General features: G+C 65.1%; 53 protein-coding genes (2 of these 53 only partly in view). 22 read left to right on the top strand and 31 right to left on the bottom strand.

What is annotated here, in order from left to right:
* Positions 1–354 carry the beginning of a multidrug effflux MFS transporter gene (locus tag ACSYG9_RS20920; RefSeq protein ID WP_454843013.1) on the bottom strand. 810 nt of this gene lie to the left of the window's left edge, so only the first 354 of its 1,164 coding nucleotides appear in the window; it begins with the start codon at positions 352–354; its stop codon lies off the left edge, out of view.
* An 87-nt stretch (positions 355–441) separates the two neighbouring features.
* On the opposite strand from ACSYG9_RS20920, the gene ACSYG9_RS20925 reads away from it, so the two are divergent.
* Positions 442–1,380, top strand: coding sequence for a tyrosine recombinase (locus tag ACSYG9_RS20925; protein WP_440124296.1), 939 nt, complete (start codon positions 442–444; stop codon positions 1,378–1,380).
* A gap of 85 nt (positions 1,381–1,465) precedes the next feature.
* On the top strand, positions 1,466–3,070 hold the full coding sequence (locus ACSYG9_RS20930; RefSeq protein ID WP_454839785.1) for a MinD/ParA family ATP-binding protein: 1,605 nt from the start codon (positions 1,466–1,468) through the stop codon (positions 3,068–3,070).
* Positions 3,071–3,107: 37 nt separating this feature from the next.
* Here ACSYG9_RS20930 and ACSYG9_RS20935 read toward each other — a convergent pair whose 3' ends face one another.
* Positions 3,108–3,590 carry a M23 family metallopeptidase gene (locus tag ACSYG9_RS20935; RefSeq protein ID WP_454839787.1) on the bottom strand — a complete coding sequence of 161 codons (483 nt, stop codon included), beginning with the start codon at positions 3,588–3,590 and terminating at the stop codon, positions 3,108–3,110.
* Between the two features lie 320 nt (positions 3,591–3,910).
* On the opposite strand from ACSYG9_RS20935, the gene rpsB reads away from it, so the two are divergent.
* The 6 genes from rpsB to ACSYG9_RS20965 all read left to right on the top strand — a co-directional run bounded on the left by rpsB (position 3,911) and on the right by ACSYG9_RS20965 (position 8,917).
* Entirely contained in the window at positions 3,911–4,738 is an 828-nt protein-coding gene (rpsB, locus tag ACSYG9_RS20940; RefSeq protein ID WP_440124300.1) for a 30S ribosomal protein S2, read from the top strand.
* Between the two features lie 132 nt (positions 4,739–4,870).
* On the top strand, positions 4,871–5,695 hold the full coding sequence (tsf, locus tag ACSYG9_RS20945) for a translation elongation factor Ts (protein ID WP_440124301.1): 825 nt from the start codon (positions 4,871–4,873) through the stop codon (positions 5,693–5,695).
* 176 nt (positions 5,696–5,871) lie between these two features.
* Positions 5,872–6,600: a UMP kinase gene (pyrH, locus tag ACSYG9_RS20950; protein WP_440124302.1), complete on the top strand. Its 729-nt coding sequence runs from the start codon at positions 5,872–5,874 to the stop codon at positions 6,598–6,600.
* Positions 6,601–6,628: 28 nt separating this feature from the next.
* Positions 6,629–7,186 carry a ribosome recycling factor gene (gene frr / locus ACSYG9_RS20955; RefSeq protein WP_440124303.1) on the top strand — a complete coding sequence of 186 codons (558 nt, stop codon included), beginning with the start codon at positions 6,629–6,631 and terminating at the stop codon, positions 7,184–7,186.
* Between the two features lie 2 nt (positions 7,187–7,188).
* Complete coding sequence (locus ACSYG9_RS20960; protein WP_440124304.1) at positions 7,189–8,124, top strand: phosphatidate cytidylyltransferase; 936 nt, start codon at positions 7,189–7,191, stop codon at positions 8,122–8,124.
* A gap of 19 nt (positions 8,125–8,143) precedes the next feature.
* A complete protein-coding gene (locus ACSYG9_RS20965) occupies positions 8,144–8,917 on the top strand; it encodes a methyltransferase domain-containing protein (protein WP_440127745.1) in 774 nt (257 codons plus the stop codon).
* Here the strand turns inward: ACSYG9_RS20965 and ACSYG9_RS20970 are convergent.
* Positions 8,874–9,704, bottom strand: a complete 831-nt coding sequence (locus tag ACSYG9_RS20970; protein WP_440127746.1) for an aldolase/citrate lyase family protein — start codon at positions 9,702–9,704, stop codon at positions 8,874–8,876. The two genes, ACSYG9_RS20965 and ACSYG9_RS20970, sit on opposite strands and share 44 nt — an antisense overlap.
* 121 nt (positions 9,705–9,825) lie before the next feature.
* On the opposite strand from ACSYG9_RS20970, the gene rlmN reads away from it, so the two are divergent.
* Positions 9,826–10,935 (top strand): 23S rRNA (adenine(2503)-C(2))-methyltransferase RlmN, encoded by a 1,110-nt coding sequence (gene rlmN / locus ACSYG9_RS20975; protein WP_440124305.1) that lies wholly within the window; start codon positions 9,826–9,828, stop codon positions 10,933–10,935.
* Here the strand turns inward: rlmN and ACSYG9_RS20980 are convergent.
* The 18 genes from ACSYG9_RS20980 to ACSYG9_RS21065 form a co-directional block, all read right to left on the bottom strand.
* Complete coding sequence (locus ACSYG9_RS20980; RefSeq protein WP_440124306.1) at positions 10,932–11,708, bottom strand: ATP-binding cassette domain-containing protein; 777 nt, start codon at positions 11,706–11,708, stop codon at positions 10,932–10,934. The two genes, rlmN and ACSYG9_RS20980, sit on opposite strands and share 4 nt — an antisense overlap.
* Positions 11,701–12,474 (bottom strand): ATP-binding cassette domain-containing protein, encoded by a 774-nt coding sequence (locus ACSYG9_RS20985; protein WP_440124307.1) that lies wholly within the window; start codon positions 12,472–12,474, stop codon positions 11,701–11,703. The genes ACSYG9_RS20980 and ACSYG9_RS20985 overlap by 8 nt, the downstream gene beginning before the upstream one ends.
* Positions 12,464–14,479: an ABC transporter permease subunit gene (locus ACSYG9_RS20990; RefSeq protein ID WP_440124308.1), complete on the bottom strand. Its 2,016-nt coding sequence runs from the start codon at positions 14,477–14,479 to the stop codon at positions 12,464–12,466. The genes ACSYG9_RS20985 and ACSYG9_RS20990 overlap by 11 nt, the downstream gene beginning before the upstream one ends.
* Before the next feature lie 65 nt (positions 14,480–14,544).
* Positions 14,545–15,771, bottom strand: a complete 1,227-nt coding sequence (locus ACSYG9_RS20995; protein ID WP_440124309.1) for an ABC transporter substrate-binding protein — start codon at positions 15,769–15,771, stop codon at positions 14,545–14,547.
* Positions 15,772–15,793: 22 nt separating this feature from the next.
* Complete coding sequence (locus tag ACSYG9_RS21000; RefSeq protein WP_440124310.1) at positions 15,794–16,333, bottom strand: carboxymuconolactone decarboxylase family protein; 540 nt, start codon at positions 16,331–16,333, stop codon at positions 15,794–15,796.
* Positions 16,334–16,429: 96 nt separating this feature from the next.
* A complete protein-coding gene (locus ACSYG9_RS21005; RefSeq protein ID WP_454839792.1) occupies positions 16,430–17,173 on the bottom strand; it encodes an SDR family NAD(P)-dependent oxidoreductase in 744 nt (247 codons plus the stop codon).
* Positions 17,170–17,997, bottom strand: coding sequence for a TauD/TfdA dioxygenase family protein (locus ACSYG9_RS21010; RefSeq protein WP_454839794.1), 828 nt, complete (start codon positions 17,995–17,997; stop codon positions 17,170–17,172). Before ACSYG9_RS21010 ends, ACSYG9_RS21005 begins: the two co-directional genes overlap by 4 nt.
* 25 nt (positions 17,998–18,022) lie before the next feature.
* Positions 18,023–18,592: a nuclear transport factor 2 family protein gene (locus ACSYG9_RS21015; RefSeq protein WP_454839796.1), complete on the bottom strand. Its 570-nt coding sequence runs from the start codon at positions 18,590–18,592 to the stop codon at positions 18,023–18,025.
* A complete protein-coding gene (locus ACSYG9_RS21020) occupies positions 18,589–19,524 on the bottom strand; it encodes an SDR family NAD(P)-dependent oxidoreductase (RefSeq protein WP_440124314.1) in 936 nt (311 codons plus the stop codon). The genes ACSYG9_RS21015 and ACSYG9_RS21020 overlap by 4 nt, the downstream gene beginning before the upstream one ends.
* Before the next feature lie 26 nt (positions 19,525–19,550).
* Entirely contained in the window at positions 19,551–20,099 is a 549-nt protein-coding gene (locus tag ACSYG9_RS21025) for a nuclear transport factor 2 family protein (protein WP_440124315.1), read from the bottom strand.
* Between the two features lie 2 nt (positions 20,100–20,101).
* Positions 20,102–21,535, bottom strand: coding sequence for an aldehyde dehydrogenase family protein (locus tag ACSYG9_RS21030; protein ID WP_454839799.1), 1,434 nt, complete (start codon positions 21,533–21,535; stop codon positions 20,102–20,104).
* An 88-nt stretch (positions 21,536–21,623) separates the two neighbouring features.
* Entirely contained in the window at positions 21,624–23,330 is a 1,707-nt protein-coding gene (locus tag ACSYG9_RS21035; RefSeq protein ID WP_454839801.1) for a thiamine pyrophosphate-binding protein, read from the bottom strand.
* Positions 23,320–24,240, bottom strand: coding sequence for an SDR family NAD(P)-dependent oxidoreductase (locus ACSYG9_RS21040; protein ID WP_454839803.1), 921 nt, complete (start codon positions 24,238–24,240; stop codon positions 23,320–23,322). Before ACSYG9_RS21040 ends, ACSYG9_RS21035 begins: the two co-directional genes overlap by 11 nt.
* Positions 24,237–26,063, bottom strand: coding sequence for an NAD(P)-binding domain-containing protein (locus ACSYG9_RS21045; RefSeq protein ID WP_440124319.1), 1,827 nt, complete (start codon positions 26,061–26,063; stop codon positions 24,237–24,239). The genes ACSYG9_RS21040 and ACSYG9_RS21045 overlap by 4 nt, the downstream gene beginning before the upstream one ends.
* A gap of 30 nt (positions 26,064–26,093) precedes the next feature.
* Positions 26,094–27,473, bottom strand: coding sequence for an SRPBCC family protein (locus ACSYG9_RS21050; RefSeq protein ID WP_440124320.1), 1,380 nt, complete (start codon positions 27,471–27,473; stop codon positions 26,094–26,096).
* A gap of 27 nt (positions 27,474–27,500) precedes the next feature.
* The gene (locus ACSYG9_RS21055) at positions 27,501–28,346 is read right to left on the bottom strand and encodes an SDR family oxidoreductase (protein WP_440124321.1); all 846 of its coding nucleotides are present in this window, start codon (positions 28,344–28,346) and stop codon (positions 27,501–27,503) included.
* 7 nt (positions 28,347–28,353) lie between these two features.
* Positions 28,354–29,943, bottom strand: coding sequence for an SMP-30/gluconolactonase/LRE family protein (locus ACSYG9_RS21060; protein ID WP_440124322.1), 1,590 nt, complete (start codon positions 29,941–29,943; stop codon positions 28,354–28,356).
* 377 nt (positions 29,944–30,320) lie between these two features.
* A complete protein-coding gene (locus ACSYG9_RS21065) occupies positions 30,321–31,100 on the bottom strand; it encodes a GntR family transcriptional regulator (protein WP_440124323.1) in 780 nt (259 codons plus the stop codon).
* A gap of 144 nt (positions 31,101–31,244) precedes the next feature.
* Between ACSYG9_RS21065 and ACSYG9_RS21070 the strand changes: the two genes are divergently transcribed.
* The 5 genes from ACSYG9_RS21070 to ACSYG9_RS21090 are packed head-to-tail and all read left to right on the top strand — an operon-like array spanning position 31,245 to position 36,520.
* Positions 31,245–32,432: an acyl-CoA dehydrogenase family protein gene (locus ACSYG9_RS21070; protein ID WP_440124324.1), complete on the top strand. Its 1,188-nt coding sequence runs from the start codon at positions 31,245–31,247 to the stop codon at positions 32,430–32,432.
* Positions 32,429–33,400, top strand: coding sequence for an acyl-CoA dehydrogenase family protein (locus ACSYG9_RS21075; RefSeq protein ID WP_440124325.1), 972 nt, complete (start codon positions 32,429–32,431; stop codon positions 33,398–33,400). Before ACSYG9_RS21070 ends, ACSYG9_RS21075 begins: the two co-directional genes overlap by 4 nt.
* Positions 33,397–34,227: an enoyl-CoA hydratase-related protein gene (locus ACSYG9_RS21080; protein ID WP_440124326.1), complete on the top strand. Its 831-nt coding sequence runs from the start codon at positions 33,397–33,399 to the stop codon at positions 34,225–34,227. The genes ACSYG9_RS21075 and ACSYG9_RS21080 overlap by 4 nt, the downstream gene beginning before the upstream one ends.
* A 17-nt stretch (positions 34,228–34,244) precedes the next feature.
* Positions 34,245–35,435, top strand: a complete 1,191-nt coding sequence (locus tag ACSYG9_RS21085; RefSeq protein ID WP_454839806.1) for an acyl-CoA dehydrogenase family protein — start codon at positions 34,245–34,247, stop codon at positions 35,433–35,435.
* Positions 35,432–36,520: an acyl-CoA dehydrogenase family protein gene (locus ACSYG9_RS21090; RefSeq protein ID WP_454839808.1), complete on the top strand. Its 1,089-nt coding sequence runs from the start codon at positions 35,432–35,434 to the stop codon at positions 36,518–36,520. The genes ACSYG9_RS21085 and ACSYG9_RS21090 overlap by 4 nt, the downstream gene beginning before the upstream one ends.
* 73 nt (positions 36,521–36,593) lie before the next feature.
* Here the strand turns inward: ACSYG9_RS21090 and ACSYG9_RS21095 are convergent, their stop codons facing one another.
* From ACSYG9_RS21095 to acuI, 3 genes are read right to left on the bottom strand one after another with little or no spacing between them, the layout of a single operon-like run.
* Positions 36,594–38,300, bottom strand: a complete 1,707-nt coding sequence (locus ACSYG9_RS21095) for a class I adenylate-forming enzyme family protein (protein WP_454839810.1) — start codon at positions 38,298–38,300, stop codon at positions 36,594–36,596.
* A gap of 30 nt (positions 38,301–38,330) precedes the next feature.
* The gene (locus ACSYG9_RS21100; protein ID WP_440124330.1) at positions 38,331–39,527 is read right to left on the bottom strand and encodes an FAS1-like dehydratase domain-containing protein; all 1,197 of its coding nucleotides are present in this window, start codon (positions 39,525–39,527) and stop codon (positions 38,331–38,333) included.
* Positions 39,528–39,538: 11 nt separating this feature from the next.
* Positions 39,539–40,522, bottom strand: coding sequence for an acrylyl-CoA reductase (NADPH) (gene acuI, locus ACSYG9_RS21105; RefSeq protein WP_440124331.1), 984 nt, complete (start codon positions 40,520–40,522; stop codon positions 39,539–39,541).
* Positions 40,523–40,780: 258 nt separating this feature from the next.
* Here acuI and ACSYG9_RS21110 point away from each other — a divergent pair, with 258 nt between their 5' ends.
* Positions 40,781–42,355, top strand: coding sequence for an ABC transporter substrate-binding protein (locus tag ACSYG9_RS21110; protein WP_454839811.1), 1,575 nt, complete (start codon positions 40,781–40,783; stop codon positions 42,353–42,355).
* A gap of 259 nt (positions 42,356–42,614) precedes the next feature.
* On the opposite strand, the gene ACSYG9_RS21115 is transcribed toward ACSYG9_RS21110, so the two are convergent.
* Genes ACSYG9_RS21115 through ACSYG9_RS21130 form a run of 4 tightly spaced genes read right to left on the bottom strand, consistent with a single transcriptional unit; the run spans position 42,615 to position 46,996 of the window.
* Complete coding sequence (locus tag ACSYG9_RS21115) at positions 42,615–43,394, bottom strand: hypothetical protein (protein ID WP_454839812.1); 780 nt, start codon at positions 43,392–43,394, stop codon at positions 42,615–42,617.
* A gap of 10 nt (positions 43,395–43,404) precedes the next feature.
* Complete coding sequence (locus ACSYG9_RS21120; protein ID WP_454839814.1) at positions 43,405–44,205, bottom strand: hypothetical protein; 801 nt, start codon at positions 44,203–44,205, stop codon at positions 43,405–43,407.
* On the bottom strand, positions 44,202–46,646 hold the full coding sequence (locus ACSYG9_RS21125) for a TPR repeat region-containing protein (RefSeq protein WP_440124335.1): 2,445 nt from the start codon (positions 46,644–46,646) through the stop codon (positions 44,202–44,204). The genes ACSYG9_RS21120 and ACSYG9_RS21125 overlap by 4 nt, the downstream gene beginning before the upstream one ends.
* Before the next feature lie 50 nt (positions 46,647–46,696).
* Positions 46,697–46,996 carry a type VII secretion target gene (locus ACSYG9_RS21130; protein WP_440124336.1) on the bottom strand — a complete coding sequence of 100 codons (300 nt, stop codon included), beginning with the start codon at positions 46,994–46,996 and terminating at the stop codon, positions 46,697–46,699.
* Positions 46,997–47,076: 80 nt separating this feature from the next.
* Here ACSYG9_RS21130 and ACSYG9_RS21135 point away from each other — a divergent pair, with 80 nt between their 5' ends.
* Positions 47,077–47,517: a hypothetical protein gene (locus ACSYG9_RS21135; RefSeq protein WP_440124337.1), complete on the top strand. Its 441-nt coding sequence runs from the start codon at positions 47,077–47,079 to the stop codon at positions 47,515–47,517.
* A gap of 46 nt (positions 47,518–47,563) precedes the next feature.
* On the opposite strand, the gene ACSYG9_RS21140 is transcribed toward ACSYG9_RS21135, so the two are convergent.
* Both ACSYG9_RS21140 and ACSYG9_RS21145 read right to left on the bottom strand, forming a co-directional pair.
* A complete protein-coding gene (locus tag ACSYG9_RS21140; RefSeq protein WP_440124338.1) occupies positions 47,564–48,340 on the bottom strand; it encodes an SDR family oxidoreductase in 777 nt (258 codons plus the stop codon).
* Positions 48,341–48,402: 62 nt separating this feature from the next.
* Positions 48,403–49,914 carry a class I adenylate-forming enzyme family protein gene (locus ACSYG9_RS21145; protein WP_454839816.1) on the bottom strand — a complete coding sequence of 504 codons (1,512 nt, stop codon included), beginning with the start codon at positions 49,912–49,914 and terminating at the stop codon, positions 48,403–48,405.
* Positions 49,915–50,020: 106 nt separating this feature from the next.
* Between ACSYG9_RS21145 and ACSYG9_RS21150 the strand changes: the two genes are divergently transcribed.
* The 3 genes from ACSYG9_RS21150 to ACSYG9_RS21160 are packed head-to-tail and all read left to right on the top strand — an operon-like array spanning position 50,021 to position 53,233.
* On the top strand, positions 50,021–51,199 hold the full coding sequence (locus ACSYG9_RS21150) for a CoA transferase (RefSeq protein WP_440124340.1): 1,179 nt from the start codon (positions 50,021–50,023) through the stop codon (positions 51,197–51,199).
* Positions 51,196–52,464: an acetyl-CoA hydrolase/transferase family protein gene (locus ACSYG9_RS21155; RefSeq protein WP_454839818.1), complete on the top strand. Its 1,269-nt coding sequence runs from the start codon at positions 51,196–51,198 to the stop codon at positions 52,462–52,464. The genes ACSYG9_RS21150 and ACSYG9_RS21155 overlap by 4 nt, the downstream gene beginning before the upstream one ends.
* Before the next feature lies 1 nt (position 52,465).
* The gene (locus ACSYG9_RS21160) at positions 52,466–53,233 is read left to right on the top strand and encodes an enoyl-CoA hydratase-related protein (RefSeq protein WP_440124342.1); all 768 of its coding nucleotides are present in this window, start codon (positions 52,466–52,468) and stop codon (positions 53,231–53,233) included.
* Positions 53,234–53,340: 107 nt separating this feature from the next.
* Here the strand turns inward: ACSYG9_RS21160 and ACSYG9_RS21165 are convergent, their stop codons facing one another.
* A complete protein-coding gene (locus tag ACSYG9_RS21165) occupies positions 53,341–53,586 on the bottom strand; it encodes a DUF2631 domain-containing protein (protein ID WP_330131729.1) in 246 nt (81 codons plus the stop codon).
* A gap of 188 nt (positions 53,587–53,774) precedes the next feature.
* On the opposite strand from ACSYG9_RS21165, the gene dxr reads away from it, so the two are divergent.
* The 3 genes in view from dxr to ispG are tightly spaced (at most 45 nt apart) and all read left to right on the top strand, a layout consistent with a single transcriptional unit that may run on beyond the window.
* Positions 53,775–54,896 (top strand): 1-deoxy-D-xylulose-5-phosphate reductoisomerase, encoded by a 1,122-nt coding sequence (gene dxr, locus ACSYG9_RS21170; protein ID WP_440127747.1) that lies wholly within the window; start codon positions 53,775–53,777, stop codon positions 54,894–54,896.
* 15 nt (positions 54,897–54,911) lie between these two features.
* Positions 54,912–56,129, top strand: a complete 1,218-nt coding sequence (locus ACSYG9_RS21175) for a site-2 protease family protein (RefSeq protein WP_440124343.1) — start codon at positions 54,912–54,914, stop codon at positions 56,127–56,129.
* 45 nt (positions 56,130–56,174) lie between these two features.
* On the top strand, positions 56,175–57,223 hold the 5' portion of the coding sequence (gene ispG, locus ACSYG9_RS21180) for a flavodoxin-dependent (E)-4-hydroxy-3-methylbut-2-enyl-diphosphate synthase (protein ID WP_169688699.1). 103 nt of this gene lie beyond the right edge of the window; 1,049 of the gene's 1,152 nt are visible here — the first part of the coding sequence; it begins with the start codon at positions 56,175–56,177; the stop codon falls past the right edge of the window.

A 57,223-nucleotide genomic window follows, 5' to 3' on the forward strand; every position in this document is an offset into this window, starting at 1 on the left:
ACTCGTACGATCTGCGATGACCGCGCGGGCGAGCACAATTCCGATGCCTCCACTGAAACCCTGGACCGCACGCGCACCGATGAGGACCTCGACTGTCGGTGCCAGCGCGCACGCGGCGCTACTTGCTGCGAGCACGATCGTGCCGAGAACAAGCAGGCGACGACGGCCCCACCCGTCGGAGAGGGGTCCGGTGATCAACTGGCCGATACCCAGGCCCGCCATGAATGTCGTCAACGTGAGCTGAATCCCCACGGTGGAGGTGCCGAGACTCTCGGACATGATCGGCAGACCGGGAAGGTACATATCCGTCGCCAGCGGCGCTGTGGCCGACAGGAGCGCCAGTGCGCACAGCATCGGCAAAGAGATCGTTTTACTCACGAACGAACTCTAACGAGGCGCGTTGACTTGCATGGACCCGGAACACCGCGCACGGTGGTGCCCATGGACCACGATCAGGCCTCGGCGCTGCCTCCTGCGCTTGCCGTCCATGTCGACGATTTTGCTGAGCATCTGACATTGCAGTCGAACCGGTCGGTGCACACCGTGCGCGCGTATACGACGGACGTGCGCTCGTTCCTCCAGCATCTCGCAGCAGGTAAGCCTGATGCACGGGTGTCCGATATCGACCTCGGGACGCTGCGGGCGTGGCTATCGAGGCAGGTCGCCTCCGGTGCTGCACGCAGTACGGTTGCAAGGCGCACTTCGTCGGTGAGGACTTTCACCGCCTGGCTGGTCCGCTCTGGTCGCGCAGACCACGACCCTGGAACACGTCTCGCCTCAGCGGGCGCGCGCCGCACACTGCCCACGGTTCTACATGCGGAGCAGGCAGCAGAAGTCATGGAGGCTGCGGAGTCCGGCGCTCGGGAAGAGCATCCGCTTGCACTGCGAGACCGCGTGATCGTCGAACTGTTGTACGCGACCGGTATCCGCGTCGGCGAGCTGTGCGGGCTCGACCTCGACGACGTGGACGCAGAACGCCGCGTTGTGCGAGTGCTGGGTAAAGGCGACAAGGAAAGGACTGTGCCCTACGGACTGCCTGCCGCGGATGCGCTCGAACGGTGGGTAGCCGCCGGGCGGCCGGCCTTGGCGACCGCGACCTCGGGACCTGCGCTGCTCCTCGGGAAGCGAGGCGGTCGCATCGGACAACGACAGGTGCGGACGGTGGTGCACGAGGCGGCCGGGGCTGTTCCCGGTGTGCCGGACCTCGCGCCGCACGGGCTGCGGCACACCGCAGCAACCCATCTGCTCGAAGGCGGTGCCGATCTGCGTGTCGTCCAGGAAGTACTCGGTCATTCGAGTCTCGCGACCACTCAGCTGTACACGCATGTGTCGGTTGCGCGGCTGCGTGCGGTCCACGAGCAGGCGCATCCCCGTGCCTGAGCCGTGCCCGCGCCTGCGGGTACGCAGCCCGACTCGTTTTTGGTAGCGTCCAGCCGGTCGGCAGTGGGGATATCGGGGGATCCGGATGGCACGAGACGAGTCTGACCAGGCGTTGCCTGCGTGGTTGCAGGACGAACCCGAGGTTCGGCCCGCGCCGGTCACGCCGCGACGTGGTCTGCGTCGTAGTACTGCACGCGTGAGGGAAGAAGGCACCACAGATCCGGCGCCGCAAACGGGGCCGGTGGCGGGCTCGGTCCCGACCATAGGGACATCGCCGTCGGCAGCCCCGTCGCCGCCCGGAGGCGGCGCTGCAGTACTGCCGGCTCCGGCAGGCGTACCGCCGATCTCTTCCACACTTGCCTCGATCACGCCTCCGGCATCGGTGCCGTTTTCGATGATCCCGCTGGAGCGGGACCCGGAGCCGCATGTGCCGGTCGCACCGGAGCCCGTAGTGGTTGTGCAGGAACCCGAAGGTCTTCCTGAGCCCGCGTCTGATCTGGAACCGTCACCCGCGCCTGACCCGGAGCCTGTGCCTGATCCGGAGCCTGTGCCGGATCCCGAGCCGGCACCCGCGCCTGAGCCTGTGTCCGAGACTCTGCCTCTGCCGGAACCGGAGCGTGGTCTCGCAACGGAGCCGATCCAGGTGCCCGCGCTTGCTCACGGACCCGCCGCGTCTGTCGAAAACCATGATGCGGACGTCATGCGCGATCAGGTTCCGAGCGTTACGACGGCGCCGGACCATCAGCCGTCGAACCTCGACCTCGCGTCGGGGGTTCTCGTCCGTCGTTCCCGGCGCGCGCCGAGCAGAGGATGGCGGCGCGGTGTACATCGGCTCACCGGGGGGCTGTTCGATCCCGGAACGTCCTCGGAGGAAGCGGATCACGACGATCTCGTCGCGCGTATCCGGCAGCCGATCGGCGGCGATTACCGCATCGCGGTGCTCTCACTCAAGGGCGGCGTGGGCAAGACCACGACGACAATCGGGCTGGGCTCGACCTTCGCCTCGATGCGCGGCGACTGCGTGATCGCCGTCGACGCCAACCCGGATTTCGGAACCCTCGCGCAGCGGATACCGGAGCAGACGCAGTCGACAGTGCGAGATCTGATCGCGGTTGCGGACCGCATCGAACGTTATTCGGATGTGCGTGCCCACACCTCGCAAGCGCCGAGTCGGCTCGAAGTGCTTGCCAGTGAGCGTGATCCGGCGGTCTCGGAGGCTTTCAGCGAGGACGACTATCGTCGCGTCATCGATGTTCTTCAGGTCTACTACAACATCATTCTCACCGACTGCGGAACCGGGATCATGCACTCCGCGATGGGGGGCGTGCTCGACCTGGCAAATGCTCTCGTGCTCGTCGGGTCGCCGGCTGTCGATGGTGCCCGCAGCGCCGCCGCCACACTGGACTGGCTCGAACATCACGGCTACAGCGACCTCGTCGATCGCACGGTCGTCGTGATCAGCTCACCGCGGCCGGGGAACTCCAGTATCGACCTCGATGCGCTGACCGAGCACTTCCTTGCTCGTTGCCGGGCCGTCCAGGTCGTGCCGTTCGACGAGCATCTTGCAGAGGGCGCCGAGATCGACCTGAACCTGCTGAGACCCGCGACCAGGCGGGCGTTCGCCGAACTCGCGGCGATGGTCGCCGACGACTTCCCGGTGTTGACCGGGCGGCATGCCGTGCAGTGGTGATCACGGCACGCTGGTGGATCGCGCATCGCCGTCGCGGTCACACCGGTTCGAGGCGAATCACCGGCCGCTCGACGAGGGGGAGCGGATCGAGGTAACTGGTGCGGTCGCGGCGCAGGCCCCAATGAAGACACGCATCGGTAGGGCAGCCCTCGTGTCCGGGTTCGACCGTGCCCAGCGGATCACCGGCAGAGATTCGACGACCCGCCGCCACCGTCGCGGTGACCGGCTCGTAAGTGGTACGCAGGCCGCCCGGGTGATCGATCGACACGACGGGTTTGCCCCCGACGGTTCCCGCGAACGCCACGATCCCATCGCCTGACGCGAGCACCCTCTGGCCAGGGTGCGACGCGAGATCGACGCCGCGATGGCCGGGCAACCAGTTCTGCGCGGGTGGATCGAACGGCCGGGTCACCTTCGGACGCGGTTCCAGAGGCCAGACGAAGGACGTGTCTGCGGCAGCGGGCGCAGCGCCCATCAGGGAAGCGACACTGGCCAGTAGCGCAAGTGCGGTGATTCGCATACTCCCCAGACTCGCTCCCGGGCAACGTGCGCGATAGCCCGGAACGGCGAATGTGGACAACTTCGCGGTTGTCCACAGGAGTGGACCCGGAGACCGCTCTGACGAGGCGGTTGGCAGTTCGAGGCGTCGGAGCCGTATGATTGTCGAGCGGTCTGTGTTCGCAGATCGACTTCGCGCGTCCGCGCATCGGTGCCGCTCCGTCTATACGGATGCACCGTAGATGGCCGTCGCCGGTCCCGCAAGGGTCGTCGGTCATGCGGACGCCAGGGCGGGGATCGCAAGATCACCCGCGGCAACCGACATGAAAGAGAGAAACAGGCATGCCTGTTGTAACTATGCGGCAGCTGCTCGACAGCGGCGCCCACTTCGGACACCAGACTCGTCGCTGGAACCCGAAGATGAAGCGGTTCATCTTCACCGACCGCAACGGCATCTACATCATCGACCTGCAGCAGACCCTGACGTACATCGACAAGGCGTACGAGTTCGTCAAGGAGACCGTCGCTCACGGTGGAACGATCCTTTTCGTCGGCACCAAGAAGCAGGCACAGGAATCCATCGCCGAAGAAGCCACCCGCGTCGGTATGCCGTACGTGAACCAGCGCTGGCTCGGCGGCATGCTCACCAACTTCTCCACCGTCCACAAGCGCCTGCAGCGCCTGAAGGAGCTGGAGGCGATGGAGCAGACCGGTGGTTTCGAGGGTCGCACCAAGAAGGAAATCCTCATGCTCACGCGTGAGATGAACAAGCTCGATCGGACCCTCGGCGGCATCCGTGACATGGCCAAGGTTCCGTCGGCCGTCTGGGTCGTCGACACCAACAAGGAACACATCGCTGTCGGTGAAGCTCGCAAGCTGAACATTCCGGTCGTCGCCATCCTGGACACCAACTGCGATCCGGACCTCGTCGACTTCCCGATCCCGGGCAACGACGACGCGATCCGCTCCGCGGCGCTGCTGACCAAGGTCGTCGCGTCCGCAGTGGCCGAGGGCCTCCAGGCCCGCGCAGGCAAGAATGCCGATGCCGACGCCAAGCCCGAGGCAGCAGCAGCAGAGCCGCTGCCCGAGTGGGAGCAGGAACTGCTCGCGCAGGCCGCCTCCACTGGCGAAGCGGAAGCACCCGCCGCGGACGCAGCCCCCGAGGCCTGATCCGTTTGCACGGCCCCGACCGGAAGATCGCGAGATCATGGTCGGGGCCGTTGCATCGCGGCCCGGCCCGCGCAACGCGGCGCTATCCGCAACCCGAGACTTTTCACCACAGACACAGGAGGCCCGCTCAAGATGGCGAACTACACCGCCGCTGATGTCAAGCGTCTCCGCGAGCTCACCGGCTCCGGAATGCTGGACTGCAAGAATGCTCTCGCCGACAACGACGGCGACTTCGACAAGGCCGTCGAGCAGCTGCGCATCAAGGGTGCCAAGGACGTGGGCAAGCGCGCTGAGCGCTCCACCGCCGAAGGCCTCGTCGTCGCCAAGGACGGCGTTCTGGTCGAGCTGAACTCCGAGACCGACTTCGTCGCGAAGAACGACGAATTCCAGGCTCTCGCCAACACGATCGTCGATGCCGCTTCCAAGGCCCGCCCGGCCGACGTCGATGCACTCAAGGCCGTCGAGGTCGACGGTAAGACCGTCGACACCCTCGTTCAGGAGCTCTCCGCCAAGATCGGCGAGAAGCTCGAGATCCGTCGCGTCGCCGCGTTCGACGGCCAGGTGTCGGTCTACCTGCACAAGCGTGCTTCGGATCTGCCTCCCGCCGTCGGCGTGCTCGTCGAGTACACCGGCGAGGGGGACGCCGCAGCCGAGGCTGCCAAGAGTGCCGCCATGCAGATTGCTGCGCTCAAGGCGAAGTACACCACCCGTGACGAGGTTCCCGAGGAGATCGTCGCAGGCGAGCGTCGTATCGCCGAGGAGACCGCAAAAGAGGAAGGCAAGCCGGAGCAGGCTCTGCCGAAGATCGTCGAAGGCCGCGTGAACGGCTTCTTCAAGGACGTCGTGCTCCTCGAGCAGTCGTCAGTGACGGATTCGAAGAAGACCGTCAAGGCGATCCTCGACGACGCCGGAGCCACCGTGACCCGCTTCGTGCGGTTCGAGGTCGGCGCCAGCTAGTCCACGGACCGATCGACCCCGTCGGCTCTTGCCGGCGGGGTCGTGGCGTGTCCGGCGCCTCCGGTCGACCGGCCTCCGGCGGTGACCGCAGCGTGTAGCCTCGCTCCCGGTCTCGGTTCCACCGGGTGAATGAGGCAGGATGAAAGGGCCGATTCATGCGCAACCAGAGGAGAGTCATGTCCGAGCCTGCCCACGATCGGCCCGGTTTCCGCCGGGTGCTTCTCAAACTCGGCGGCGAGATGTTCGGTGGCGGCAAGGTCGGCCTGGACCCCGATGTCGTGACGACTGTCGCGCAGCAGATCGCCGAGGTCGTGCGTAGCGGCGTCGAGGTCGCCGTGGTCATCGGCGGCGGCAACTTCTTTCGGGGCGCGGAGCTTCAGCAGCGTGGACTCGAGCGCGCCCGCTCGGACTACATGGGCATGCTGGGCACCGTCATGAACTCTCTCGCGCTCCAGGACTTCCTCGAGAAACAAGGTATCGACACTCGGGTGCAGACGGCGATCACGATGGGTCAGGTCGCAGAGCCTTATCTCCCGCTTCGTGCACGACGGCACCTCGAGAAGGGCCGAGTCGTCATCTTCGGCGCGGGTATGGGTATGCCCTACTTCTCCACCGATACCACCGCCGCACAGCGTGCCCTCGAGATCGGTGCCGATGTCGTTCTCATGGCCAAAGCAGTCGACGGAATCTACTCCGCGGATCCTCGCGTCGATCCCGATGCCGAGTTGTACGAGGAGGTCACCCATCGTGAGGTCATCGAGAACGGCCTCAAGGTCGCGGATGCGACCGCGTTCAGCCTGTGCATGGACAATGCCATGCCGATCATGGTCTTCAATCTGCTGACCAAGGGCAATATCGCTCGTGCTGTCGCCGGTGAGAAGATCGGAACGCTCGTACGGTCATGATTGGACAACGGAACATGGAGGAACTGCCGTGATCGATGAAGCTCTCTTCGAGGCAGAGGAGAAGATGGAGAAGGCCATCACGGTGGCCAAGGACGATCTCGGCGGTATCCGGACCGGCCGCGCGAACGCGGGAATGTTCAACCGGATCGTCGTCGACTACTACGGATCGCCGACCCCGGTGACTCAGATCGCCAGCATCAACGTGCCCGAGGCACGGATGGTCATCATCAAGCCGTACGAGGCTTCGCAGCTCGGTGCGATCGAAACCGCTATCCGCAACTCGGATCTCGGGGTCAACCCCACCAACGACGGCAACATCATCCGAATCTCGGTGCCGCAGCTCACCGAAGAGCGCCGCCGCGAGCTCGTCAAGCAGGCGAAGTCCAAGGGTGAAGACTCGAAGGTCGCTCTGCGGAACGTGCGCCGCAAGGCGATGGAAGAACTCGGCCGCATCCAGAAGGACGGCGAAGCAGGCGAGGACGAGGTCGGCCGCGCGGAAAAGGAGCTCGACAAGACCACGGCGAAGTACGTGGCGCAGATCGATGAGCTGGTCAAGCACAAGGAAGCCGAGTTGATGGAGGTCTGACGGTGGGCAGAGCCGACGGGTCTCCCGACCCGGAGCTTCCACTCGACGCCGGAGACACCTCCGACGTCGCCGCTGCTGGAGCAGCATCACCGCCCGACACCGCGACAGTGCCCGTCAAGACGTCACGTGCAGGCCGCGACCTCCCTGCTGCAGTAGCGGTGGGGGCCGGTCTCGGCGCGCTCGTCATCGTCATTCTGCTGTTCGCTCCCACAGCCTGGCTCGGTGTGGTTGCGGCCGCGATCGCGATCGCAACGTGGGAAGTCACCAAGCGTCTGCGCGAGGCGAACGTGCTCGTACCGCGCCTTCCGCTGCTGCTCGGTGGCCAGGCAATCATCTGGCTGGGATGGCCCTACGGAACCACCGGTGTCCTCGGAGCATTCGCGGGGACTGTCGTGGTGACCATGCTCTGGAGGCTGTTCGATCACGGACTTACCGCACAGCCGCGCAATTACCTGCGCGACACAGCGGTCGCTGTGTTCACGGTGGCGTGGTTACCGCTGCTGGCGTCCTTTGCAACGCTGATGGTTCTCGAAGACCAGGGTGCCGCACGGGTGTTCTGTCTGATGCTCGTGTGTGTGGCCTCGGACATCGGTGGCTATGCCGCAGGCGTGCTGTTCGGCAAGCACACAATGGCACCCGCGATCAGTCCCAAGAAATCGTGGGAAGGATTCGGTGGATCCCTGGTCGCGTGTGTCGCAGTCGGAATCCTCACCGTCATGTTCCTGCTCGACGGACAGTGGTGGATCGGTGCGGTCCTCGGCGTCGTGCTCGTGTTGACTGCTACAGCCGGTGATCTGATCGAATCACAGGTCAAGCGCGACCTCGGTATCAAGGACATGGGCACACTTCTGCCCGGACACGGTGGCATCATGGACCGGCTCGATTCGATCCTCCCTTCGGCGTTCGTGACCTGGTTGATCCTCACGATCTTCGTCTAGGTCGGTGCTCACAGATCCGATGGACGGACATCGAAGCGACGACAGAGGCGTGATTGCCAGCCCCAACATCTGGCACTGGCCTTCGGTCTACGAGGAGGAGAACCGAGCCCAGGACTCCCACGGCGCCGTGTACACGGCGTTGAGGGAGGACGCCGACTGGGCCGGCTGCGATGTCGTCGACGTCGGCTGCGGTTCCGGGTTCCACCTGCCGATGTTCGCGGAGACGGCCCGGTCGGTGACCGGCGTCGAACCACACCCTCCGCTCGTCGAGTCGGCGCGGCGGAGGGTCTGTCACCTCGACGCGGTCCGAGTCGTGCCGGGATCGGCTGCGCAGCTGCCGTTACCGGACTGCTCGGTGGATCTCGTCCACGCCCGCACCGCGTACTTCTTCGGGCCGGGTTGCGGCGCAGGCATCACCGAGGCCATGCGTGTCCTTCGCCCGGGCGGCGCACTCGCGGTCATCGATCTCGACGCGACAGCGCACCCGTACGGCGAATGGATGCGTGCCGATCTTCCGCACTACCGTCCACGTGCCGTCGAGGCATTCTTCGCCGCCCAGGGATTCTCATTACGCCGAATCGACACCGAATGGAATTTCCCGGACCGTGACACCCTGGGGCGTGTCCTCGGAATCGAGTTCGGTCCGAAGGTTGCGGCGCGCGCGATCCGGGAGACACCCGGGACCACCTTGGCCGTACGCTACCGCCTGCACATCCGGCGTAAGCCGCGCGGTATCGAATTGGGCGGGTTCAGTGCGTCCCCTGCAGATGGAACACGCGGGCGAGTTCCTTGATCTTCTTCGCTCGCGCCAACTTCGGTAGATCGCTCCCGTCCTTGACGCCGTGTCCGTCCTCGCCGAGACGGTCGATGACGGTGTGGGCCCAGCCGATGTCGTCGGTGCTGGGGCTCAGTGCCGCATTCGGGAACCGCGCCCGATCCGGTGTCATACACAGTTTCCCCGTCATGCCCATCGACTGGGTCAGCTGTGCCTCCTGCTCGAGGATCGTGGGATCGTCGGTCAGGGACGGGCCGTCGATCGGTCCGGGGAGTCGCGCGGCTCGGCTCGTGACGACCAGCCGGGAACGCGGATACGCCATGGCAAGGGGTGCCGCACTCATTCCGGTGTCGCGGCGGAAGTCGCCACTGCCGAACACCAGCCGGAACACACCTTCGGCACGGGCGATCTCGGGTGCTGCCTCGAGGCCCATGGCAGATTCGATCAGCACGAGGATCTTGGTGTCGTCCGGCAGTGCGTCGGCCGTGGCGTCCACCTGATGACCACTCTCGACCTTCGCAAGCATGACACCTTCGAGTCCGGGCACACCTGTCAGGGCGTCGACGTCATCGCACCAGTGCGACGTGGTGGCGTCGTTGATGCGCACCCATGCGCTGCCTCCGTCGCGCAGCCACTCGACGACTTCGGTGCGGGCCGCCGCTTTGCCGTCGTCGGCGATCGCGTCCTCGAGGTCGAGTACGACTGCATCGGCCGGGGAGGTCGCGGCAGGATCGAACCGTTCCGGCACATTACCGGGAACGAGGAGCCAGGATCTGGCGTATTCGGGAGCAATACGGGTGGTCATCATCCGATCTTCCCCCTATCGGCGTCCGAATTTCAGGGACGCACGAATTCAGGGGTATCGGGGTCAGTATCACAGTTCAGATCGAACAGCCAGGTCGCAAAGCATGGGAGAATGGATCATTATGGCTTCCTCTCTGCCCCTGGTTTTCGATGCTCCCAAGCGCGGCATGCCCCCGCGGCACCTCGCTGATCTCGATGCAGCGCAGCGACGTGAGGCCGTGAAAGAGCTGGGGCTTCCGGCCTTCCGCGCCGACCAGATCGCCCGCCAGTACTACGGCCGGCTGGAGGCCGATCCGGAGAAGATGACCGATCTCCCCGCGGCCGTGCGCGAGAAGGTGGGAACGGCGCTGTTTCCCCCGCTTCTGTCTGCGGTGAAGCACATCGCGTGCGACGGCGGAGAAACTCGCAAGACGCTGTGGCGCGCGGGTGACGGAACTCTCCTCGAGAGTGTCCTCATGCGCTACCCGGAACGCGCGACCCTGTGCATCTCGAGTCAGGCCGGGTGCGGAATGGCCTGCCCGTTCTGCGCGACGGGGCAGGGCGGCCTCGACCGGAACCTGACCACCGCCGAGATCGTCGATCAAGTTCGGGCGGCCGCAGCGGCACTGCGCGATGGCGACGTCGCCGGTGGTCCGGGTCGACTCTCGAACATCGTGTTCATGGGCATGGGGGAGCCGCTCGCCAACTACAAGCGCGTCGTCGCAGCGGTTCGCCGGATCACCTCGCCCGCACCCGAAGGCTTCGGACTGTCGCAGCGTTCGGTCACGGTCTCGACGGTGGGGCTCGCGCCGGCCATCCGCAAGCTCGCCGACGAGGACCTGCACGTCACCCTCGCGGTATCGCTGCACACCCCCGACGACGAACTCCGCGACACCCTCGTACCGGTCAACAACCGCTGGCCCATCGCCGAAGTTCTCAGTGCTGCCCGGTACTACGCCGACAAGACCGGCCGCCGGGTCTCGATCGAGTACGCGTTGATCCGCGACGTGAACGATCAGCCGTGGCGCGCCGACATGCTGGGCAAGAAGCTGCGCAAGGCCCTCGGCCCGCTCGTGCACGTCAACCTGATCCCGCTCAATCCCACCCCGGGCAGCGAATGGGACGCCAGTCCCAAACCTGTCGAGCGGGAATTCGTCCGCCGCGTCATCGCTCAGGGGGTCTCCTGCACCGTACGCGACACCCGCGGCCAGGAAATCGCCGCAGCCTGCGGGCAGCTTGCCGCGGAGGCCTAGACCATGCTCTGACGGTCCACACCGTCGTGTTCCTCGTCAGCGAATTCGCCGGAACCGAAGTAGGCGGATTCGACCCGATCGCGTTCACGAAGAAGCGCTCCGGCCTCTCCCTCGAGCACGACCCGGCCGTGGTTGAGCACCACTGCCCGGTCGGACACGGCCAGCGCTAGACCCACATGCTGTTCGACGAGCACGACGGCGATCCCTTCTGCGCGTGCCAGGTCGCGGATGGCAGGGAGCATCTGCTCGACGATCATCGGCGCCAATCCCAGACTCAGCTCGTCGACCATGAGCAACCGCGGTTCGGCCAGGAGTGCCACTGCGATCGCGAGCATCTGCTGCTCACCACCGGACAGTAGCCCGACAGTCCTCGATTGCAGGTTCGCCAGGGCCGGGAACCTGTCGAAGACCATGCGTTCGCGGTCCTTGTCGGGCCGACGCCGGGCCAACCGGAGGTGCTCACGCACCGTCATGGAGGAGAAGAGGCCGCGGTCGTCGGGCACGAACCGCATGCCTCTGCGCGCCATTCGGTAGGGCCGCCCGCTGTCGACCGGCTCGCCCAATACGGTCACCCGCCCGTTCATCACGGGGAGCAATCCGGCGAGCGACAGCAGGGTGGTGGTCTTTCCCGCGCCGTTGGGTCCCAGAATCGAGAGTACTTCCCCGGCCGTGACCGCGAGGTTCACGTCGGTGACCGCGACGACGCCGTTGTATCCGGCTGTCAAGGACTTTGCGGTGAGCACCGGGCCTTCGGTGGGGCCAGCGTCAGCCATGGGCGGTCTCCATCGGTGCGCCCAGATATGCAGCGATCACGGCGGGATCCTTTCTGGCTTGCTCGGGAGTTCCCGAGAAAATGACCTTGCCGAACTCGAGGACACAGATGCGATCGCATACGCCCAAAACCAGAGACATGTCATGGTCGATCAGCAGCGCACCAGGCCCATCCTGTACCACCGCCCGGATGCGCTCTGCGAACTCGACACTCTCCTGACTGTCGAGCCCCGCAGCGGGCTCGTCCAGCAGAAGGACACGACAATTTCCGACGAGTGCCCGCGCGACACCGACGAGTTTCTGTTGCCCGAGCGTGAGATCCCGTGCGAGGGTGTTCCCGACGTCGCCGAGCCCGACCGCTCGCAGCGTTGCGTCCACGACCTCGTTGCTGCCACCCCTCCGACGCCCGACCAGGTCGCGCCACAGCGTCGCGACACCGCCCGGCCGCATTGCCGCGACGACATTCTGGTTCACGCTCAGGTTCGGGAAGAGCTCGCCCGACTGCCACGTGCGCGAAAGGCCCGTGCGACGACGCTGATGTGGCGGGAGACCGTTCATCGGTGTGTCGTCGAGGGTGATCGTTCCGTCGTAGTCGATGAATCCGGTGACCGCGTCGACGAACGTCGTCTTACCGGCGCCGTTCGGTCCGATCAGGCCGACGATCTCGCCTGGGTGGACCTCCAGCGTCACATTCTCGTTCGCCACGACACCGCCGTAGCGCACGGTGATGCCCCTGGCCGACAAGCCGCCCTGTACGTCATCGGACATCTGCCACCGCCACCTTCCCGTGGTCCACCTTGTCGCCGGTTTCGGAGACCGTAGAATCTGTTGCGGGCGCAGGGCCGTGCAGCCTGGCACGTAGCAGTGCGCTGAGTCTGCCTGCCTCGCCGGCGATTCCGATCGGATTCATGATCGCAGTGATGATCAGCGCGATACCGGAGATCAGAGCGTAGTAATCGCCCAGCTCGAAGACGTTGTGCACCAGCACGTAGACGATCCCCAGCGGACCGATGACACCCGCGATCGCCGCACCACTGAAAGAGGTGATGCCGCCGAGATAGGCGACCGCCAGCACCTGCAGCCCGACGAACACGGTGAACGACTCGGCCGAGAGCTGGCCGGCGCTGAATCCGATGAGGCAGCCGGCGACTCCGGCGATGAACGCGGACAGTCCGAACCCGACGAGTTTGGTCAGCCGAACGTCGATCCCGGCGGCCGCGGCGGCCCGCTCGTTTGCCCGTACCGCGAGGAAGGTGCGTCCGGTGTCGCCCGAGGCGATCCGGATGAATGCCCACACGACGATCGCCGCGACGATCAGGACCGTGAACGAGAACGACAGTCGTGCGATGTCGCTGCCCTCGCGTACCCCGAGGTTCAGACCGAACAGTGTGGGATTCGCGATCGGATTCCCCGACGGCGGCGTGAGACTGTAGTTGTTGAAGATGAACCGCTCGATCGCCAGTGCTGCAGCGATGGTGACGATGGCCAGCTGCGCACCACGAATCCGGAAGGCAGGTAATGCGACCAGCATGCCGAGCAGAGCGGCCACGAGCGAGCAGAAGACAAGCGCAATCGGGAACGGCATGTTCCAGTTCGTCGTCACCTTCGAGAGCGTGAACCCCGCCGCACCGGCGAACGCCGCCTGAGCCAGTGAGATCTGGCCGAGGTAGCCGGTGATGACCACGTACGACAGCGCCAACAACATCAGGATGATCGAGTACGTCAGACCGAACCGATAGGTACCGGACGACACCGCGAGGAGTACACCGGTCGCCACGATCACGAGCGCGGCAGGGATCGGACGGAAACGAGGTATCGCCACGTCCGGCAGCTTGATGGTCTGCAGCGACCCACGCGAGGGCAATCGTCCGCCGAAGACGAACAATACGACGATGACCACGAAGAACGGCACCACCTGGTCGACGCCGGACTGCGCCCACGTGGGCCACCAATTCTCACCTGCGAGCAGGTTGAGCACCGACTGGAATGCCCCGAGCACCAGCGACGCGATCACGATCGTCGCGACAGACTGCATCCGCGCGACCAGGAGCACCGCGAGCGCCGGCACGACGAGCAGGGAATAGTTCAGCGGGTTGAGGCCCGTCAGGGATGCCCCGAGCAGGACACCGACCGTGCTCACCACCGAGGCCATGACCATCGCGATCGCTGCGAGCCGATCCGGTGAGAACCCCAGAAGTGTGGCGCCCCGCTCGTTCTCGGCTGCCGCACGAGTTGCTGCGCCGGCTCTGGTGAAGCGGAAATAGGACCATACCAGCACCGAGAACACCGCCATGATCGCGACCATGACGACCTCCGCCGACGACACCGAGATGCCGAACAGCGTGATCGATCCGGAGGGGATCATCGATTCGATCGGGATGCTGTTCGGCCCGAATCTGATGACCACCAGCGCTTGGATAGTGAGCATCAGCGCTACGGAGACCACCACCTGCGCCAGAGCCGGTGCACGTCGTACCGGCCTGAACACCACGTAGTGGGTCACCACCCCGAGCAGGACCGCCATCACCAGTCCGAATGCCAGGGCAACAGGTACCGACGGTGCCTCGTCGAACTCGATACTGCCGATCGGCAGGACCAGGGTGCCGTCGATGAGCAACTGCGCGTAGACGTACGCGCCCCACATGGCGGTCGCACCTTGCGCGAAGTTGATGATCCCCGTCGAGCGATAGACGAGGAGCAATCCGTTGGCGAGGCCGATATACACCGCGGCGAGGCCGAACCCCAGGACGATGAACTGCAGATACGTGCTCATGCGCTACTCCGTTGCGTGTATGTCGTCAACGAGGTCGAACGGCCTCCTTGAACACCGTGGTGCTGTCAGGAGGTGGGCATCAGCGAAGGATCGAGATCGATGTATCCGGCTTCCTCCACCGACCGGAGAGTTCCGTCATCCTGCACCTCGAAGAAAATTGCCTGCGCGTTGCACGTGGTAGCCACACCGGGCCACTGCTGCCCGTCGCATGTCACGGTCGGTCCGGCGAAGGTCGGGAAATCCTTCAGGCCCTTGAACGTGTCGGTGACGGTGGCCGCGGTGATCTCCTCCGAGCCGGAGAGGATCTCCGCGATATTGACCAGGGCCGCGAATGTGTAGATCGAGCGCGAGGAGAGTTCGTCGCCGTACCCGACCGCATCCATGGACTCCGCGAAGATGTCCAGCTGTTCCTGGACCTCCGCGGGCGCGGCATCCTTGGCGAGAGGCACCCACAGCCGAGGTTGGGTGACGATGCCTGCGGCGTCGGCTCCCATCTCGTCGATGAATTGCGAGCATGATCCCGCCAGGATCGTGTCGTCGTAACCCTGCCGGCGCAGCGCCTGGAACAGGCCGGTGCAGCCGTCCTCAGGAAGGGCGATGACGCCGGCCATGTCAGGTTCATCCGAGAGCTGCGTTGCCGCCACGACATTCAAGTTTGCTCCCGACGCGGGAGGGTACTGGACCTTGACGTCGATCCCCATCTTGTCGGCGATCGGCATGATCAGATCGTCGACGTACGCGTGGGAAGTGGGCGACTCGTTCACGGCGAGCGAAGCCTTCGTTTTTCCCATGGTGTCGAGTACGGACATGCTCGAGAGCGCAGCGAAAGACACCGGCCCGGTGAAGTAGAACGCTTGCCCGTATTCGGCGGAATCCGCGACGAATGATCCCGCGAGCGTACCGACGATAGGGATTTGCGCCGACGCCAGAATCGGCACCGCCGCACCCATACTCTGGTCGACCGCGTCGATCACGAGCGGCAGACCCTTCGAGACGAAGCCGTTGGCGCAGCTGATCGCGGTCTCGGGACTGCCGTCGCCCCCGCACACATCGACTTCGAGAGGACGCCCGTCGATACCTCCGAGCATCTCGTTGACATAGTGCACGCCGGCTTCGAGACCGTACGCGGTCTGCGGATACGCGGACGCCCCTTTGATCGGGGCCAGCGCGCCGATGACGATCGGGTCGCCGGTGGGAGTGGCTCCGGCGCTGTCGTCTCCGCCGTCGGAGCTGCATGCCGACAAGGCAAGTGCAGCAATCGCAGCGATGACGCCGACATGTCGCTTCTTCACGGGTACGTCCCACTTTCTCGAATCAATCGCGGGAGGAAACAGGATGGTTGGGCAGATACGGAACGAGGCCGGGTTCGGGTCGGACCCCGAACGAGCGCAGCGCGGTCGCGAGCATCGAGTAGCAGCCCACGGTGAACACGACATCCATCAGCTGCTGACGGTCGAACTCGCCCGCGAGCACAGCCCACGTATCGTCGCCGATCGCGCCGTCGCCGATCAGCTCGTCGGTGGCGGTCAGCAGTGCCCGCTCGATCGGCGGCCAGCCGTCTGTGTCGGGTCCTTCTTCGATGCGGGCGATCTCGTCGGCGGTGATGCCTGCTCGCTCGGCGAGGATGACGTGCTGGGCCCATTCGTACTCCGCGCGGCGGAGGTGAGCGATGCGAAGAACGAGAAGTTCCCGGTGCCGGACCGACAGGGTGGAGTGGGCCAGCAGGTGCCGGTTGAAACTCAGGAACGCCATCGCCAGCGAAGGATGCTGTGCCAGGGTACCGAGCAGATTCGTGCCCGGCTGCCTGTTGTCTTCGTCGGTGGCGCTCGCTACGGCCGATCGGAAACCGCTCATGTACGTTGCGATCTCCTCGGTCCAATCGTTTTCGGGGAGAGGTGGTATCCGGGGCATGATGCGTGTCCTCGAGTTCGTGGGTGAGCGGCGGACAGGTCAGGTGTTGCGTCCGCCGTTGACGCCGATCATCTGCCCGGTGATGTAGCCGGCTTCGTCGCTCACCAGGAACGCACATGTAGCGGCGATTTCCTCGGGCTGCCCGATCCTGCCCACCGGCGTCCTGGCGGTCTGCAGATCGAGGTCGACGAAGCCCTTGGCGACGGTGCTGCGCAACATCGGGGTATCGATGAAGCCCGGCGGAATCGTATTGACCGTAATCCCGTGCTTGCCGAATTCGAGCGCCAGACTCTTCGTGAGACCGACAACGCCCGACTTGGCGGACACGTAGGGGGACAGACCGGGGGAGCCACTGTGCACACTCGACGAGGAAATGTTGACGATGCGCCCCCACCCCTCGTCGATCATGTCCGGGAGTACGAGTTGGCAGCAGTCGAAGGTCGCGGTGAGGTTCACGGCGAGCGATCTCTGCCACGCGTCGGCGGTGATGTCCAGAAACGGGGACGGGATCGACATCCCGGCGTTGTTGACCAGGACCGTCGGGCGAGTCAGCCGTGCTCGCACGTCGTCGACAGCCGTCTCGAGTGCATCGCGATCGGTGACGTCTACCTGCAGACCGAGTGCCTTGCCGCCTGCGCCGGCGATCGATACGGCGACGGACTCTGCTGCGCCGCCGTCGATATCGAAGATCGCCACCAGGTTGCCGTCGGCAGCGAGACGCCGGGCGATGGCCTCACCGATTCCGGACGCCGCGCCCGTCACGATAGCGGTGCGATCACTCATTTGATCGCCTCGGTACCGAGGAGGGTCGAACGGTGCATCCTGCGGGGCTTCTCGCGATCGAAAGCACAGGCCCGGTGCGCGAGCCCGGTGTTGTCCCAGATCACCGTGTCGCCGACCGACCAGGTGTGTCGATACACCAGATCCGGTGCGGTGGCACGATTCTCGAGATCACGTAGCAACGCTCGACCTTCGTCGATGTCCATCCCGACGATGTGGGAAGCAGTCGCGCCGAACACCAGTGACCGCCGGCCGGATTCGTGCTCCCACACGAGGGGAAGTTCACGCACGGCGCGCGATGCCCATTCCGTCAACTGGTCATCGGTCGGGTTCGGATATGTCAGGCGCTGAATGGCCTCGAACGTGTGAACCACCCGGAGCGTGCCGAAATACTCCTTCTCTTCGTCGGAAAGAGCTTCGTAGGCGGCGTAGGTGCTCGCAAATTCGGTCTCACCACCCTGCTCCGCTGTGACGTGCGCGGTCAGAACCGACGCCTTTGCCGGGATGGCGTCAAGAGCGCCGTCGATATGCCAATAGTCGTTGCTGGCGAAATACTCCTTGTTCGGGTTGTCGGGCTCGAAGCTGATCTCCATGATTTCCGGGATACGGTACTTGGGGAACAGCGCGAGCTCACCCAACCTCCGGCAGAACTCGACTTGAGCAGGATCGTCGATGTGCAGGTCGCGGAACAATATGACGCTGTGCTCTTCGAGCAGGTCGAGTAGTGCTGCGGGGAGCCCGTCCTCGGTCAGCAGGCGATCGACGTCGACCCCCGTCACTTCCACACCGACGAGGTCGCCGAGCTTCTTGGTGGCAAGCGTGTGCATGTGGTCTCTCCTCGAGGGGCCCGCGTCAACTCGGGACGTTCGGCTGTCGGACGTTGGTGAGTGGGCGGGTGTAGGACGGATCTGTCGTGGTGCGGGAGGGTGCACCGTTGGCGAAGACGTCGGGGACATCCGCGAAGGGAATGTCCATCGAGGGAACCATCCCCGACCATTCGATGATGTTGGTGCGAAGGGCTATCCGCCACTCGCCGTCGCGGCGTTCGAGGCGGTCGATGTACCGTCCGCCCGCAATCCAGTTGCTGTCGTCGACGTTCCGGGCTGCGAACAGGTAATACGTTTCGGTATGGGCGGTATCGCCGTCGAGGTCGCAGGTGTGGTTCAGCAGATTGTGGTGTGTGGCCTTCTGCCCCTGCGCGTGCATCGCGGTGGACCAGTCGTAGAGGTCGACAGGGCCACCGACGAAACTACCTGCCGCGATCGTCGCGTCGGTGTGGAAGGCGGAGAGGAACAGGTCGCGATCGAATCGGTCCATTGCCCGGCTGAAGCGGGTCAGCGTATCGAGGATCTCCTGGCGATCCAGAAGGGCCTCGAGCTTGGCGACCCTGTCGGACGAGAGAGATGCCACCGGCGTGCTCATGATGTGCTCCGTTGCAGTGAGGAGGAAGGGGAGGGGGCCGGCCCGACACCGAGCCTTGAACTTTCCGCTCCCGCGATCGGAGACCAGATCGGTTCGCCGCGGGTCGATCGAAGTGAGGGGATCTCGCGGCCGTCGATATCTGTGACGCCGTACTCCTCCGCCAGCTCGGCGGTGATGAAGGTGCCGCCCGAGCGGTTCATGATTGCGGGATCCTGTGCGAGAGCGGCGATGACGCGACCGGCGAACTCCGGTGAGCAGCCGTTCTCGGGGCGGGTGGCAGCGCCCTCCGTGAGTCCGGGGATGACCGCCAGGTTCCGCTCGGCGCGCTCCGTGAAGGTCAGGCCCTGCCAGATCGACACGGATGCGACGTCGTACGGTTGCAACTCGACGGCCATGTCGCGTGCCATTCGATCCACCGCGGACTTGGCCATCCCGAAGAGGACGCCGTAGGTGTACGCCACGCCGGTGTACCCGGAGACGGCCACGATGAGTCCCGACTTCTGCGGCGCCATGATCATGGCAGCGTGCCGCGCCGCCACGAAGTTCGATCGCACACCGACATCCACCATCTCCCAATTCGACAGCGGCTTCTCCCAGAACGGCTCGGGATCGGTCAGGTCGTCGGGGAGGGAGAATGCGTTGTTGACCAGGATGTCGAGGCGGCCCTGCTCGAGTTCGATGCGCTCGAAGAGCGCGGCCACCTGTTCGTCGTTCGCGTGATCGACCTGGACCGCAACACCGTTGCCTCCGCGACGATCGCACTCCGAGGCGGTGTCGCCGACGGTGCCGGGGAGTGGGTGCGAGCCGGGCGTCACCGTGCGTCCGGTGACGTAGACCGTGGCGCCGTGCCCCGCGAGTGCCAGCGCGATGCCCTTGCCGATTCCGCGGCTCGCGCCGGTGACGACAGCAACTTTGCCCGAGAGCGCACCCATCCGAACTTCCTCCTGCGTCCAGTCGATTACTTGTGTGTGGCGAGGGGGCCCGCGCCGAAGAAGGTCTCGCTGTGATCACCGGTGGCCTTACCTGGGAAGTGGTCACCGCTGAACGGGGTGCCCATGAGGCCCTGCGACCAATCCACGGACACCCCTTCGTCGCGAGACCAGTCGTAGAGCATGGTGCGCTCCGCGATCCGCCACTGTCCGTCGCGCGCTGCCAACCGGTCGAGGTAGCGCCCGCCGAGCACCGTGTCGCGCTCTTCGGTTCCCAAGTCGACGCGGTGGTACGCGGTGACATGGGTTTCGGCCAGGGCGGTGTTGCCGTGCAGTTCGATGTGTGTCTGGCCGAGCAAGTGCTGGGTGACCAGTACGGCGGGGGAGCCCGGAACGACCCACGCGAGGTAGTCGTCGAAGGTGCCGGCGAAGATCCCGAAATCCACGACGGCGTCGGGCCAGAACGAAGAACTGACCGCCTTACCGTCGCGGCGGTCCTCCCCCCGCGCGAGGCGTACGATGCATGCTCGGATCTCGTGATGCGCGAGGAGAACCCCCATGTCGGCGGCGGTACCCATGCCTAGCTGCCGTCCTCGGACGAGTAACCGAGAATGCCCTTGATCTCGAGGTAGTCGTCGAAACCGAACTCGCCCCACTCACGCCCGTTTCCGCTCTTCTTGTAGCCCCCGAAGGGTGCCTCGAAGTCGAACGCGTCATTGATCGCAATGTTTCCGGCGCGGATCCGTCGCGCTACATTGCGGGCCTGCTCGAGATCCGCACCCGCTACGAATCCGGCCAGTCCGTAGTCGGTGTCGTTGGCGATCTCGATAGCGTGGTCGATGCTGTCGTAGCCGAGAATCGTGAGGACCGGGCCGAAGATCTCCTCGCGGGCGATCGTCATGTCGTTCTTGACATCGGCGAAAACGGTGGGCTGCACGAAGTAGCCGGCAGTCAGGTCCTCGGGTCGCCCGACACCACCGGTCACGAGGTTCGCCCCCTCGTCGATGCCCTTCTGGATCAGACCCTGAACCTTCTCGAACTGGGCTTTCGACACGACGGGACCCATCGCGGCATCCCCGGCCGGGTCGCCCACGGTCACCTGCGATGCCGCCTCGCGTGCTGCGGCGATGGCTTCCTCCATGCGTTCCCCAGGGACCAGCATTCGCGAAGGAGCACTGCAGGTCTGGCCCGAGTTCATCATCATCGTTGCGACACCCTTGCCGACGTTCTCAGCGAGGTCGGCGTCGTCGAGGATGATGTTCGGGCCTTTTCCGCCCAGCTCCTGAGTGACTCGCTTGACCCCGGCAGCGGCATTGGCCGCGACGTCGATGCCCGCGCGCGTCGACCCGGTGAACGACACCATGTCGACATCCGGATGCCCGGAGAGAGCACGACCGACACCGGGGCCGTCGCCCTGGACGAGGTTGAAGACACCTGCGGGAACGCCGGCCTCGTCGAGAATCTCGGCGAAGATCTGGCCGTTGAAGGGTGACTGCTCCGACGGTTTGAGCACCATCGTGCAGCCGGTGGCAAGGGCGGGGAACACCTTCACCGAGATGAGGCTGATCGGCCAGTTCCACGGTGTGATCAGACCGCACACCCCGATGGGTTCCTTGACGACGAGGCTACCGCCGCGCTGCTCCTCGAAAACGAAGTTCCGGAGCACCTCGATCGCGGTGGTGAGATGCCCGAGGCCGAGATTGACCTGGAAGCCGCTCGCCAGTGCGGCGGGTGCGCCCATTTCCTCGGTCAGTGCGGCAGCGATGTCGCCCATCCGGCGCTGGTACACGTCGAGGATCTTCTCGAGCAGTGCGAGTCGCTCCTCGCGGCTCGTCGCCGACCACGCAGGGAAGGCGCGTCGCGCGGCGGCGACGGCCTTGTCGACGTCTGCCGACGACCCGAGAGACACCGTACCCGCGACCTCTTCGGTCGCCGGATTGATGACCTCGAAGGTGCTGGATTGGGCCGGATCGGTCCACTGTCCGTCGATGTAGAACTTCACATACTCACGCATGGCTACCCGGTTCTCTCGTCTGGTCCTGTACGAATGTCACTGTCGGCCTTCGGCGTGCTGTATCACTGCCGGCCTTCGGCGTGCTGTATCACTGTTGGCCTTCGGCGTACCAGGTGCGGAATTCGTCGTAGCTCGGCATTTCTTCCGAGTTCGCCTTGGGATCGACGGCGACGTGGATGACACCCGGCCTACCGCTCGCATATGCGCGTTTGATGGCAGGTGCGATGTCCTCGTCGCGCTCGACGTACTCGCCGTAGCAGCCGAAGCCTTCCGCAACCTTGTCGAGGCGGGTTTCCTTGCTCCAATGGACACCTGTCTCGAGCGAGTCGTGACCGAAGGTGCGCTTGTAGACACCGACTTCGAGGCCCCAGGCGTAGTCGACACCGACGACACAGACGAGGGGAAGACCCACCCGCGCGGCCGTCTCCAATTCGGCGATGTGGAACTGGAACGACGAGTCGCCGGTGATCAGCATCATCGGGCGCTTACCGCCGGCAGCGACACCGGCGCCGACAGCGTAGGGGAGACCGGTCCCGAGGTGCCCGAAGTTCTGGTTCCACATCACGTCGTGCGGCTTCGCCTGCGAGTACGTCCAGCCGAAGATCGTCGTCGCGCCACCGTCGCGGACCATGATGCCGTCTGCGGGAAACGCCTTCGTGGCCTCGACGATCAGGCGAGCCGGATGCACAGGCGACATCCCGGACGGTGCGGCCTCGGCGAGTTCGGCGAGCTGTTCGGCCTCCTGTTTGATCCAGCCCTCGAGTTCGGGGGTCGCGGTACGCGGAGAATCCTTCAGCGCGTCGACGAGCTGCGGGACGATCGCCCGCAGATCACCGACCAGCGGAACATCGATCGGGCGGTTGACGCCGATGGACGTCGGATCCTGCTCGATGAGGATCCAGTTGCGGTTTGCTTCGTTCGCGACCCAGTGCCGACCTCGTCCGAAGTGGACGGGCTCGCCGAGTTCGGTGCCGATGGCGAGGCACAGGTCGGAGTTGACGACGGCATCGATGGATGCTGCCGAGAAACCGTATGGGAAGGTGCGATCCTCGAGGCCTTCGATGAAGGACGTGCCGCCGGATGTCTGGATGACCGGGCATGCCATGAGGTCGGCAAGCTCCTTGACGGACGCGCCCGCTCGGGAGGTGTGCACGCCGTGGCCGATGAGGAGGACAGGTTGTCTTGCGGCCCCGATCAATTCGGCTGCCTTGGCGACCAGATCGGCTCCGGCGGTCTGGCCCACGAGGCGGTACTTCTCGGGCGGGAGAACGGGGGGAGCGTCGATCTCCTCGAGGATGACGTTCTGCGGGTACTCGATGTAGACCGGCCCGGGAGTACCGGACAGTGCCTTCCGCAGGCCCTCACGGATGATCTCGTCGGTCTGCTCGGGATACTCGATGCTCGCGTGGTACTTCACGGAATTCTCGACGAGCGCCATCTGCTGCACGAACTGGATCCGGCCACGCCGAACACGCTGCTCGGTGATGCGGGCGCGCTGGCCACCGAGGAAGATCACCGGCGAGTTCTCGACCTTGGCGCACATGATCGCGCCGGACAGATTCGCGAGACCGGGGCCGAGCGTACCGATGCACACCGCCGCTTTGCCGGTCATGCGGGAGACGGCCTCCGCCATGAATCCGGCGGACTCCTCGTGGTGAGGAGCCACCACAGTCCAGCCGCGTTCCTCCGCGAGGCGGAACAGATGAACGAAGTTCGGATCCGGAATGCCGAAGAGTGTGTTGATTCCCTCGGCTTCGAAGAGATCCAGAATTCGTTCGTAGACCTTAACCGACATGTCCAGTGCCCTCCATGGCTAGCGCAAAGCTTTTCGTTATGTGGTCGACGTGGCCCGACACTGCGGGCAGAATCCACGGGTCGCTCGGATCGCGGATGACATCGATGTTGTCGGCGACCTCGTCGATCGACCAGGACGGGCGATACACGCCCGGGGTCTCGGCGATGTAGACCTTCGCGACCCGGCCGGCGATGGCAGCGAACATTTCGCCGGTGACCGAGCATGATTCGTGCGCGAGCCATCCGACGACCGGCGCCGCGAGTTCCGGACCCATGGGTGGGTAAGCAGAGGTGTCGAGTCCTTCGGCCAGTCTGGTCAGCGCGGCGGGAACGATCACATTGGACCGGACCCCGTGATTTGCCCCTTCGATCGCGGCTACATTGGACAGCCCGATCATCCCGGCCTTCGACGCCGCGTAGTTGGCGACGTTCGCGTTGCCGTAGATACCCCCGATCGACGAGGTCAGCACGATCCGGCCGTACCCGGCTTCACACATCAGCGGAAATGCCGGGCGGACGACGTGGAATGCGCCTCGCAGGTGGACGTCGAGTACCGCGTCGAAATCCTCGTACGACATCTCCGACAACGACGCGTAGCGATTGTTGCCCGCATTGTGGATGAGGATGTCGATGCGGCCGTAGCTGTCGAGGGCAGTCGCGATGATTGCCCGGCCGCCCTCGGCGGTCGCGACGGATTCGACGCACGCAACCGCCTCGCCGCCGGCGGCCCGGATCTCCCGGACCACATTCTCGGCCGGACCGGCGTCGAGGTTTTCTCCGTTGATCGCGGCCCCGGAGTCGTTGACCACGACCTTCGCCCCGAGCGATGCGAGCAGCAGTGCGTAGTCGCGTCCCAGCCCTCGTCCGGCGCCGGTGACGACGGCGACGCGGTCGTCGAATCGGTATGTCACTTCTCGAGCACCAGCCCTTCCAGTTCGCCCGTGTCGCGCCACGCCTGGAGCAGGTCGCTCAGTTCGTAGAAACCGCCCCAGTAGGGCTCCCCCAGGAAGGATCGGCCGTTCGGTTCGCCCTCGCTGTTGTAGTAGCCGGGGGTGCATTCCGAGACGAATCGGCTGTTGTCGACCGTGTTGTCGCGGATGGTCTGGATCCAGGACTCTTCGGCTTCGGCCGTGGGTTCGACGCGCGTGGCTCCGCGGGTCAGCGCTTCTTTCACGATGTAGGAGATGTGATCGGCCTGCTGCTCGAACATCAAGGTGGTGGCCGCGGTCACGCCGCCCTGTACGAATCCCGTGGCGAAATGGTTGGGGAAGCCGTGCGCCATGATGCCGTGCAGCGTGCGGAAGCCCTTGCCCCAGTGGTCGTAGAGGGAGACACCGTCGTGGCCGGCGAACGGCTTGATGTCGAACTGGCGCTCGAGGGAGGTGGTGATCTCGAAACCGCTCGCGAAGATGATGCAGTCGAACTCGTGCTCGACACCCCCCACGATGATGCCCTTCTCGGTGATGCGTTCGACGCCTTGCGTGTCGGATACGTCGACGAGCGTGACGTTGGGCCGGTTGAACGTGGGCAGGTACTCGTCGTTGAACACCGGCCGCTTGCACATGTTGCGGTAATACGGTTTGAGTTTTTCTGCCGTCTCGGGGTCTTCGACGATCGATTCGACCCGCTGGCGCAGCCGTTCCATCGCCCGGTAGTCTTCGATCTCCTTGAGCTCCAAGAACTTCTCGGGGTCGGCGAGGGCGGCCCAGCCGTTCGTCTCGTTGAGCTTCGCGGCGAGGTTTCGGGACACCTCGGTCCAGCCGTCGCAGATGAGGTCCGGTTCGCCCGGGCTGTAGAACGCGAAAGCCGCATTGTGGAAGTTGCGCTGCCGCGCGTCGCGCCACCCGGGTTCGAGGGACTTCACCCATTCGGGATCGGTCGGATAGTTGGCGCGTTCGAAGATGTACGAGGGTGTGCGCTGGAAGACCGTCAGGTGCTGGGCGCCGCGTGCCAGGTGGGGGATCGCCTGGACCGCTGTCGAACCTGTTCCGATGATGGCAATCCGCTTGTCGCCGATCTTGTCCAGGCTGCCGTGGAGATCGCCGCCGGTGTAGTCGTAGTCCCAGCGGGCGGTGTGGAAGGTGTGTCCCTTGAAATCCGAGATACCGGGTATGCCGGGGAGTTTCGGCTTGTTGTAGGGGCCTTGGGCCATGATGATGAACCGGGCGCGGAGTTCGTCGCCGCGGTTCGTGCCGATGCGCCAGCGGTCGATCTCCTCGTCCCACTCGAGTGACTCGATCAGGGTGTGGAAGAGCGCATGATCGTAGAACCCGAACTGTTCACCGATGCGCTGAGCATGCTCGAAGCACTCGTCGCCTTTGGAGAATTTCTCCTTCGGCATGTATCCCGTCTCTTCGAGAAGCGGAAGATAGCAGTAGGCGTCCGAGTCGATCTGGATTCCCGGGTACCGATTCCAGTACCACACGCCCCCGAAGTCGCCGCCCAATTCGACGATTCGGAAGTCGGTGACACCTGCTTGCTGGAGTCGGTGTGCGGCAATGAGACCGCAGAATCCGCCCCCGAGGATCACCACGTCGATCTCGTCGGTGAGGGGTTCACGAGGCGTCACTGGGAGATGCGGATCCGCCGCGTAGAAATCATCGGACCCGTGGCCGGTCTCGATGTACTGCTGCTGGCCGTCGGAGCGAAGACGCTTGTCTCGCTCGAGAAGGTATTTCTGCCGTAAGGCTTCCTGGTCGACGTCGGGCGTCTGCGTAGGCGCGCAGTTCTGCATGTGAGTGTCCTCGGCTAAGGGGGGCCGGGTTCACGCGAGGTCGCGCGGAGCCCCGGTCCCCATGTAGGTGGCCAGATTGTGGTGGAGGCTGACGACGCTGCGTTCGCGGTACGGATTGGGGACCGGACCGGAGAAGCCTCGCGACTTCATGCCCTTCTGCACGGCGGCCATGTTGTCGAAGTCCTGCGGTAGCACGGTGCGCCAGTCGGGGTCGTCCTGCGGGGTGTACTCCCACTCCGTCTCGGGTTCCTCACCGGGTGGGAACAGTTCGAAGACAGCAGCTTCGAAGATGCACTTGTCGGGGTCAGAGCCGTACGGTCGCACGCGGTAGCACAGCATGTTGTTGGGGGCGTGCCCGATCTGGAAGTTCGGGAAGATCTGCCAGGCGGTGCCGGCTTTCGCGACGTCCTCGGGCGCGATGGTGGGCCATGTGACTCCGCGGGCTTCGTCATCGCGTCTCGCCGACTCGAGCCAGTGCCGCATCACCTGATCGGGGGGAGTGCCCTCGGGGAGTTCGTCGACGAGGCGACGCGCTGCCTGCACCAGGGTATTCGTCGTGTTGGTGTTGGCGTTCTCCCAGGTGAAGTTCTGCAGTTGCATTGTCGAGACTCGGGCGTCGGGTCCGGATCCGACACGGAGTTTGGCCTGGTTCTCGTCCATGCCCTTCGGGGCGTCGTATCCGATGTTGCTGTGCTTTCCCTGATTTCGGGCCCAGCCGAGGAACGCTCCGAAGTTCATGAACTCGGGGTGGGTGTACGGGACGTGGTAGGTCTCCATGAACGCTTCGAGCGCGACCTTCCAATTGCAGTCGAACACGAGCCACTTGCGCCACCGGTACCGCATGTTCTCGAGCTGGAACGGGTCGAGCAGCGACGCGGCCGGTTCCAGGTAGTCGCGCAGCGGCTCACAGTCGGGATCCATGTTGATCCAGATCCAACCGCCCCACGTGTCGACTCGGACGTCCTTCAGGCCACGTTTCTGTGCGGACAGGCACCCTCGCCAGTCCTGTTCTTCGGGAGCGAATGTGTTGTTGCCGTCGAGGTCGTACCGCCAGCCGTGGAATCCGCAGACGAACTGGCGCGCTTGCCCTCGCGCGTCGTGCGCGCCGGACGGAACATCGACGAGACTGCGCCCGCGGTGTGAACACACGTTGTGGTAGGCGCTGATCGTGTCGTCTGCGCTGCGGACCACGATGATCGAGTCATCGCAGATTTCGTAGGTGAGGAAATCACCGACGCGCGGAATTTCCTCGACGCGGCCGACCTGTTGCCATATCTTGGCCCACAGCTTGTCGCCTTCGGCTCTGGCGTACTCGTGCGAGAGGTACGCCTCCACGCCGATTGTCATCGGTTCGGAGAACGGTGCTGCCTCGGACGGGGTGTCTTTGATGTTGTCGACGGTGTCGGTCATGATTCCTCCTCGTGAAACCGGGCTGATTCAGCGAGTGATGGCGGCGCGGAAGGTCTCGTCCTTGAGGAAGAGAGACGTGTGATCCGGGCCCATGTGGGTCCATTTGAGGTTCAGGCCGCCGTCGACGAGCACCGTCTGACCCGTGATGTATGCGGACAGATCGGAGAGCAGGAAGAGAATCGCGCCGGCCTGTTCCTGCGGAGTACCTCGTCGGCCCATCGCGATGGCCTGCCGATCGCGGTCGGGGTCGGGGTCGACGTAGGCGCCGGAAGCGGGTGTCGCGGTGACGCCGGGTGCGATGGCGTTGACCCGGATATTGTCGGTGGCCAGCTCGACGGCCATGGTGCGGGTCGCTGCGACGAGGGCCGCCTTCGCGGTTCCGTACGCGATGTGGAACGGCGCGGTGTTCATGCCGCTGATCGACGAGATCGACACGATCGAGCCCGGCAGCGAGTTCGCCTTCAGCTCAGCCGCCACCGCCTGGCTCATGAAGAACATCGTTTCGAGGTTCTGCGTCATCAGTGTGCGCCAGTCCTCCCTCGTCACGCGGGTGGCCGGCATCCAGGTGGCAGGTGCTGCACCGCCGGCGACGTTCACGAGCCCGTACAGGCTGCCGTCGGTTCGGCGGACGGTGTCGAGAACTACGGCGATACCGTCGTCGGTCGATGCGTCGGCTGCGACGGGAACAACCGAAAGTCCCTCGGTAACAAGTGGTTCGATGTGCTTGTTGAGGTTCTCCTCGGAGCGGCTCACGGCGACGACGGTGGCTCCGGCCTGCGCGACCATCCTGGTCACCGAGGTACCGATGCCGCCGCCTGCAGCGCCCGAGACGATGACGATACGTCCGGTGAGATCGAGGAAATTGGTGCTCATCGGATGTTCACCTCCCTTCTCGGATCGCGAGGACGCTGCCTTCGGCGTCTGCGGAGATGTAGAGGGTGCCGTCGGGGCCCGCGGCGATCCCAGCGAAGGGTCCCTGCGGACCGGCAAACGGAATGAGGCCCTTCAGCGGCTTCGGGGTGACCCCTTCGGGTGCGCCGACGGGCAGATGTCGTGCGATGACCTGCTGGGCCTTGGTCTCCAGATCCACACTGATGAGCGTCTTGGCGTCGGCGTCGACGATGTAGAGCTTTCCGGCGCGTACCAGGATTCCCTGTGGCCGCTCGAGCCCGTCGACGAGGGTGTCGATGCCGGCGCTCGTCACCGCGATGATCCGTCCCGCTCCGGCTTCGGAGGCGAGAAGGGTGCCGTCCGAGGTGAATGCAAGCCCTGTCGGGTCCTGCAGACCCGACGCCAGCACCTCCGACCGCCCGGATGCGACTGAATGGATCTTGCCCGTGCCGATGTCGGCCACTGCGACGGTTCCGGTGGCGGACACTGCCACGCCGTAGGCCTGTTCGAGTCCGCCGAAGAGCAGTTCGCTCTCGGCGGCGGCAGGTCGGTACCGCGAGACCGTGGTATCGCCCGCGACGATGAATTCACCGTCGCCGACGGAGGTCACGCCGCGGATGTACCCGGGCCATCCGGGATAGAAGAGCATTGCGACGGTGCGAAGTTCGCCGCTCGGCTCGAGTGCGAGCAGAAAAGTGCCGTCGGCGACGTAGAGCGTGCCGTCCGTTCCCACGGTGAGATCGAGGGGCCAGGTGAGACCGTCTGCGAGCGCGGTCTTCGTCTCGCCGCCGCCGAGAACCTCGGTGATCTGGCCGGTGAAGCTCGACACGAACAGGCGGTCGCCGATGAAGGTGAGATTGTCGAGGCCCGAGCCGATGTCGGCCAGCACGGTGCTGTCGCCGGTGCGCGGGTCGATTCGGAGTACCTGTCCGGAGCCCACCTGCGGGGAGATGATGTAGCCCTCGGAGTCGAACTTCAATGCGACCGGAACACCGAGATCACCGGCGACGCGCTCGGGTTCGCCGCCGTCGGGATCGATGCGCCAGATGTCGTTGGTGCCGAGCGCCGGATAGTACAGCTTGCCGTCCGGGCCGACCTCGAGGGCGTTGGGCAATTGGAGACCCTCGACGAGCACTTTCGGTGCCCCGCCGTTGAGATCGATTTCCATGAGACGTCCGTCGGGGCGGCATTCGTCGACGAAGAGCCGGCCCTGGTGGAAGGTGATGCCGTTGACGCCGGGAAGGTCGTCGCGCAGGAGGCGAGTGCCTCCATCATTGCCCCGTACGCTGACTCGCCCGTCGTAGTACTCGGTGATGTAGAGCTCGCCGTCGGGATGGAAGGCCAGGTCGTCGGGGGCGACGATGTCGCTGCCCTTGGGGCTGATGGTCTCCACGACGCCGGTGTCGGGGTCGAACGCGCTGATCTGGCTTCCTGCCACCTGTGCGACGTAGATACGACCGTCTGCGCCGGCACGGATGCCGTTTGCGCCGAACAGGCGGCTCGGAGAAGTGAGTCGTGTGAGACTCCACCCTTCGGCGAGGTGTGTCGTGGGACCTGTGTAGCGCGACCCTTGCGTCAAGATAGGACTCCTCCTGTGTGAGAACGCCGATCCGTACTCAGCGAGAACGTCGTTCCGCAGTGTTCGAGAGGGAGTGACTCCGGTTTGCGGGTCCATGTCCGGTTCTCATGAGAATTTAGTGATGCAAGCCACTCCCGGGTGGTGTGTGGCAGTTAATCACGAACTGTCCAGCGCTACAAGTATTGTTATCCTTGCAATGATTGAGCTACGCTGGCCGGATGTGAAGAGAATCACGTTCTCGTGAGTGTGCGCCCGCGGGATGGAGCGGGCAAGAGGCGGTCTACAGCAGAACGGCCCGGGCTCGGTCATGAAAACCGGGCCGGGGCCGTTCTGCTGAGTCGTCGTCCGGGGGTGTCTCGGCGGCAGTTGATTCGGAATCAGTTACGTGGGCGCTGGCGCGCGGGAAATGTGTTGCGCGTCATCGCGGCTGACGCGTTGACAGTGGTGTCGCCGAAGCGGTCGAGTACGAGTGCCTGAGTGGCCGCGAGGTGGGAGCGGGCCAGTCGTTCGGCTTCGGCCACACGCCCGTCCGCGATTTCCTTGACGATGCGGCGGTGTGCGTGGACTGCGTCTTCGGCCTTGCCTTCGGACGGGTACTCGCCGCGGCGGGTGAGGGCCTCGGCCCAGGCTTCCTCCTGTGCAGACCACAGGGCGACATAACTGCGCACCGCGTAGCGAATCGTGGCGTTCGGTGTGAACGAGACGATCAGATCGTGGAACTCCCGGGCGGCCTGCGTGAATGCGACTCCGTCGCCGACGAGTTCGGCGGAGGTGTCGATGGATGCGTTGAGGGCAGGTACGACGACCTCCATGCGGTCCGGGCGTTTCGCGCACTCGGTGACGCACATCGGCTCGAGCAGTTGTAGACCGGCGGCGAGATCCTCGAGTGTGACCCGGCCGGCTTGCAGCGAGAGTCCGAGGTGGTATGCGGCGGAGAATTCGTCGGGGCGATGTACGTCGGCGCCGCCAACGTTGCCGCGGCGTACAGTGACGAGACCTTCGGTTTCCAGAATGCGGAGGGCTTCTCGTACCGAGGGATAGCTGACGCCGAAGTCCTTGACCAGTTGGTCCTGTGTCGGCAGACGGTAGTCATCATCGGAGAGAATGTGGTCGCGCAATTCGTCGGCAACGGTTTCGGCGATACGGCGCTGTGGCACTCGACCACGTCGCGGGGTCGTCAAGAATCTCGCCGTTCACGCATGGGTGCAGTCTAGCGACAGGGTGCCTTTTCCTCCAAGTATTGCGAGGTTTAAAAATGGCAAGCATTGCTATCCTTGTTAGGATTGACGTAATGTCCGGGTATGGACTTCACGATGGGTGGCGCCGCACCGGAACTCCGGAGCGAGTTGCGCCGGCTGGTGCACGAGCACGTCCCCCCACATTTCCTCGGAGCATTCACCGACGACCCGAGTGATCTCGATGCGGCGCAAGCATTCTGCCGCCTCCTCGCCGACAGTGGATTGCTGTGTATGACGTGGCCCGAGGAATTCGGTGGACGCGGTGCATCGATCTGGGAACAAACCGTGGTGCGAGAGGAAATGTGGGCCCACCACGAGCCCCGGGGAGCGCAGTACATGGGTGTCAACTGGGTGGGTCCCACGATCATGCGTCACGGCACGGCCGAGCAGCAGGACCTTCATCTTCCGCCCATCGCACGTGGCGAGGTGATCTGGTGTCAGGGATTCAGTGAACCGGAAGCCGGCTCCGATCTCGCGTCGTTGCGTACCGCCGCTCGGCGAGATGGCGACGGCTGGATAATCTCCGGGCAGAAGATCTGGACGTCCTACGCCACGATGGCGCAATGGTGCTTCCTGCTGGCCCGTACCTCCACCGACGGCCGGAAGCAGCAGGGGCTCACCGTCTTTCTCGTCCCGATGTCCGACCCGGCCATCGAGGTCCGCCCGATCCGGGCCATGCTGGGCCCGCACCATCTCAACGAAGTCTTCTTCGACGACCTCCGCGTCACCGACGCCGATGTGCTCGGTACCGTCGACGAGGGGTGGACGGTCGTGCAGGAAGTGCTCGCGTACGAGCGTGTCGGCATCGCCCGATACGCCCGCTGCGAACGTCTGTTGCAGGCCGCACCGTCGGTCCTCGGTGCGAGATGGGACGACCTGCCGGGCGAACTGAAGGCGCGCTGGGCACGAATGCTCACGCACTGCCGTCGCGCACGGTTGCTGGCGTACCGGGTGGTATCGATGCAGAGCGGAGGCGCCGTCCGGCCCGGCGACGCCGCGGCATACCGGATCGCGGTGACCACCCTCGATCAGGACAGCGCCGAGGTCCTCACCGAGATCGCCGCGTACGCCACACCACCGAGCGCCGACACCGACGAGTTCGGCACCGGCGAATTCGACACCGACACCGCCACGTGGTTCCGCCGCGCGGTCGAAGATCACTGGCGCTACTCACAGGCAGCCACGGTGGCCTCCGGCAGCATCGAGATGCAGCGGATTCTCTTGGCCCGATCCCTCCTGGCGGCATCATGAACACTGAACTGAGCAAAGAAGCAACCGAGTACGGGCGCGAAGCGCTCCGTGCTCTGGAAGCCGCGGGGGGCGACGATCTCGCCCAGCTGATCGAAAGCGATCCCGATCACCGCAAAACCACCGTCGAGCCGATACTCGGTGAACTCGGAGCCTGGGAACTCGATCCCCGCGGGGATGCGGACGAACTCGAAGCGGCGGCAGCGCTGTGCCGCAGCGTGGGATTCTGGGCGGTGCCCTACCCTGTGGCAGAAAGGCTCGCACGACCCGCCGACCTCGATGTCGACGGCCTGGTCGTAGTGGACGATGCCGACCCGAAAGCGCCCATCGCGTGCCTCGATCTGCGGTGGGCCGCGGTGAGTGTCGACGGTCGGCGCAGCCTCGTGGACGCCCGTACACCGAGCACTCCGCCACGCATGTCGGCGTTCACCTCCCAGCTCGACCTCCGGCCGATCGACGACGACGGCGCGAAGGACCTGGCCCTCGCGTTGACACTTCCGTGCTGGACTCTCCTCGGAATGCTCGATCGGGCAATGGATCTGACCCGTTCGCACGTACTCCTGCGCGAACAATTCGGGGCGCCCCTCGCGACACTGCAGGGCGTCCAGTTCCAGCTCACGGAGGCGGAGGTGGAACGAACCGGACTCGACGTGCTCGCCAAGTACACGCTGTGGAGCATCCAGGCGGGCAACGACGAGGCACTCGACGACGCCCTCGCGCTCCGCTTGGCCGCCGTCGAAGCGGCACAGATCGTGTTCCGGGTCGCGCACCAACTGCACGGAGCGAGCGGATTCTGCGACGAAACCACGGTGTCCTGGATCTCGCGATACAGCATTCCGTTGCGACGAATCCCGTGGGGCCCGTCCGGAACCGTCGACGCACTGGCCAAGCGGATCGATCGGCGGGGGCTCACCGGCCTGTTCTCCGAAACTCCCGAGCAGGCGACGGCTCCCGAGAAGGCGATGCTGTGAAGTACGAACTCCCGGACGCACTCACCGTCGAATCCGAAGGCGCTGTCCGCATCGTGACGATCAACCGGCCCGAGGAGCTCAACGCCGTCGACAAGGACCTGCACTGGGCGCTTGCGCACGTGTGGCGTCAGCTCGCCGCCGACACCGACGCTGCCGTGGTGATCCTCACCGGGGCCGGCCGTGCCTTCAGCGCCGGTGGCGACCTCGACTGGATCGTCTCGTTCCTCGACGATCCCGTCGCGCGCGATGAGAGCGTCCGGGAAGGCGCCGAGATCATCGACGAGATGCTCCGCTTCCCGCTGCCCGTGATCGCGGCCGTGAACGGACCCGCGGTGGGTCTCGGCTGTAGCGTCGCGGTGCTCTCCGACGTGGTCCTCATGTCGGACAAGGCGTACTTGGCCGATCCGCATGTCGCAGTAGGGCTCGTCGCGGGTGACGGGGGCGCGGCCTTCTGGCCGCTGCTCACCCCCATCCTGCGCTCGCGGGAGTACCTCTACACCGGCGACAGGATCCCGGCGACGACGGCTGTCGAACTCGGCCTGGCTTCGCGCGTCACCGCACCCGAAGACCTGTTGTCCGAGGCGCGACGCCTCGCCGAACGCCTCGCGGCGCAACCCGCACATGCGTTGCGCAGTACCAAACGTGTGGTCAATATGTATCTGTCCCAAGCGCTCGCCGGTCCGCTGCAGGCCGGTTTCGCGGCGGAGATAGCAACCATGCAGTCCGCAGAGCATCGGGACCGATTGCTCGCTCTCCGGGAGAATGCAGTCAACCAGGAGAGTGCGGTGAGGAAGTCTAGGCCGAGGGAGAAGGAAGAAGCGCGATGAGTGCCGGGACGACAAGCGTGGGAGCGTCTACACTCGAGGACTTCCGGACCTCGGTCCGCGGCTGGTGCCGCGACCATATCCCCGCAGACTGGCGTCGGGCCCAAACCGATGTCTCCGACGACGAATTCGTCCGATTTCAGAAAGCCTGGTTCCAGGAACTGCGCGGAGCGGGCTTTGCCGTGCCGCACTGGCCGGGGGAATGGGGAGGCGGCATGTCCGTCGCGGAACAGGTCGTGCTGTACCAGGAACTGGCAGCCCACGACGCACCCCGACTGGTTCTGCCCTTCGTCTCGATCCACCATGCCGCATCGACGCTTCTCGCCGCCGGCACCGACGAACAACGGAACCGCCATCTCCCTGCGATCCTCGACGGCGAGATCTGGTGCCAAGGCTTCTCCGAGCCCGGCGCGGGATCCGACATGGCGGCACTCGCGACCAGCGCCCGCAAGGACGGCGACGTCTACATCGTCAACGGCCAGAAACTGTGGGCCAGCGGCGCGTTGTACGCCGATCGGTGCCTGCTGCTGGCCCGCACCGATCCCGACGCCCCGAAACGCAAGGGCATCTCGTACTTCCTGATGGACATGCGTACCCCCGGAGTCGAGGTACGTCCGATCAAGCAAGCGACCGGCGAATCGCACTTCTGCGAAATATTCCTCAACGATGTCGCCATTCCTGCGACGAACCTTGTCGGACCCGAGAACGAAGGATGGCGGGTCGCGCAGGAAACACTCGGAGCCGAGCGCGGCATGACCATGCTCGAACTCACCGAACGACTGAGTCACGGCGGGTTCCGCCTGCTCGTCGACCTGTGCACCCGGCCGGGCCCCGACGGGACGGTCCCACTCGGCGACACCCGCGTCGCAGACAGGCTCGCCACACTCGAGATCGAACTCACGGGGCTGCGCGCATTGGTGTCGGATTTCGTAGCCGCCGACCGGCCAGGGCCGGCCGACGCATCGATCGTCAAGCTCTACTACAGCGAGTTGCTCCAGCGCATGACCGATTTCGGCACAGAGATCGCGGGTCTCGCCGCGCACACCGATCTACGAAAACCTCAGTCCAGCGGGTGGGAATCAGGGGCATGGATGCTCGATTTCATCGGCTCGTGGGAGTGGACGATCCCGGGCGGAACCAGCGAAATCCAACGCACCATCATCGGGGAACGTGGCCTCGGTCTGCCCCGCGAGCCGACAGGACAGCGATGACCGACTCACTCCCAGACCTGTCCGAGTTCCACGACGAACTACGATCCGTCGCGCGAGATCTTTTGTCACGATCAGGCCACGACGCGCCGGTCGACTGGGCGTCGATCAGCACGTCCGGATGGCTCGGCCTCGAAGTTCCGGGCGAATTCGACGGTGCCGACGCCACTTTCGCCGAGGTAGCCGTGATCCTCCGGGAGATCGGCCGCGCCGCCGCACGCGGACCCTATCCGTCCGTCGCGTCGCTCGCGGTGGCAGCACTCGAGCGTCTCGAAGCTGGACATGATCGTGACCGCCTTCTCCGCGACACCGTCTCGGGAAGCGCTGTTCCGGTATTCGTCCTCGGCGGTGAATCTGCAGGCCGGACCCAGTTCCAAGTGGAGGTGGTGCCGCAGGGAGCGATACTCCGGGGCGCGGCGGCGTTCGTGCTCGACGCTCCCGACGCAGACCGGCTACTCGTACCGGCGCAAGAACCCGATGGCACGATCGTCGTCGTCGATGTCGATCCGCGGGCGCTCGGACTCGTGGTGACCGGACAGCCGGTCGTGGACGCGACACGCAGTTTCGGGACCGTACTCGCCGAGGGCGTGACGATCCCGCCGGAATCGGTGTGGCGATTCCACGATGATCCCCCGGAGGCGCTGCGACGATTGCACGACCGTGCCCTTGTGGCCGTGGCCTGTGACAGTCTCGGTTCGAGCGAGGCGATGCTCGACGCTACCGTTTCCTACGCCGGGATACGCGAGCAGTTCGGACGCAAGATCGGCTCGTTCCAGGCGGTCAAGCACGCCTGCGCCGACATGCTCGTCCAGGTGACGGTGGCCCGAACACTGGTCGACGCCGCAGTGCGCAGCCTGGTGTCCGGAGACCCGGAAACGACGACTGCGGCCGCGATGGCCAAAGCCTACAGCTGTGCGGCGGCCGTCGAGGTTTCCGGTAAGGCCATGCAGTTGCACGGTGGAATGGGCTACACGTGGGAGAGCGGCCTCCACGTGTATCTCAAGCGCGCGACGCTGAACCGCTCGTTGTTCGGTTCACCTGCGCTGCACCGGGCGTACCTCGCGCAGCGCTATCGACCCGCCTCCTGAGGCCGAAGGCGAAGCGAGAGGTCCTGCACACACTCGAAGCGTGTGCAGGACCTCTCGCTTTGGTGGCGGTCGGTTATTTCCGGAGACGCTTGATGGCGAGCTCCTTGATGTCGCTCGACTTGATCTTCGCGGTGCCGGTGAGGCTGATCTCCTCGTTGTCGAAGAACAGCACCTCCCGCGGAACCTTGTAGCTGGCAAGCCGCTCGCGTAGATATCCACGGACCCTGTCGACATCGAGGTCGGCTCCAGCGTGCGCCACAATGCACGAGACGACGACCTCCCCGAGCGTGTCGTGGGGGACACCGACCGTGCGTGCCACCTTGACTCCGGGGCACGCGATGAGCGCTTCGTCGACCTCGAGGGGAGACACGTTCGCGCCGCCGGTCTTGATGATGTCGGTGAGGCGTCCTTCCCAGTAGAGTCGCCCGGTGTCGTCGACGTAGCCGCCGTCGCCGGTGTGGAAGAACCCGTGGTCGTCGACCGTCTCACTGAGGGGAGTGCCGACGTACCCGAGCATCAACGTCGGTCCCTTGACGCAGATCTCGCCTCGCTCTCCTCGGGGAACGACAGCGCCGGTCAAGGCATCGACGATCCGGATCGTCACCCCGGGCAACGGCTTTCCGCTGCTGCCCGCGATCACATCGGACGGGGTATTGGCGGGGTAGCACGTACTGATCGTGAAGGTTTCGGTATTGCCGTACGCGTGACCCGGCTCGTACCACTCGTCGGTCACCGTGGGATGACGTGCTACCGGGGTGTTGTAGTCGACGTAGCGAAGGCTACTCAGATCCGCCTTGCCCCAGTTCGGGGCACCGACGAGCTGCGCCCACTGGTGCGGCCAGGCGAAGGGGAAGTTCACCCGTTCTCTCTCGATGAGCTCGAGGGCTTCGCCCGGATCGAAGGTCGGTTGCAGGACGAGTGACCCACCACTGGCGAGGGTATTGCCGAGGGCCATCGCGAAATTCCCCGACCAGAAGTAACCGTTCGCCGTCCAGCACCGAATGTTCAGCTCGGGCGAGAATCCGTACATGCGCCGGAATCGCCACATCTGAATGGACACTCCGCGATGCGCGCTCAGAATGCCCTTCGGCTTGCTGGTCGAACCGGAGGAGAAGAACAGCACGGCCACGTCGCTGGGCTGTACTGACGCGGCGGACGCTTCGACCAGTTCGCGGGGCTGTGATTCGCCGTGGGTGAGGAACTCGTCCCACGCCTCGATCGACTCGCCTTCGGCCTTCTTGCCGACCATGGCGACGTGACGGAGGAAGGGGAACTTCGTCGAGTGGACCTCATCGCTTCCGGCCGTGCCGATCCGCGGTTCCAGGTCGGTCAGGGCTGCGGCGAAGTCCGTCTTCAGGACGTTGCGCTCGAACAGCAGGATCTCCACCCCCGAGGTCTCGAGCATGTAGTCGAGCTCCGACGGGGTCGAGAAGGTGCTGAGTGTGACTGCGACACCCCCCGCAAGGGAGGCGCCGAAGACCGCCGTGATCCACTCGGGGCGGTTCGTCATCAGCACGCCTACGCGTCCGTCCTTCGCGAGGCCGAGTCCCCGCAGTGCCCGCGCGACGTCGATTGCCCGCTCCCACAGTTCGGAGTAGGTCCATCGTGTGACGCCGTCGGCGCCGTGCATCACAAGCGCTTCGCGATCGTCATACAGTTCGGTCACCTCGCGCAGGAAACCGGGCAGGGTGAGGGCTCCGAGCCCCGGTTCGTCGCTCAGCGGTGGGCCCGACACGATCGAAACAGAGTCCACCGCTTCTGCCTTCGTCTCAGTACTCATGGATGACTTCCTGTTGTCTGTGCGGTGCCGCTACAGCGGCAGCTCGACCTCGGCAAGGGAGGACACGAGGACGGTGCCGTCCTGGTTCGTCAGCCGGAGCTTGACCTGGACGAGTGGAACGCCCCAGGTCGACATGGGCTCCTTGTCGACGATCTCGGCGTCGAAGTACGTGACATCGCCTTCGAAGGCAGGCCCGCGGAAGTCCGATTTGATGTGGCGTACCATTCCGTCGAGGCCGGCCCAGTTCGCAAGGAAGTCGGTGCACCAGGCGCCCATCGTCGCGCCGTATCCGTAGGCGCGTGCCATGCCGACTTCGCCGGCCTTGTCCTCGTCGATGTGTCCGCGGGACGGGCCGACGTAGAGGCCGTCGCGCTTGCGCGGATCGATCTTGGCGCCTTCTTCGTCGAAGCCGAAACCTTCGACCCAGCCCGGATCCTGGTAGACCCACGGATCTTCGATGCCCTCGGGTGCCACCCACCCGAACGTGCCCCAGATGTTGAAGAGGAACGCGCGGTATTCGGTGGTGAAGGACGCGATGGTGTGGGGTCCGAGGACCCGTCGCGGCAGTGTGTCGCCGACCTTGACCTCGTCGAACCGCGGTGAGATTCCGGACCGCGTGGTCAGCAGCCATTCGTAGCGCAGATTCTCGATCTCGAGCAGCTCGGCGCCCGTCCACTTCTTCTTCTCGCCGAGCTGGTTCTCGTACATCCCGCGCTTGGTGGCCTCTGCGGACAGATACCGGATGGCGGTGGAACGCTCCTTGGCGACGAGGACACCGTTCTGATTCTTGTGGACGGTATCGCCGCGCGAGAACATGGTGGGTCCGGCGAACTTCGTCTCGGCCACCTTGTAGTCGTGGAAGCGCCGCTCCTGGAAGAGCTTGTCGCCCGGGCGGACCGGGCAGCCGTAGAACCACCATTCCTCGCCGCCGAAGATGAGATGGCTCTCGGGGATGCGCCCCACACACGCCGGTGCGGCGCCGTGGCCGTAGTCCAATGCGACGGCGATCGACTGCGGGGCGATGATTCCGCCGTAGCGCGAGTTGCGAGCAAACTCATGATCCCAGTGGATCGGATTGGGATTGTCCATCGCCATCACCCACCGGCGGATGTCGGAGGTGCTGCACGGATCCCACAGCTGCCCGCCACCGATGGGTTTTCCGACTCGATGATCGACGTCGGACAGGTCGAGTTCGACAGGGCTGGTGTTCTCGGACTTCTTTGTCACTGGTGCTCCTGTTATCGATTGACGTCGACGACGATGCGGCCGCGCACCGTGCCGTCCATGAGCCGGTCCGCCGCGGTGATCGCCTCCTCCAGCGACACCTCCTGGGTGATCGTGTCGAGCGTGTTCGCCTCGAGATCGCGGGACAGGCGTGCCCACGCGGTGAGACGCCGTTCGCGCGGTGCCATCACGCTGTCGATCCCGAGCAGAGATACCCCGCGAAGGATGAAGGGCGCCACCGAGGCCGGGAAATCCATGCCCTGTGCCAGTCCACACGCGGCTACTGCGCCGCCGTAGCGGGTCTGTGCGCACGCATTGGCAAGAGTATGGCTGCCTGCTGTATCGATGACGCCGGCCCACCGCTCCTTCTGCATGGGCTTTCCGGCCGAGGAGAGTTCGGCGCGGTCGATGACGACGTCGGCGCCCAGCTGTTGCAGGTATTCGGCCTCGGCCGGCTTTCCGGTCGCAGCGGCCACGGTGAACCCGGCCTTCGTCAACAGAGCGATCGCGACACTGCCGACACCACCCGTTGCGCCGGTGACCAGGATTTCGCCTTGATCGGGGGCCACGCCGAAGTTCACCAGAGCATCTACGCACAGGCTCGCCGTGTACCCGGCCGTGCCGATCGCCATCGCCTGGCGGGCAGTGAATGCCTCGGGCAGGGGGATCAACCAGTCGCCCTTCAGTCGTGCCTTCTGGGCGAATCCGCCCCAGTGGGTCTCGCCGACGCCCCAGCCGTTGAGGACGACCCGGTCGCCCGCCTTCCACTCCGGGTTCGAGCTGTCGGAGACGACGCCGGCGACATCGATACCGGGAACCATCGGAAATTTCCGCACCACAGGAGATTTGCCGGTGATGGCCAGCGCATCCTTGAAATTCAGTGTGGAATACTCCACGTCGACGGTCACGTCCCCTTCGGGCAGCGCCGATTCTTCAATGCTTGTGCGCGTCACCGTCTGACCGGTTTCGCCCTTCTCGATCACTACTGCCGAAAACATCAGAAACCGAATTCCTTCCTCAAGCCCACCCGGGCACGTACGGAGGTTGCGCTCGGTTCGCACGCTACTTCAATCATTACAAGGATGGCAATACTTGAATGTCGGCGTGGGAATGGTGATACTTCCTGTGATCGTCGTCACGCCCAGATGTCTCGATTGTCCGGGCTGTCGATCGCTGTACGCCATATCCGTTGCCGTACCTCGACCTCCGACCGTCCACGGGCATCGTCCGGGACGATTCCATTCTTGTGAGAGGCCATGATGTTTCGACACAGACGTGTACTGTCAGCAGGCGCTGCGGCGTTCGCTGCCGTCCTCCTCCTGAGCTCGTGCGGCGACTCGGGTTCGGACGACTCGAGCGCGCCGATCGAATCCGGGGATCCGGTCGCGGGAGGCACCCTCGAAGTCCTGCAGACGGGTGAGCCGCGGTCGCTCGACCCCGCAGCCTTGACCAACTACTGGGCATTCCAGCCCACGCTCGGCAACGCCCTGTACGGCACATTGATGGTCAACGATGTCGAGAGTCTCGAGATCGACTACAAGATGGCCACCGAGTTCTCGACTCTCGACGGCGGCAAGACGTTCACCCTGAAGCTTCAACCCGACCTCGTCTTCACCGACGGCACACCGCTCGACGCCGCTGCCGTGAAGTACAACTGGGATCGCCTGACCGATCCTGCGCTGGGATCCACTACGGGACGGTGGGCAGCGCAGATCGAGGAGACACGCGTCGAGGATCCGACCACTCTCACGGTCACGATGCGATCGGAGAACCCGCACTACGCGCAGGCGGTCGTGGGGAGTTCGCTGAACTGGATCGCGTCCCCCGCCGCCCTCGAACAGGGGCAGGCCGCATTCGACGAGAACCCCATCGGTGCAGGACCGTTCACTCTGGAATCGTGGACACGTCAGGACTCCGTGAAACTGACCAAGAACCCGGACTACTGGGACGCGCCAAAACCGTATCTGGACAGCCTCACGATCCGCACGGTCAGCGACACCAACCAGCGCGTGAACGCGATGACCACCGGCGCAGCGGATTTCGCGTCGGAGACGAACTGGGAAAGCATCGACAAGCTCGAGAACGCAGGTCTGAACACTAAAGTCGTCGCGACCGGCGGCGGTCAGTTCATGGGCATGAACTTCCGGCGCGCGCCGTTCGACGACGAGCGTGCACGTCGCGCCGTGACACTCGCCGTCGACCTCGACGCGATCAACACCGCTGTCTACAACGGACAGGGCGAGGTCCCGGAAACGCTCTTCGCCGAGAGCTCACCGTTCTTCACCGACATCCCGCTCAAGGAGACCGATCCGGAGACTGCCCAAGATCTGTTCGACGAACTCGCCGCAGAAGGCAAGCCGGTGTCGTTCTCGTTCCTGTCGTACCCGACCACCGAGAGCAGGACCCTCGGTGAGGCACTCCAGGCACAGCTCAGCGCATTCGAGAACGTCGAGGTGAACGTCGACGTGGTCGACTACCCCCAGGCCGTGGCCCGGACCGGATCCCACGACTTCGACATGCTGATTTCCTCGGCCATCATCCAGGACCCCGACACCCCGCTGTGGCTGGCCTTCCACAGCGCCTCGGCCGGCAACAACGTGGGCGTGTCCGATCCCGAGCTCGATGCCGCGCTCGATGCCGGCCGCATCTCGGAGGACGTCGACGAACGGAAGCCCGCGTACAACACGGTGCAGGAGCGTCTGACCGAACTCGTCCCGGGCATCTGGTACTACCGCGCCGTCCCCGGCGTCGTATGGGCCGACAACGTGCACGGTGTCGAGGTGTATGCGCTCGGGTCGCCGTTGCCCGAGGAAATCTGGGTTACCGAATAGCGTGAGGGTCGCAGCGATGGATGGGGCGATCTTCCACGATCGTCCCATCTGTGCAGACGTGTTGCTCGGACTGGCGTTGTCGACCAAGTCCGAGACAGCCCTGAAACTTGCGCTCTGTCAAGGGATCTCGCCGCAATGCCGTGGGACGATACCCGGAAACTCTCGGGATACCGGGTCCAGATCTCGCCTGAACCGATCGACGAGGCTACCGTCCGCTGTTCGGTTGGAACCTCACTCAGCGCAGCGACGGCACCGAGGTTCACCATCCGGGGTAAGCGGGCAGGGTGTCGGGTGGTGTGTCGGTGGTGAGTACGAAGTAGTCGTTTTCGATGGCGTCGGGGGCGTATTGGTGTCCCCACTGCCTGCAGGCGTGGGTGTGGTCGCGTCCGGAGGAGCCGTCGATGTTGATGTTCCAGCCGGTGAAGACGTCGTAGGTGGGGGCTTGCCATTGTGGTTGCCCGGTGTCGTCGGTGGGTGGGGTGGCGGTGGGTTCGGTCGGTTGTAATGCTGTGGGTGGTGTGTCGGTGGGGGTGCGTTCGAAGACGAATTTCAGGTTGAAGTCGCCGGTGGTGACGGAGCGGCTGTACCGGCCGTCGGCGTTTTTTACTGCGACATTCGATGTTTGGTGGCAGGTGTGGGCGATGAAACCGGTGTCGGTGGGTTCGATGCGCATGATGTGGAAGTAGGCGGTACCGAAGTGCTGCGTGGTAATTGGGGGGAATTCCAGGTATTGGTCTTTCGTTTGTTGGTCGATGGCTCGGGAAAACCCTGGGTAGCTGTCTGTGAGGGGATTGGCGAGCGCAATCTCATTGGCTTCGATCGCCGCGCGCGCGAGGGTGGCTTCCTCACTGAACAAATCGATTCCGGGTTCGGAAGACCAGATGAGGGTGGAGTGACGTCGACTCTCAGGAACGCTGTAGTTGTCTGGTGAGGTCGATTCTGTGGTGGTCGGTGTCTCGGGTGGGGTGGTGTTGGTGGTGCCGCATGCGGCGACGGTCAGTGATGTGAACAGGGTCAGCATTGTGAATGTCGATGCCATGTGCATGTGTTCACCATCCGGGGTAGGCGGGCAGGGTGTCGGGTGGTGTGTCGGTGGTGAGTACGAAGTAGTCGTTTTCGATGGCGTCGGGGGCGTATTGGTGTCCCCACTGCCTGCAGGCGTGGGTGTGGTCGCGTCCGGAGGAGCCGTCGATGTTGATGTTCCAGCCGGTGAAGACGTCGTAGGTGGGGGCTTGCCATTGTGGTTGCCCGGTGTCGTCGGTGGGTGGGGTGGCGGTGGGTTCGGTCGGTTGTAATGCTGTGGGTGGTGTGTCGGTGGGGGTGCGTTCGAATACGAATCTTGGATTGTGCTCTCCGGTGGTGACGGAGCTGCTGTAACGGCCATCGCTGTTCTTTGCCGCGACGTTGGCGTTCTGTCTGCAGGTGTGGGCGATGAAGCCGGTGTCCGTGAGTTCGATGCGCGCGATGTGGTATCGCCCAGTGCCGACCTGCTCCGCTGTGCCGCGGGACAACTCGGCATACTGACTTCTTGTCTCCTGGTCGATGGCGCGGTCGAATCCTGGGTAACTGTCGGCACTCGAGCCGGCGAGTGCGATCACGTTGGCTTCGATCGCCGCGCGCGTGAGGGTGGCTTCCTCGCTGAACAAATCGATTCCGGGTTCGGAAGACCAGATGAGGGTGGAGTTGAGCAGGTTCTCGGGAACTGAGTAGGTTGCCGGAGTAGAAGAACCTCCCGTGCCGGGGATCTCCGACCTCGGCGCACCAGGAACGGCTACAGGACCGGAATTGCACGCTGTCAGCATGATTGCGGTGAAGGTGAGAATGGGCGCCGACACGCGCGACGGTCTCATACCGGCCACCTACTCATCCCGGTGGGTTTGCCATCGCCGCGAAATACGGACTCAAACATTTTCTGGTTATCGGAGTTGTGGAAGATGTTGTCGTAGTAGGCGTTGACCGCTGTCGAGTGCTGGCCAATGTACTCGTCGACATGTCGAATGCCTGCACGCTCGAAGGCTCTCGGAGTTTCGTCGACAATGCCTTGTCTGACGCGCTCGATATTCTGCAGGTCCCCGATGTTCTCGGTGCGCCCCGTCATGAGTTCCCCATACGTGATCAAGGTGCCCTCGTCCGTCACCTCCGGTGGGAGGTCGGTGACCGGAACCCGGCCCGAGTCGACGAGTTCGGTGAGGATGGTGTATTTGATCTCGTTGTCGGTCATACGAACCTGGTCAGGGCCCGATTCGTGCTGACCGAGGCGAAAACGAGCTTCCGGCGACTCGGAGAACCGGTCGGTGAGATTGCCGTCGGCATCGATGATGTCGCCCGAGATCAACGCTCCAGCCGTGTAGACAGCGCCCGACGCCGCGACACCCCACGGTGGAGGGAGATAGCTCAATCCGGTGGCTGTGATCGCCTGCCCGGCCCCGAAATGCCCGGCACGTGTTGCGGCGCGGTCGGATTTTGCTTCGTCGGCGTCGCTCGACCTGTCGCCGAGTTCGGTCCTGAGACCGCCTTCCACCACTGCGCGGAGCCGCCCGGAGGTTTCGCCGAGCGAGATCGGCGGCGGATCCACCTCCGAACGCGCGAACGCGCGGTCGATCTCCTCTGCCGCCGCGAGCGCATGTCCGCTGATGAGCGTGCCCGCGTGCGGGTCGCTGTCGAGCAGGGAATAGATGCGCGTTGTCTCGACCGGCCCGAGGCTGTCGAAGGTGTCGTGGTAGGCCAGCCTCGGATCGTCGGTCACCATATCGATCACATACGGTGACAACGCCCCGGCGATCGACTGTGTCAGGGCCGGGTTGACCTCTCCGAGAGCAGCTCTCCCGTCGCCGACACCGGGTATGTCCATCAGTCTTCCGTAGGGATTGGTGTTGGCCGCGTCGGTCAACGCGACAGGGGAGTCGGAACCCGACGACGACAGCATCAGCGCGAGCGAGTGCGCTGCCTCACCTGCGCGTTCGGCGCGAACCGTGTCGTCGGGGTCGGTTACCGCGGAGTCTTCGGGGATCCAATCCACGAGACGACCGAGTGTTGCTCCGTCGTCGTTCCAATTGTGCTCGAACAGCGGCATCAACGTTCGGGTGTTGTCGGACGCGGTGAGCAGTTCGTAGGAGGCATCCTCGTTCCGCAGTCCGATGTCCAGGAATTTTTCTGCGACGGGCTCGTACGAGTCTCGGTAGAGACCCCCGGTTCCCGAGGAAATGTCGATCAGGCGCGACGCCGCGTGGTCGAGTTCGTTCGCGAATTCCTTGCCGGGAACGACACCGGGGTTGGCCTCGCCGAGGAGGGCCGCCATGCTGCCGAGTCGTCGTTCCGAATACACGTCGTCGAAATAGTCTCCGGAGAAGCGTGGTTCCTCACTAGTCTCGTTGATACGAGAGAGTGTGTCGCGCAGGGCGTCCGGAACGAGGTCGTAGCCGCCGGTCGTGTTGCCGTCTCCGACATTCTCATTCGAGATCGTGAGGAGTCCGTTGGCGAGTGCGTCGAGTCGGGACGCCGCATCGTCGTCGCCGGATTCCTCGCGGGTGCGCAGGACCTCGGCGACATCGAGGAGTCCGTCCGTGCCTGCCTCGCGGTAGAAATCGCGCAGGTAGTTCAGTGCGACCGTTGGCACAGAGGTGATGCTGTCCCCGCGCGCGAGCGCGTCCAACTGGGCGGGGGAGAGTTGGGCGGCAATGAGGATGTCGCCGATCCGCTGAAGATCCTCGGGCGTGAGGGTGCCGTTGCGCGCCGCGGAACCGTCGCCGGCGGCATCGGCGCGGGCCAGGTTTCCGTAGTGGGCGAGGAGATTCGGGTCGAGGTCTGAGTCCCGTCGCACGGTGACGAAGGCGTCGGCGACGGCGGTGGAGGCAGCGGTGTCGGCGGTGTCGACTGCCACGAGATCTGCGGTGATGATCCTGGTCAGGATGTTTGCACGCTGACTCAGCGCGGCCATCTGGATGATGATCTGGGATCCGCTCGAGTCCGGCGCACCCGAGACAACAGGTGGTGGTGGCGTCACGGTGCCGTCGTCGGCGACCGAGAACCCGGATTCCCGTGCGCTGAGAACGTGGGCAACGGTTGTTCCGAGCGCATCCTGTATGCGTCCGGCATGGGTCGTCAGCTCGGTTGCGGCATCGGCCAGGCCAGTGGCGAGGGTGCGGCCCGGATGCAGGACGTTGTGGACGTGGCTGCGCATCGTGTCGCCGGTGTGCTCGGTCCAGAACGTATAGGACCCGGCAGCGGTGTCGCCTGCCTTTCGGAACTGACCGTCCAAGGTCGCCCCGGCTTCGGCCCACGAGGCCGCCATGGAGTGGAGTGTGTCAGGTGACCATGCAAGTACCTGCGAGACGGTGGGGGTCACCACAGAGCGGACCCGTCCACCGAAACAAGCTGTGCTGCAGTGTCGTCGTCGGTGGCCTCGTAGGCTTCGGCACTCGTGACCAACCGGTCGCGGGTGTCGGTGAGATGATGGGCGACCTGCTGGAGTGCGGTGTGGGCGAGCAGAGCGTGCGCCACGACAGCGGTCGCGATCGACGACCCGGGCAGACCGTCGATGACGGAGCTGCACCCGTTGTCGGTGCGGACGTCACCTGCCTCTGCGCCGGTGGCGCCCATCGTCGATGCGAACGCCCGCACCAATGCTGTATCGACGTACACGTATCCCCCCGATGCATCCGGCCCCCGCGGATGATCGGCTACGGTAGCCCAGCCATGTCGGTACGCCGCGAGGGGGGTTCGTGAATTCTGATGTATTCGGTCGAGGGGCGGGGTCGGGTATCGACCCGTTGTCCGGGCAACTCGACGAACTGGTTGCTGCATTGACGACCGCGAGCGCTACGGCGAGCAGCGCCACCGTGACCGTACGGGTCGGCGCCGATGGGTCGGTGCAGGACTTGCAGATCGATGACGGGGCGCTGCGAGGTGGCGGGGCGTTGCTGGCGTCTCACCTCATGCAGGTGATCGGGCGTGCGCATGCGGAGTTGGGTGAGCGTCGTCGAGCGGCGGAGTCGGCATTGCGGTCGGATCCGCGTATCGCGGAAGCCATCTCTGCGGTGACCGATGCTGCTGACGCGCCGCTTCCGCGAAATATGCAGGCCACCCGTCGAGGGCCGGAACACGGCGACGTCCGGCCATCGTCTTTCCTGGTGCCTGCAACGGAGAGACATCGGCAGTACTGATGCCGAAGCACAGGTGCCGGCGACGTCCTCGTACCCGCCGCAGGTACTACCGCGCGGTCCAACCGCCGTCGACGACGATGGTCTGGCCCGTGACGTAGCTTCCCGAATCCCCGGCCAGCCATGCGACGGCACCGATGATGTCGTCGGCCGTACCTTCCTTCGGGAGTGGGGTGTTGCGGCGCAGGTACTCGGCAGCGCGTTCGCTCTCGTACAGCGGGCCGGTGATCTCGCTGCGAAAGAACCCCGGTGCCACGGTGTTGACGCGGATCGAGTGCCGTGCCCACTGCACGGCCAGTTCGGACGTGAGACCGGACAGGCCGAGTTTGCTTGCCGCATAGGACGCCTGGGGGATTCCCGGGATACCCACACGACCACTGATCGATGAGATGTTGATGATCGTGCCACGGCCGATCGCGCGCATGTGCGGGAATGCGTCCTGAGCGAGGCGGAACGGAGCCAGGAGATTGAGGTCCATGGTGCGCCGGATCGCGCCTAGCGGCTCGTCCTCTGCCCGCTCTTCGGTGAACATGCTGCCCGCGCCGTTGACCAGGATCTGCGGTGGGCCGAGCAGGTCTGCCACGGCCGGTACGACGCTGCCGACCTGATCGAGATCCGACAGATCGCAGGTGACGGCCAGGCCTCCGAGCCGTTCGGCAAGTTCTTCCAGGCGGTCCTTACGCCGTGCCACGACGGCGACTCGTGCCCCCAGCGACGCGAGGGTCTCGGCGACTGCAGCACCGAGGCCTGAGGACGCGCCGGTCACGATCGCAACCCGGTCTTCGAGGCCGAACATTCGTGCGGCGGCGTCGGAAGTCAGTGCCACGGGGTCTCCTCGGATTCGAATGCATGCCGGATTCTTGCAGCATTGGCGGTGTACGTCGATCGTCAGATCGTGGCTGACCGGCGGTGCGCGTCGATCAACTCGGGAAGGCCGGCGCGCTGGATCTTGCCCATGGCGTTGACGGGTAGAGCATCGACCCGCGTCCAGATCTCCGGAACCTTGTACGGTGAGAGTTCCCGCCGGCATAGTTCGGTGAGTGCCTCGAAATCGGGTTCCTCGACCTGGCTTTCGATCACCGCGGCGACCCGTTGCCCGAGCCGATCGTCGGAGATCGGATATACGGCGACCTTGGTGACGTCCGGGTGGGTGCCGATCACCCGCTCGACCTCGAGCGGGTACACATTGGCGCTACCCCGGATGATGACGAGCTTCTTGCGGTCCAGTACCGTCAGCCTGCCGTGCTCGTCGACGGTTCCGATGTCGCCGGTGGCAACGGGGCCCGGTTCCGGTGGGCTGATTACGCTGTCCTCCAGGTATCCGAGCATGGGTGTCCACACGTGCGCCCACGGACCGCTGTTCGCCGCGGTCAGTCGCAGTTCGCCAAGCTCACCCGGGGGGAGGCGCTGACCTGCGTCGTCGTAGGCCGCCACGTCGAGATGCGGTAGGACAGTTCCGCTCGAGCGTGGCTGCCACTCAGCGCCCACGGGATCGATCGACACGACGGTGGGCGCCTCGGTCAGGCCATAGGTGATGCGGGGATCGAGGTGGTGTGCGTCGGCGAATGCTCTGCGCAATCCATCCGGCGTGTCGCTGCCGCCGCTCCAGACCTCTTCCAGAGAGCCGAGGTCGAGGTCGGGGCGCGCGGCGAGGTCGTAGATCTGGGCCGGGGCCCCGTTCCATACCGTCACCCTGCGTGTGGCGATCCATTCGGCGACGCCCTCGAGATCCCGCCGGTTCATCACGACGGCGCATCCGCCGGCCTGCGCGGTGAGCAAGGTGGACAGCACCATGAGGTTGAGGATCGTGAACGGGAAGCTGTCGCCCTTACGTAGATCCGGGCCGTACCCCCGGGTGGCGACGAGGACCGCGCCCGGAAGCAGGAGATTGCGCTGGCTGTGGACCACTGCCTTGGGCTTTCCGGACGTGCCACTCGTGAAGGCGATTCCGGCGGGTGCATCGACGTCGAGGTCGAGTGCGGGCGCTCGGTCCCCGCGGGCGAGTAGTTCCGCCCACCTGTCCGGATCCGCACGGCCGGGAGTGCTGAGCTTGCAGTGTTCACCGGCGAGAACAACTGCCGGTGTGCAGAGGTCGTGGAGGTATTGCTGTTCGGCGGCGGGGAGGGCTTCGCCGATGCCGGCCCACACGGCTCCTATTCGTTGGGTGCCGTGGAAGGCTGCGATGATGTCCAGATCGTTGGGCAGGCATGCCGCGACCCGGTCTCCGGGGCGCACCCCGAGTGCCCACAGGGCGCCGGCGGCCCGGCGGGCCTGGTCGTCGAGATCCGAGTACGACCAGGTTCCCGAGGCGGCGTCGACGGCGGGCGCATTCGGGCGCTCCGCGAGCGCGGTATCGAGGACTCTGTCGATCGTTCCCGGGATGGCATTGTTTTCGTCCACCCACCAGTCATACCACTATCCTTGTAAAGATTCATCTGATAGTTTGGCGCCCACCCGGACGGATGCGCATCCGGGACTTCCGACCCGACGCAGCGAGGTTTCGCCGATGAAACACCCAGGTCCCCTGTCCGGAGTGCGTGTCGTCGATCTCACGGCGATGGTGATGGGGCCCTACTGCACCCAGATCATGGCCGATATGGGAGCCGACGTCGTCAAGATCGAACCCCCTGTCGGCGACAACACCCGATTCATCTCTGTCGGACCGGAGCCGGGCATGGGCGGCGTGTTCGTCAATGTCAACAGAGGCAAACGCAGCGTCGTCCTCGATCTTCGATCCGACGAGGGTGCAGCGGCCCTGCGCGAACTCATCGCCGGCGCCGACGTGTTCATCCACTCGATGCGCGCTACTGCGATCGCCCACCTCGGTTTCGGATACGACGAGGTGGCGGCCCTGAACCCGTCGATCGTGTACACGAATTGCTACGGGTACGGGCGCGGCGGCCCCGACTCGAACCTCACCGCATACGACGACACCATCCAGGCCGAATGCGGACTGCCGTCCGTGCAGGAGCAGTTGACGGGCGAATCCGGCTACGTCGGCACTATCATCGCCGACAAGGTGGCCGGGCTGACCGCCCTGTACGCCACCATGATGGCGCTGTTCCATCGTGAACGGACGGGAGAAGGCCAAGAGGTCGAGGTCGCCATGTTCGAGACCATGGCGGCCTTCATGCTCGTCGAACACGGCAACGGGGCGATGTTCACGCCGCCGCTGGGACCCGCGGTGTATCCCCGAGTGGTGGCGCCCAACCGGAAGCCCTACCGCACCAAGGACGGTCGGATCGCAGCGCTCGTCTACAACGACAAGCAGTGGAGCGCGTTCGTCGATGCCGTGAAACCACCGTGGGCCGGCGAACATTTCGCGACGCTCGCCCAGCGAGCGGCACGCATCGACGAAGTCTACCGCCTTCTCGGCGACACCTTCCTCGAGCGGACGACGCAGGAATGGCTCGATCTCCTACGCTCCCATGACATCCCGGCGGCGCCCGTCCGAAATCTCGACGAGCTGTTCGACAATCCGCACCTCGAGGAAGTCGGGTTCTTCGAGAATGTCGAATCACCGTACGGCACAGTCAAATTCCCGGGCCCTCCGGCCTGGTTTTCGCGCACACCCGGACGCATCTCGGGGCCAGCGCCCAGGCTCGGGGCACACACCGACGAGATCATGGACGACCTTCGTGCTCCCGCCGCGGCCCGGCCCGAGAGCGCCGAGAGTGACGCATGAACGTCCTCGCCGCACTTGACATCGATGTCCGTGAGTTCCTGCGCCCCGGCGACCGCATCGTCATCGGGCAGGCCTGCGGAGAACCCACTACCCTCATCGAAGCCCTGATCGCCCAGGGAAAGGACATCGGTGACCTCACTGCGTTCGTCGCGACCAGCTTCTCCGGGATCTTCGGCCCCGAGACGGCAGGCAGCTTCAGGCTGTCGAGCATGGGCGCGATCGGTGCGCTGCGGTCGATGACGAAAGCGCATTGCCTCGACGTCATCCCGTGCCACGTCAGCCAGGTCGGGCCGATGATCGAGGCCGGCATCTTCGGATGCGACGTGGCCTTCGTCCAGGTGAGCGAAGCCGATGCCGATGGGAATCACAGCTACGGACTCGTCAGCGACTACGTGCAGGCAGCGGTGGGCAAGGCTCGTGTCGTGGTCGCGGAAGTCAACGATCAGGTGCCGTTCACACAGGGCCTGATGCTGCCCGCATCGAGGATCGACTACGCCGTGCACACTTCGCGTCCGCCGGTCGAGGTGCCACCGGCCCGGATCAGCGACATCGACGCGGCCATCGCGCGACATGCCGCCGACTACATCGGCGACGGTTCCGTCATCCAGATGGGAGTCGGCGCGGTCCCCGACGCGCTGCTGCGACTGCTGTCGGATCGCAGGGATCTCGGCGTCCATTCGGGGATGCTCGGGGACGGCCTCGTCGATCTCGTCGAAGCGGGTGCGGTGACCAACGCGCGCAAGCGAATCGACCAGGGGGTGTCCATCACCGGAGCGCTCATCGGGACCCGGCGCCTCTACGATTTCGCGCACGACAACCCACAGATCAGAATGTGCCCCACCTCGTACACCCACGACGCGGCCGTGCTTGCGCAGTTGGAGCGGCTCGTCACCATCAACTCGGCGATGGAGGTGGACCTGACGGGTCAGGTCAACGCAGAGCAGAGCGGCGCAGCCTATCTCGGCGGGACCGGCGGCCAGGTGGATTTCGTGCGCGCGGGATCCCGGTCGCCGGGAGGTCACGCCATCATGGCCCTGCCCGCGACCGCGAAGGCAGGCACGATCAGCCGGATCACCTCGACGTTGTCGGGCCCGGTCACCACAGCCCGCAGCGATGTCGACGTGATCGTCACCGAGTTCGGCGCCGCGGATCTGCGCGGCCGCTCGCTCGCCGAGCGGGCCCGTCGACTGATCGCCATCGCCCACCCCGACTTCAGAGAAGGCCTGGCGCGTGACGCCCACACGATCGAGCAGCGAGGTTTCTGAAATGAGCGACGCCGTATTGTTCGATGCCCGCGAGGACGGTATCGCGATCATCACGCTCAACCGCCCCGAGGCGCGGAACTGCCTCGCCAAAGACGTCCGCGAGGGCCTGTACGCCGCGTGGGAACGATTCGAATCCGACCCCGCGCTGCGCGTCGCGATCCTCACCGGAGCGGGCGACCGGGCGTTCTGCGCCGGCGGCGACCTCAAGGAAATGGTGCAGACCGGGATGCGGGTGCCGCCCCGCGATCTGATCCCGGTGCCGTACGACAACGTCGAGCTGACCAAACCGACCATCGCGGCGGTCAACGGTGCCGCATTCGCCGGGGGATGGCTCCTGGTCCAATCCTGCGACCTGGCGGTCGCGAGCACCACCGCCACCTTCGCGGTCACCGAGGTGAAGGTGGGCAGGAGCTCACCGTGGGCGTCGCCCCTGATCCACATGATCCCGCAGCGGATCATGATGGAGATCCTGCTCACCGGAAAACCCATCACGGCCCAGCGCGCATACGAAATCGGGCTCGTCAACCGAATCGCGGAACCACCCGTGCTGCTCGACTCCGCACTCGAACTCGCCCGCGAGATCCTCGCCGGCGCGCCGCTGTCGGTGCGAGCGGCGCGGGAGACAGTGATGCTCGCCACGGAGATGGGTCGATCGGCCGCGCTGGCGGCCGCGCGACACGCATCCGAGTACTGCTACAACAGCGACGACGCCCAGGAAGGCCCGAGGGCATTCGCGGAACGGCGCGCGCCCGAGTGGTCGGGGCACTGACCGGCCACGGCGCCCTCGAGATACCGGTCCCGGAGACGACAACACCCGAGGTGCACCTGCGCACCTCGGGTGTTCGTGTGTTCGAGTCCGTCTCGGACCCCGCCGGTCTACCGGGGCTTGCGGCGCCTGACGATGTCGCGAACCAGGATGAAGACGATCACGGCTGCGAAGCCGATCAGGTACAGGTTTTCGACCCAGCCGCTGTGGTTACCGATCATCATCAGCAGCAGGAACACTGCGAAGATCCAACCCAGGGCGCGGAACAGCCGCGGAGCTTCACCGCTCCATCCCCACTCGGCCGACGGCACTTCTGCCGTAGAGACGTGAGTGGGCTGCAACTCGGTACCGGCCACCGTTGTTCCTCCTGCTCGCCAGATGCTGGTGTTGCCGCTCATCGTGACATACGACCGCCCGTCGTATGAAGTGGGGGCCGTAGTCCGCGCGTCGCATTCGTCCCGGTCCGCCACCGCGGGGCGGAACCCTCGGTGGCATCAGCGACAATGTGTGGGTGGCCGACACAGAGACCTTTGACCGCACGCGGGTGCTGCTTCTCGGCAGCACCGGCTCCATCGGAACCCAGGCACTCGAGGTGATCGCCGCGAACCCGGACAAGTTCGAGGTCGTCGGCCTCGCCGCCGGGGGCGGCAACATCGACCTGCTGCAGGAACAGATCCGCGCGACCGGTGTCGCCGACATCGCGGTCGCCGATCCTGTCGCGGCATCCCGGCTCGATCTCCCTGTTCGGAGCGGCTCCGACTCCGTCACCCGGCTAGTCGAGGAAACCGAAGCGGACGTCGTCCTCAACGCATTGGTCGGCTCTCTCGGGCTCGAACCCACCCTCGCGGCCCTCGCGACCGGTGCACGACTGGCACTGGCCAACAAGGAGTCGCTGGTCGCGGGCGGGGGATTGGTGACCGCGGCGGCAGCACCCGGGCAGATCGTGCCGGTGGACTCCGAGCATTCCGCGCTCGCGCAATGTCTGCGGGGCGGCACCGGCGACGAGGTCGCGCGGCTCGTGCTCACGGCATCGGGCGGACCGTTCCGCGGCTGGACGACCGCGCAACTCGACTCTGTGAGCCCGGAACAGGCAGGCGCGCACCCGACGTGGTCGATGGGCCCGATGAACACGCTCAACTCGGCGTCACTCGTCAACAAGGGGCTCGAGCTCATCGAGACGCACCTGTTGTTCGGAGTCGACTACGACCGCATCGACGTCACCGTGCATCCGCAGTCGATCGTGCACTCGATGGTCACCTTCGTCGACGGTTCCACGCTTGCGCAGGCGTCGCCACCGTCCATGAAACTGCCGATCGCACTCGCCCTCGGATGGCCCCACCGGGTCTCCGACGCGGCGCCGGCGCTCGACTTCGCGACAGCCTCGACGTGGCACTTCGAGCCCGTCGACAACGATGTCTTCCCCGCGATCGAACTCGCGCGCGCGGCCGGGCGGGGCGGCGGGTGCCTCACCGCGGTGTACAACGCCGCCAACGAGGTGGCTGCCGAGGCATTCCTGGACGGTGCGCTCTCGTTCCCTCGGATCGTCGGTACTGTGGAGGCGGTGCTCGGCGACGCCGATCAGTGGTCGGCCGAACCCGCTACCGTTGACGATGTGCTCGCTGCCGACAGCTGGGCCCGTGAGCGGGCTCGCACACTCGTCAAGTAGGAGGATCGGCCACACATGCTGTTCGTTCTGGGCGTCGTGCTCTTCGCCCTCGGCATCGCCGTATCCATCGCCTTGCACGAGGCCGGCCATATGTGGACCGCGCAGAAACTCGGCATGAAGGTCCGGCGCTACTACATCGGCTTCGGGCCCCGTGTGTTCTCCTTCCGGCGCGGAGAGACCGAGTACGGCCTCAAGGCGATCCCGGCCGGAGGCTTCTGCGACATCGCGGGAATGACCGCGCTCGACGAACTCGAGCCCGACGAACACGACCGCGCGATGTACAAGCAGAAGACATGGAAACGCCTGGTCGTCATGTCCGGCGGCATCGCGATGAACTTCCTCCTCGGTATCGTGCTCATCTACGGGCTGGCGGTGACCGGAGGGCTTCCCAACACCGACAACCGCGCGGTGGTCGGGGCGCTGGACTGTGCAGCGCCGACTCAGGCCGGGCCACCGGATTACGAGCCGGCCGAGTGCTCGGGAACCGGTCCCGCTCAGCAGGCCGGCATCGAGGTCGGCGATGTGATCGTGGCGGTCGACGGCACCCCCGTCGAGACCTTCCGTGATCTCGTCACGGAGACGCAGGCACTGACGGGCACCGCGGAGTTCACCGTCGAGCGCGGCGACGAGACCCTCACGTTCCCGGTCGCAATCCAGCAGGTGCAGCGCTGGGTGTACGAAAGCAGCGCGCCCGACGCGGAGCCGGTCTCGCGGGAGGTCGGCGCGATCGGTGTCGGCGGCGAGCCGACCGTCCTCGAATACAGCCCGCTGTCGGCGGTGCCGGCCACCTTCGAGTTCACCGGTTTCCTCGCGGTGCGCACCGCCGAAGCCCTGGTGTCGCTGCCGAGCAAGGTCGCCGACCTGTGGACCGCGGTGACGGGTGGGGAACGGTCCATCGACACACCCGTGAGTGTCGTCGGCGCCAGTGTCATCGGTGGGCAGTTCGCCGAACGCGGAATCTGGGAGTCGTTCGTGCTGCTGCTCGCGCAGCTGAACTTCTTCCTCGGAGCGTTCAATCTGCTGCCGTTGCTGCCGCTCGACGGCGGGCACATGGCCGTCGCGATCTACGAGCGCATCCGCAACTGGTTCCGTAATCTGCGCGGACTCCCGGTCGGCGCGCCCGTCGACTACATGAAGCTGCTGCCACTGACCTATGTCGCAGTGGTCATCGGCGGCGCGTTCATGGTGCTCACTCTCACAGCAGACATCGTCAACCCCATCCAGCTGTTCTGACCTGCGCCGGTAGAATCGCGCAGTAGCTACGAAAGAAGGCGAACTGTGACCAGCCCCGTCGGATTGGGCATGCCCGAGATCCCCGCCGTCCTCGCGCCCAGGCGAAAGACCCGGCAGCTCATGGTCGGTGGCGTGGGTGTCGGAAGCGACCATCCCATCTCGGTGCAGTCGATGTGCACCACCAAGACCCACGACATCAACGCGACCCTTCAGCAGATCGCAGAGCTCACCGCTGCCGGATGCGACATGGTCCGTGTCGCGTGCCCGCGCCAGGAAGACGCCGATGCGCTGTCCGCGATCGCGAAGAAGAGTCAGATCCCGGTCATCGCCGACATCCACTTCCAGCCGCGCTACATCTTCGCGGCGATCGACGCCGGCTGCGCGGCGGTCCGCGTCAACCCGGGCAACATCAAGGAGTTCGACGGCCGCGTCAAGGAGGTCGCCAAAGCGGCCGGCGACGCGGGTATCCCGATCCGTATCGGTGTCAATGCGGGTTCCCTCGACCCACGCATCATGGCCAAGTACGGCAAGGCAACACCCGAGGCCCTCGTCGAATCGGCGATGTGGGAGGCAGGCCTGTTCGAGGAACACGGCTTCGGAGACATCAAGATCTCCGTCAAACACAACGATCCCGTCGTCATGGTCGAGGCCTACCGGCAACTCGCCGCCCAGTCCGACTACCCACTCCACCTCGGTGTCACCGAGGCGGGCCCGGCATTCCAGGGCACCATCAAATCGGCTGTCGCATTCGGTGCGTTGCTGTCGCAGGGCATCGGCGACACGATCCGGGTGTCGTTGTCCGCCCCACCCGCCGAGGAGATCAAGGTCGGCGGTCAGATCCTGCAGTCGCTGAACCTCAGGCCACGCAAACTCGAGATCGTCTCGTGCCCGTCGTGCGGTCGCGCGCAGGTCGACGTCTACAAGCTCGCCGACGAAGTCACCGCCGGACTCGAAGGGATGGAGGTCCCGCTGCGTGTCGCGGTGATGGGTTGTGTCGTCAACGGTCCCGGCGAAGCCCGCGAAGCCGACCTCGGTGTCGCCTCCGGAAACGGAAAGGGCCAGATCTTCGTCAAGGGCAAGGTCATCAAGACCGT

It is taken from the genome of Rhodococcus sp. SJ-2 (assembly GCF_053750035.1).

Coding starts and splice junctions, on each gene's coding strand:
- ACSYG9_RS20925 (WP_440124296.1), top strand. CDS start 442: ATGGACCACGATCAGGCCTCGGCGCTGCCTCCTGCGCTTGCCGTCCAT.
- ACSYG9_RS20930 (WP_454839785.1), top strand. CDS start 1,466: ATGGCACGAGACGAGTCTGACCAGGCGTTGCCTGCGTGGTTGCAGGAC.
- ACSYG9_RS20935 (WP_454839787.1), bottom strand. CDS start 3,590: ATGCGAATCACCGCACTTGCGCTACTGGCCAGTGTCGCTTCCCTGATG.
- rpsB (WP_440124300.1), top strand. CDS start 3,911: ATGCCTGTTGTAACTATGCGGCAGCTGCTCGACAGCGGCGCCCACTTC.
- tsf (WP_440124301.1), top strand. CDS start 4,871: ATGGCGAACTACACCGCCGCTGATGTCAAGCGTCTCCGCGAGCTCACC.
- pyrH (WP_440124302.1), top strand. CDS start 5,872: ATGTCCGAGCCTGCCCACGATCGGCCCGGTTTCCGCCGGGTGCTTCTC.
- ACSYG9_RS20965 (WP_440127745.1), top strand. CDS start 8,144: ATGGACGGACATCGAAGCGACGACAGAGGCGTGATTGCCAGCCCCAAC.
- ACSYG9_RS20970 (WP_440127746.1), bottom strand. CDS start 9,704: ATGACCACCCGTATTGCTCCCGAATACGCCAGATCCTGGCTCCTCGTT.
- rlmN (WP_440124305.1), top strand. CDS start 9,826: ATGGCTTCCTCTCTGCCCCTGGTTTTCGATGCTCCCAAGCGCGGCATG.
- ACSYG9_RS20980 (WP_440124306.1), bottom strand. CDS start 11,708: ATGGCTGACGCTGGCCCCACCGAAGGCCCGGTGCTCACCGCAAAGTCC.
- ACSYG9_RS20985 (WP_440124307.1), bottom strand. CDS start 12,474: ATGTCCGATGACGTACAGGGCGGCTTGTCGGCCAGGGGCATCACCGTG.
- ACSYG9_RS20990 (WP_440124308.1), bottom strand. CDS start 14,479: ATGAGCACGTATCTGCAGTTCATCGTCCTGGGGTTCGGCCTCGCCGCG.
- ACSYG9_RS21000 (WP_440124310.1), bottom strand. CDS start 16,333: ATGAGCGGTTTCCGATCGGCCGTAGCGAGCGCCACCGACGAAGACAAC.
- ACSYG9_RS21005 (WP_454839792.1), bottom strand. CDS start 17,173: ATGAGTGATCGCACCGCTATCGTGACGGGCGCGGCGTCCGGAATCGGT.
- ACSYG9_RS21010 (WP_454839794.1), bottom strand. CDS start 17,997: ATGCACACGCTTGCCACCAAGAAGCTCGGCGACCTCGTCGGTGTGGAA.
- ACSYG9_RS21015 (WP_454839796.1), bottom strand. CDS start 18,592: ATGAGCACGCCGGTGGCATCTCTCTCGTCCGACAGGGTCGCCAAGCTC.
- ACSYG9_RS21020 (WP_440124314.1), bottom strand. CDS start 19,524: ATGGGTGCGCTCTCGGGCAAAGTTGCTGTCGTCACCGGCGCGAGCCGC.
- ACSYG9_RS21025 (WP_440124315.1), bottom strand. CDS start 20,099: ATGGGTACCGCCGCCGACATGGGGGTTCTCCTCGCGCATCACGAGATC.
- ACSYG9_RS21030 (WP_454839799.1), bottom strand. CDS start 21,535: ATGCGTGAGTATGTGAAGTTCTACATCGACGGACAGTGGACCGATCCG.
- ACSYG9_RS21035 (WP_454839801.1), bottom strand. CDS start 23,330: ATGTCGGTTAAGGTCTACGAACGAATTCTGGATCTCTTCGAAGCCGAG.
- ACSYG9_RS21045 (WP_440124319.1), bottom strand. CDS start 26,063: ATGCAGAACTGCGCGCCTACGCAGACGCCCGACGTCGACCAGGAAGCC.
- ACSYG9_RS21050 (WP_440124320.1), bottom strand. CDS start 27,473: ATGACCGACACCGTCGACAACATCAAAGACACCCCGTCCGAGGCAGCA.
- ACSYG9_RS21055 (WP_440124321.1), bottom strand. CDS start 28,346: ATGAGCACCAATTTCCTCGATCTCACCGGACGTATCGTCATCGTCTCG.
- ACSYG9_RS21070 (WP_440124324.1), top strand. CDS start 31,245: ATGGACTTCACGATGGGTGGCGCCGCACCGGAACTCCGGAGCGAGTTG.
- ACSYG9_RS21075 (WP_440124325.1), top strand. CDS start 32,429: ATGAACACTGAACTGAGCAAAGAAGCAACCGAGTACGGGCGCGAAGCG.
- ACSYG9_RS21090 (WP_454839808.1), top strand. CDS start 35,432: ATGACCGACTCACTCCCAGACCTGTCCGAGTTCCACGACGAACTACGA.
- ACSYG9_RS21095 (WP_454839810.1), bottom strand. CDS start 38,300: ATGAGTACTGAGACGAAGGCAGAAGCGGTGGACTCTGTTTCGATCGTG.
- acuI (WP_440124331.1), bottom strand. CDS start 40,522: ATGTTTTCGGCAGTAGTGATCGAGAAGGGCGAAACCGGTCAGACGGTG.
- ACSYG9_RS21110 (WP_454839811.1), top strand. CDS start 40,781: ATGATGTTTCGACACAGACGTGTACTGTCAGCAGGCGCTGCGGCGTTC.
- ACSYG9_RS21115 (WP_454839812.1), bottom strand. CDS start 43,394: ATGGCATCGACATTCACAATGCTGACCCTGTTCACATCACTGACCGTC.
- ACSYG9_RS21120 (WP_454839814.1), bottom strand. CDS start 44,205: ATGAGACCGTCGCGCGTGTCGGCGCCCATTCTCACCTTCACCGCAATC.
- ACSYG9_RS21125 (WP_440124335.1), bottom strand. CDS start 46,646: ATGGCGGCCTCGTGGGCCGAAGCCGGGGCGACCTTGGACGGTCAGTTC.
- ACSYG9_RS21150 (WP_440124340.1), top strand. CDS start 50,021: ATGAAACACCCAGGTCCCCTGTCCGGAGTGCGTGTCGTCGATCTCACG.
- ACSYG9_RS21155 (WP_454839818.1), top strand. CDS start 51,196: ATGAACGTCCTCGCCGCACTTGACATCGATGTCCGTGAGTTCCTGCGC.
- ACSYG9_RS21160 (WP_440124342.1), top strand. CDS start 52,466: ATGAGCGACGCCGTATTGTTCGATGCCCGCGAGGACGGTATCGCGATC.
- ACSYG9_RS21175 (WP_440124343.1), top strand. CDS start 54,912: ATGCTGTTCGTTCTGGGCGTCGTGCTCTTCGCCCTCGGCATCGCCGTA.